This is a genomic window from Bradyrhizobium sp. WSM2254 (genome assembly GCF_000472645.1).
Lineage (GTDB): Bacteria > Pseudomonadota > Alphaproteobacteria > Rhizobiales > Xanthobacteraceae > Bradyrhizobium > Bradyrhizobium niftali.
Genome location: NZ_AXAB01000013.1, coordinates 222,662 through 265,426, shown reverse-complemented (window position 1 = coordinate 265,426; position 42,765 = coordinate 222,662). Strand labels below are relative to the sequence as shown.

47 protein-coding genes and 2 pseudogenes (1 of these 49 running past the window's edge) are annotated in these 42,765 nt (G+C 64.8%); 30 read left to right on the top strand and 19 right to left on the bottom strand.

Annotation, left to right across the window (positions count from 1 at the left end):
• The 3 genes and pseudogenes from A3M7_RS51220 to A3M7_RS0110850 form a co-directional block, all read left to right on the top strand.
• A pseudogene (locus A3M7_RS51220) lies at positions 1–93 on the top strand (integrase core domain-containing protein); the annotation flags it as partial.
• A pseudogene (locus A3M7_RS43955) lies at positions 75–263 on the top strand (IS3 family transposase); the annotation flags it as partial. The pseudogenes A3M7_RS51220 and A3M7_RS43955, both read left to right, overlap by 19 nt.
• A 75-nt stretch (positions 264–338) precedes the next feature.
• Complete coding sequence (locus tag A3M7_RS0110850) at positions 339–869, top strand: GNAT family N-acetyltransferase (RefSeq protein WP_027543951.1); 531 nt, start codon at positions 339–341, stop codon at positions 867–869.
• A gap of 121 nt (positions 870–990) precedes the next feature.
• Here the strand turns inward: A3M7_RS0110850 and A3M7_RS0110845 are convergent, their stop codons facing one another.
• The 3 genes from A3M7_RS0110845 to acnA form a co-directional block, all read right to left on the bottom strand.
• Entirely contained in the window at positions 991–1,362 is a 372-nt protein-coding gene (locus A3M7_RS0110845) for a DUF2794 domain-containing protein (RefSeq protein ID WP_025575995.1), read from the bottom strand.
• A gap of 736 nt (positions 1,363–2,098) precedes the next feature.
• Entirely contained in the window at positions 2,099–2,875 is a 777-nt protein-coding gene (locus tag A3M7_RS0110840) for a thioredoxin family protein (protein WP_027543950.1), read from the bottom strand.
• Positions 2,876–3,096: 221 nt separating this feature from the next.
• On the bottom strand, positions 3,097–5,817 hold the full coding sequence (acnA, locus tag A3M7_RS0110835; RefSeq protein ID WP_027543949.1) for an aconitate hydratase AcnA: 2,721 nt from the start codon (positions 5,815–5,817) through the stop codon (positions 3,097–3,099).
• A gap of 242 nt (positions 5,818–6,059) precedes the next feature.
• Here acnA and ccmA point away from each other — a divergent pair, with 242 nt between their 5' ends.
• The 5 genes from ccmA to A3M7_RS0110810 all read left to right on the top strand — a co-directional run bounded on the left by ccmA (position 6,060) and on the right by A3M7_RS0110810 (position 9,053).
• The gene (ccmA, locus tag A3M7_RS0110830; RefSeq protein WP_027543948.1) at positions 6,060–6,662 is read left to right on the top strand and encodes a heme ABC exporter ATP-binding protein CcmA; all 603 of its coding nucleotides are present in this window, start codon (positions 6,060–6,062) and stop codon (positions 6,660–6,662) included.
• 76 nt (positions 6,663–6,738) lie between these two features.
• Positions 6,739–7,407 (top strand): heme exporter protein CcmB, encoded by a 669-nt coding sequence (gene ccmB, locus A3M7_RS0110825; RefSeq protein WP_011083299.1) that lies wholly within the window; start codon positions 6,739–6,741, stop codon positions 7,405–7,407.
• Positions 7,408–7,498: 91 nt separating this feature from the next.
• Entirely contained in the window at positions 7,499–8,290 is a 792-nt protein-coding gene (locus A3M7_RS0110820; RefSeq protein ID WP_027543947.1) for a heme ABC transporter permease, read from the top strand.
• Positions 8,287–8,472, top strand: a complete 186-nt coding sequence (ccmD, locus tag A3M7_RS0110815; RefSeq protein WP_027543946.1) for a heme exporter protein CcmD — start codon at positions 8,287–8,289, stop codon at positions 8,470–8,472. The genes A3M7_RS0110820 and ccmD overlap by 4 nt, the downstream gene beginning before the upstream one ends.
• Positions 8,469–9,053 (top strand): DsbE family thiol:disulfide interchange protein, encoded by a 585-nt coding sequence (locus A3M7_RS0110810; RefSeq protein ID WP_027543945.1) that lies wholly within the window; start codon positions 8,469–8,471, stop codon positions 9,051–9,053. The genes ccmD and A3M7_RS0110810 overlap by 4 nt, the downstream gene beginning before the upstream one ends.
• 94 nt (positions 9,054–9,147) lie before the next feature.
• Here the strand turns inward: A3M7_RS0110810 and A3M7_RS0110805 are convergent, their stop codons facing one another.
• Complete coding sequence (locus tag A3M7_RS0110805; RefSeq protein ID WP_027543944.1) at positions 9,148–9,750, bottom strand: septation protein A; 603 nt, start codon at positions 9,748–9,750, stop codon at positions 9,148–9,150.
• 122 nt (positions 9,751–9,872) lie between these two features.
• A complete protein-coding gene (gene ftsY, locus A3M7_RS0110800; protein ID WP_027543943.1) occupies positions 9,873–10,817 on the bottom strand; it encodes a signal recognition particle-docking protein FtsY in 945 nt (314 codons plus the stop codon).
• A gap of 61 nt (positions 10,818–10,878) precedes the next feature.
• Between ftsY and A3M7_RS0110795 the strand changes: the two genes are divergently transcribed.
• Positions 10,879–11,580, top strand: a complete 702-nt coding sequence (locus A3M7_RS0110795) for an RluA family pseudouridine synthase (protein ID WP_027543942.1) — start codon at positions 10,879–10,881, stop codon at positions 11,578–11,580.
• A gap of 226 nt (positions 11,581–11,806) precedes the next feature.
• Entirely contained in the window at positions 11,807–12,916 is a 1,110-nt protein-coding gene (locus A3M7_RS0110790) for a DUF2336 domain-containing protein (protein WP_027543941.1), read from the top strand.
• Positions 12,917–13,145: 229 nt separating this feature from the next.
• Here A3M7_RS0110790 and mtaB read toward each other — a convergent pair whose 3' ends face one another.
• Both mtaB and dapF read right to left on the bottom strand, forming a co-directional pair.
• Entirely contained in the window at positions 13,146–14,399 is a 1,254-nt protein-coding gene (gene mtaB / locus A3M7_RS0110785) for a tRNA (N(6)-L-threonylcarbamoyladenosine(37)-C(2))-methylthiotransferase MtaB (RefSeq protein ID WP_027543940.1), read from the bottom strand.
• The gene (gene dapF, locus A3M7_RS0110780; RefSeq protein ID WP_027543939.1) at positions 14,399–15,274 is read right to left on the bottom strand and encodes a diaminopimelate epimerase; all 876 of its coding nucleotides are present in this window, start codon (positions 15,272–15,274) and stop codon (positions 14,399–14,401) included. The genes mtaB and dapF overlap by 1 nt, the downstream gene beginning before the upstream one ends.
• 251 nt (positions 15,275–15,525) lie before the next feature.
• On the opposite strand from dapF, the gene A3M7_RS0110775 reads away from it, so the two are divergent.
• Positions 15,526–16,266, top strand: a complete 741-nt coding sequence (locus A3M7_RS0110775; RefSeq protein ID WP_027543938.1) for a GyrI-like domain-containing protein — start codon at positions 15,526–15,528, stop codon at positions 16,264–16,266.
• A 5-nt stretch (positions 16,267–16,271) separates the two neighbouring features.
• Positions 16,272–16,973, top strand: a complete 702-nt coding sequence (locus A3M7_RS0110770) for an SIMPL domain-containing protein (RefSeq protein ID WP_027543937.1) — start codon at positions 16,272–16,274, stop codon at positions 16,971–16,973.
• Positions 16,974–17,201: 228 nt separating this feature from the next.
• Here A3M7_RS0110770 and A3M7_RS0110765 read toward each other — a convergent pair whose 3' ends face one another.
• Positions 17,202–18,266 (bottom strand): MBL fold metallo-hydrolase, encoded by a 1,065-nt coding sequence (locus A3M7_RS0110765; RefSeq protein WP_027543936.1) that lies wholly within the window; start codon positions 18,264–18,266, stop codon positions 17,202–17,204.
• A 466-nt stretch (positions 18,267–18,732) separates the two neighbouring features.
• On the opposite strand from A3M7_RS0110765, the gene ffh reads away from it, so the two are divergent.
• From ffh to A3M7_RS0110725, 7 genes are all read left to right on the top strand, one after another.
• Positions 18,733–20,280: a signal recognition particle protein gene (gene ffh, locus A3M7_RS0110760; RefSeq protein ID WP_027543935.1), complete on the top strand. Its 1,548-nt coding sequence runs from the start codon at positions 18,733–18,735 to the stop codon at positions 20,278–20,280.
• Between the two features lie 85 nt (positions 20,281–20,365).
• A complete protein-coding gene (gene rpsP, locus A3M7_RS0110755; RefSeq protein ID WP_027543934.1) occupies positions 20,366–20,698 on the top strand; it encodes a 30S ribosomal protein S16 in 333 nt (110 codons plus the stop codon).
• A gap of 9 nt (positions 20,699–20,707) precedes the next feature.
• Entirely contained in the window at positions 20,708–21,262 is a 555-nt protein-coding gene (gene rimM, locus A3M7_RS0110750) for a ribosome maturation factor RimM (protein WP_027543933.1), read from the top strand.
• 108 nt (positions 21,263–21,370) lie between these two features.
• Positions 21,371–22,138: a tRNA (guanosine(37)-N1)-methyltransferase TrmD gene (gene trmD, locus A3M7_RS0110745; RefSeq protein ID WP_027543932.1), complete on the top strand. Its 768-nt coding sequence runs from the start codon at positions 21,371–21,373 to the stop codon at positions 22,136–22,138.
• Positions 22,139–22,248: 110 nt separating this feature from the next.
• On the top strand, positions 22,249–22,629 hold the full coding sequence (gene rplS / locus A3M7_RS0110740) for a 50S ribosomal protein L19 (RefSeq protein ID WP_027543931.1): 381 nt from the start codon (positions 22,249–22,251) through the stop codon (positions 22,627–22,629).
• A gap of 441 nt (positions 22,630–23,070) precedes the next feature.
• Positions 23,071–24,477 carry a 3-isopropylmalate dehydratase large subunit gene (leuC, locus tag A3M7_RS0110730; RefSeq protein WP_027543930.1) on the top strand — a complete coding sequence of 469 codons (1,407 nt, stop codon included), beginning with the start codon at positions 23,071–23,073 and terminating at the stop codon, positions 24,475–24,477.
• A gap of 94 nt (positions 24,478–24,571) precedes the next feature.
• Entirely contained in the window at positions 24,572–24,781 is a 210-nt protein-coding gene (locus tag A3M7_RS0110725) for a hypothetical protein (RefSeq protein ID WP_027543929.1), read from the top strand.
• 136 nt (positions 24,782–24,917) lie between these two features.
• Here A3M7_RS0110725 and A3M7_RS0110720 read toward each other — a convergent pair whose 3' ends face one another.
• On the bottom strand, positions 24,918–25,445 hold the full coding sequence (locus A3M7_RS0110720; protein WP_027543928.1) for a hypothetical protein: 528 nt from the start codon (positions 25,443–25,445) through the stop codon (positions 24,918–24,920).
• Positions 25,446–25,632: 187 nt separating this feature from the next.
• Between A3M7_RS0110720 and A3M7_RS0110715 the strand changes: the two genes are divergently transcribed.
• Both A3M7_RS0110715 and A3M7_RS49605 read left to right on the top strand, forming a co-directional pair.
• Positions 25,633–25,932 (top strand): DUF1330 domain-containing protein, encoded by a 300-nt coding sequence (locus tag A3M7_RS0110715; RefSeq protein WP_027543927.1) that lies wholly within the window; start codon positions 25,633–25,635, stop codon positions 25,930–25,932.
• 589 nt (positions 25,933–26,521) lie between these two features.
• Entirely contained in the window at positions 26,522–26,731 is a 210-nt protein-coding gene (locus A3M7_RS49605; RefSeq protein WP_198033729.1) for a hypothetical protein, read from the top strand.
• Positions 26,732–26,738: 7 nt separating this feature from the next.
• Here the strand turns inward: A3M7_RS49605 and A3M7_RS0110700 are convergent, their stop codons facing one another.
• Entirely contained in the window at positions 26,739–27,029 is a 291-nt protein-coding gene (locus A3M7_RS0110700) for a hypothetical protein (protein WP_027543924.1), read from the bottom strand.
• A 161-nt stretch (positions 27,030–27,190) separates the two neighbouring features.
• Here A3M7_RS0110700 and A3M7_RS0110695 point away from each other — a divergent pair, with 161 nt between their 5' ends.
• The 4 genes from A3M7_RS0110695 to A3M7_RS0110680 all read left to right on the top strand — a co-directional run bounded on the left by A3M7_RS0110695 (position 27,191) and on the right by A3M7_RS0110680 (position 29,897).
• Positions 27,191–27,601, top strand: a complete 411-nt coding sequence (locus A3M7_RS0110695) for a metallopeptidase family protein (protein ID WP_027543923.1) — start codon at positions 27,191–27,193, stop codon at positions 27,599–27,601.
• Positions 27,602–27,682: 81 nt separating this feature from the next.
• Positions 27,683–28,288, top strand: coding sequence for a 3-isopropylmalate dehydratase small subunit (gene leuD, locus A3M7_RS0110690; protein ID WP_027543922.1), 606 nt, complete (start codon positions 27,683–27,685; stop codon positions 28,286–28,288).
• A gap of 137 nt (positions 28,289–28,425) precedes the next feature.
• Positions 28,426–29,211 (top strand): hypothetical protein, encoded by a 786-nt coding sequence (locus tag A3M7_RS0110685; protein WP_027543921.1) that lies wholly within the window; start codon positions 28,426–28,428, stop codon positions 29,209–29,211.
• 266 nt (positions 29,212–29,477) lie between these two features.
• On the top strand, positions 29,478–29,897 hold the full coding sequence (locus tag A3M7_RS0110680; RefSeq protein WP_027543920.1) for a DUF6455 family protein: 420 nt from the start codon (positions 29,478–29,480) through the stop codon (positions 29,895–29,897).
• Between the two features lie 23 nt (positions 29,898–29,920).
• On the opposite strand, the gene A3M7_RS0110675 is transcribed toward A3M7_RS0110680, so the two are convergent.
• Both A3M7_RS0110675 and A3M7_RS0110670 read right to left on the bottom strand, forming a co-directional pair.
• Positions 29,921–30,580, bottom strand: coding sequence for an HAD family hydrolase (locus A3M7_RS0110675; RefSeq protein WP_027543919.1), 660 nt, complete (start codon positions 30,578–30,580; stop codon positions 29,921–29,923).
• Positions 30,581–30,583: 3 nt separating this feature from the next.
• Positions 30,584–31,465 (bottom strand): CoA ester lyase, encoded by an 882-nt coding sequence (locus tag A3M7_RS0110670; RefSeq protein WP_027543918.1) that lies wholly within the window; start codon positions 31,463–31,465, stop codon positions 30,584–30,586.
• 111 nt (positions 31,466–31,576) lie between these two features.
• Here A3M7_RS0110670 and A3M7_RS0110665 point away from each other — a divergent pair, with 111 nt between their 5' ends.
• Positions 31,577–32,221: a carbonic anhydrase gene (locus A3M7_RS0110665; protein WP_027543917.1), complete on the top strand. Its 645-nt coding sequence runs from the start codon at positions 31,577–31,579 to the stop codon at positions 32,219–32,221.
• A gap of 240 nt (positions 32,222–32,461) precedes the next feature.
• Here A3M7_RS0110665 and A3M7_RS0110660 read toward each other — a convergent pair whose 3' ends face one another.
• Complete coding sequence (locus tag A3M7_RS0110660) at positions 32,462–33,496, bottom strand: aspartate-semialdehyde dehydrogenase (protein ID WP_027543916.1); 1,035 nt, start codon at positions 33,494–33,496, stop codon at positions 32,462–32,464.
• Between the two features lie 116 nt (positions 33,497–33,612).
• On the opposite strand from A3M7_RS0110660, the gene A3M7_RS0110655 reads away from it, so the two are divergent.
• The gene (locus A3M7_RS0110655; protein ID WP_027543915.1) at positions 33,613–34,392 is read left to right on the top strand and encodes a hypothetical protein; all 780 of its coding nucleotides are present in this window, start codon (positions 33,613–33,615) and stop codon (positions 34,390–34,392) included.
• Positions 34,393–34,548: 156 nt separating this feature from the next.
• Positions 34,549–34,932, top strand: a complete 384-nt coding sequence (locus A3M7_RS0110645) for a hypothetical protein (protein WP_027543914.1) — start codon at positions 34,549–34,551, stop codon at positions 34,930–34,932.
• A gap of 74 nt (positions 34,933–35,006) precedes the next feature.
• Here A3M7_RS0110645 and A3M7_RS0110640 read toward each other — a convergent pair whose 3' ends face one another.
• Both A3M7_RS0110640 and leuB read right to left on the bottom strand, forming a co-directional pair.
• The gene (locus tag A3M7_RS0110640) at positions 35,007–35,645 is read right to left on the bottom strand and encodes a DapH/DapD/GlmU-related protein (protein ID WP_027543913.1); all 639 of its coding nucleotides are present in this window, start codon (positions 35,643–35,645) and stop codon (positions 35,007–35,009) included.
• Between the two features lie 296 nt (positions 35,646–35,941).
• Entirely contained in the window at positions 35,942–37,054 is a 1,113-nt protein-coding gene (gene leuB / locus A3M7_RS0110635; RefSeq protein WP_027543912.1) for a 3-isopropylmalate dehydrogenase, read from the bottom strand.
• A 248-nt stretch (positions 37,055–37,302) separates the two neighbouring features.
• On the opposite strand from leuB, the gene A3M7_RS0110630 reads away from it, so the two are divergent.
• Positions 37,303–38,490, top strand: coding sequence for a YbfB/YjiJ family MFS transporter (locus tag A3M7_RS0110630; RefSeq protein WP_027543911.1), 1,188 nt, complete (start codon positions 37,303–37,305; stop codon positions 38,488–38,490).
• 99 nt (positions 38,491–38,589) lie between these two features.
• Here the strand turns inward: A3M7_RS0110630 and A3M7_RS0110625 are convergent, their stop codons facing one another.
• The 4 genes from A3M7_RS0110625 to A3M7_RS0110610 all read right to left on the bottom strand — a co-directional run bounded on the left by A3M7_RS0110625 (position 38,590) and on the right by A3M7_RS0110610 (position 41,839).
• Complete coding sequence (locus A3M7_RS0110625) at positions 38,590–39,372, bottom strand: molybdopterin-binding protein (protein ID WP_027543910.1); 783 nt, start codon at positions 39,370–39,372, stop codon at positions 38,590–38,592.
• 12 nt (positions 39,373–39,384) lie between these two features.
• Positions 39,385–40,014, bottom strand: coding sequence for a cytochrome b/b6 domain-containing protein (locus A3M7_RS0110620; protein ID WP_027543909.1), 630 nt, complete (start codon positions 40,012–40,014; stop codon positions 39,385–39,387).
• Between the two features lie 192 nt (positions 40,015–40,206).
• The gene (locus A3M7_RS0110615; protein WP_027543908.1) at positions 40,207–40,761 is read right to left on the bottom strand and encodes a fasciclin domain-containing protein; all 555 of its coding nucleotides are present in this window, start codon (positions 40,759–40,761) and stop codon (positions 40,207–40,209) included.
• 316 nt (positions 40,762–41,077) lie between these two features.
• Entirely contained in the window at positions 41,078–41,839 is a 762-nt protein-coding gene (locus tag A3M7_RS0110610) for an SDR family oxidoreductase (RefSeq protein ID WP_027543907.1), read from the bottom strand.
• A gap of 86 nt (positions 41,840–41,925) precedes the next feature.
• Between A3M7_RS0110610 and A3M7_RS0110605 the strand changes: the two genes are divergently transcribed.
• On the top strand, positions 41,926–42,765 hold the 5' portion of the coding sequence (locus A3M7_RS0110605) for a malonyl-CoA synthase (RefSeq protein ID WP_027543906.1). 690 nt of this gene lie beyond the right edge of the window; 840 of the gene's 1,530 nt are visible here — the first part of the coding sequence; its start codon is at positions 41,926–41,928; its stop codon lies beyond the right edge, outside the window.

Below are 42,765 nucleotides of genomic sequence, written 5' to 3'. Positions count from 1 at the left end.
TGCTGCTCGAGCTCGGCATCAAACACCGCTACACCAGGCCATATCGGCCGCAGACCAATGGCAAAGTCGAACGCTTCTGGCGCACCCTCGATGAGGACGTCATCGAAGGCGCGACCTTCGACCATCTCGACCACTTCGCCAAAGAACTGTTCGAGTACCTCGTCTACTACAACAACCACAGACCCCATCAGGCCTTGGCAGGACAAACTCCCAAGGCCTTCGCCGCTACCAAGGCCACCCCGATCCAATCAGCGAATTATTGAACATCGACAGCAATGACGGGTGGGGCAACACCGGAGCCCCTTCCGGCCGTCGCAGGAACCCTCTAATCTTTCCCCATGTCCGCACCCGAAATCAGGCCCACCCTTGAGGCCGACCTCCCCGCCATCACCGCCATCTACCAGCAGGCCGTCCGCGAGGGCACGGCGACGTTCGAGCTGGAACCGCCCGATCTTGCCGAGATGACGCGGCGCTACCGCGCGCTGGTCGACGGCGGCTATCCCTATTTCGTCGCCATCCTCGACGGGCGCGTCGCCGGCTACGCCTATGCCGGCGCCTACCGGCCGCGGCCGGCCTATCGCTTCACGGTCGAGAACTCGATCTATCTCGATCCCTCCTTCCATCGCCGCGGCGTCGGCTCGTTGCTGCTGGAGCGGCTGATCACCGAGTGCGAGGCCCGCGGCTTCCGCCAGATGATCGCGGTGATCGGCGATTCCGCCAATGCCGGCTCGATCGGCGTGCACACCAAGGGCGGCTTCAGGATGATCGGCACGCATCCCAATGTCGGACTGAAATTCGGCCGCTGGCTGGACACGGTGATGATGCAGCGCGAGCTCGGCGAGGGCGCGAGCACGGTGCCGGGGAAGTAAGGCCACCCGTCATTCCGGGGCGGGCGTAGCGCGAACCCGGAATCCAGAAGTTTTAAGCGAGCGATACGGATCGGGATTCCGGGTTCGCGACTTCGTCGCGCCCCGGAATGACGGCGTTGGGCTAAACCACCGCCAGCTTGCGATCGATCACCAGCAGCACGCGCTCGAGCTCATGGCCGCGGCGCAGGATCAGGCCGGTCGCCGAGATCACGCTGTACATGCCCTGCTTGCGCGCGAGGCGCGGGTCCTTCTCGATGCGGTAGATCGGCACTTCCGAGGCGCGGCGATAGACCGAGAACACCGCACGGTCCTTCAGGAAGTCGATGGCATAGTCACGCCACTCGCCGTCGGCGACCATGCGGCCGTAGAGGTTGAGAATTCGGCGCAGTTCGAGCCGGTTGAAGGTCACCTGGTTCGGCTGCGCATTTGCAGCGACGGGACGCGCCGCCGCGCGCTGCTCACTCGGATCGGCATCCTCCGACGTCAGACTCATGGGGCGCCTCCTCATCGCACGACATGATCGCGCCCGCGAAAACCGTCCCCGGAACCGCGGATCATGACAATCGCATGATTGCGCCAACTGTTCCCCGCCGCAAGGGGCTCTCGAGGGCTCTTTGAAGGGCCCTGGGTGCAACCGGTCGAATCCGGCGCGAATCGGAACACACGCAACGGTGGAACTCTGTCGCGACGAACCGTCACGGGATCGTTAGCAGGAATCATAGTATCGCCGCTTTTCCGCCCAGCGCCTGCCGCCCTGCATTGCGAAAAGACCTATGTGCGTTGACCCGGTCCCTTCGGTTCCGGATTCCTCAGCCCCCAGCCCCCCGGGGTCGAGAGGATCGGGTCTGTACGCGCGACAAGGAGGGCCAACGCGAGTTGGTCCTTTTTTGTTTGTGTCGGGATGTGTCTGCCCCGCTGTCATTCCGGGGCGCGCGAAGTGCAAACGCGGAATCTATCAATCCGAATTTTCGAGTTGAGAAATGGATTCCGGGTTCGCGCCGAAGCGGCGCGCCCCGGAATGACGAGAGACAGATTTTTCCGAGACAATCCGAGGCACACTCTCTCCCCTCATCCTGAGGAGCGACGCTGTTCGCGCGGCGTCTCGAAGGATCGAGGCCCGAGCGGCATCAGCGAGGCCTGCATGGTTCGAGACGCGCGCAAGGGGCGCGCTCCTCACCATGAGGAGATGGAGCCAGACCGCACATCAGGAACAATGCGAAGCGTGCGCTTTAGTGCAGCGACGTGTACGCCGCGCCCAGCATCGGGCCCGGTTTCTCGCGGCTGCCGTCCTGGACATAGACCACCGCGCCGTCGACGCCGTCGCGCGTCAGGTTCTCGATCGGCACCGTCCAGCTTTCCGGACGACCGGTCCAGTCGCCGACCTTGAGCAGGTTGCGCACCACGTTGTGATAGGTGATCTGCTGTCCGCGATTTTCGCCTTTGGCGATCGCGATCGGCACTGACCTCGCGATCGAGCATATCCAGACCTCGCCGTGCGAGATCGCCGGCTCCTTGCTCGCGGCCACCGACACGTTGATCTGCTTGCCCGAGAGCGACATCGTCACCGGCACGCTCATCACGCCCGCGCCTTTGTCGGTCTTGCCGATCGCGCTCTCGATGCCGGCACGGTCGCTGCCGATGACATGCGTCGAGCCATTCACCACGACCTGCGGCGTGTAGACCTCGCGGTCGCCGCGCATGCGCGAATAAGCGCGCTGCCGCGCCGAGAAGCGCGAATCCGCCAGCGTGTCCTTCCAACCGAGATAATCCCAATAATCGATCGGCATGCTCAGCGCGATGATCGACGGGTCTTTGGAGAGATCGCCGATGATCTGGTCGGCGGGCGGGCAGGAGGAGCAGCCCTGCGAGGTGAAGAGCTCAACCACGGCGCGGGGATCAGCCTCGGCGGGTCGGATAACGGCGACGATCGCGCAGATACCGAGTGCTCCCGACCAGAGGGCACCGGACCAACGTGAAATCGGATGAGAAGCCGTCATTGCTGTCATGTCGAACGCCGCACACCATTGCTCGTGGGAAGGGAAATCTTATCGCCTGATGGTCACCGTAGTCTTACGGGGCGCGGCACACTCAACCGTCTCGGCCGGAATTTCCGCCGGGCGGGCCCATCCGAAGCATGCCGCAAACGCACGAAGGCGGCCTTGTGATAGGCCGCCTTCGTTTAACCTTCTACTCACTTCGCAGTGAGCCACCGTTCACAAATCCGCGCTTACGCCGCGAGCTTGCGCAGCACGTAGTGCAGGATGCCGCCGTTCCGGTAGTAGTCGAGCTCGTCCAGCGTATCGATGCGGCAGAGCAGCGAAACGCGCTGCAACGAACCGTCGCCGGAGACGATCTCCGCGGTCAGCTTCTGACGCGGCTTCAGATCGCCGACGAGACCACGCAGCGTGACCTTCTCGTCGCCCTTCAGACCGAGCGACGACCAGGAGGTGCCTTCCTCGAAGGTCAGCGGCAGCACGCCCATGCCGACGAGATTGGAGCGATGGATGCGCTCGAAGCTCTGGCAGATCACCGCGCGCACGCCGAGCAGACGCGTGCCCTTCGCAGCCCAGTCGCGCGAGGAGCCGTTGCCGTATTCGGCGCCGGCGAACACCACCAGCGGCACTTGCTCCTGCTGGTACTTCATCGCAGCGTCGTAGATCGACATCTGCTCGCCGTCGGGCCAGTGCTTGGTGAGGCCGCCTTCCGGGATGTTGCCGTCGGCGCCCTTGAGCATGAAGTTCTTGATGCGGATGTTGGCGAAGGTGCCGCGCATCATCACTTCATGGTTGCCGCGCCGCGTGCCGTACTGGTTGAAGTCGGCGGGACGCACCTGGTGCTCGCTGAGATACTTGCCCGCGGGCGAGGTGAGCTTGATCGAACCGGCCGGCGAGATGTGGTCGGTGGTGATCTTGTCGCCGAACATGGCGAGGATGCGCGCCTCGACGATGTCGGTGACCGGCTCCGGCTCCTTCTTCATGCCTTCGAAGTAGGGCGGGTTCTGCACGTAGGTCGAGCTCATGTTCCAGCGATAGGTCTCGCTCTCGACGGTCTTGATCTTGCGCCAGTTGGTGTCGCCCTTGAACACGTCGGCATACTTCTTCTTGAAGATCGCCGCGGTCACGAACTTCTTCATGAAGGCGTTGATCTCCTTCGTCGTCGGCCAGATGTCCTTGAGGTACACCGGCTTGCCGTCCTTGCCTTCGCCGAGCGGCTCGACGGCGAGGTTCTTGGTGACGCTGCCGGCGAGCGCGTGGGCGACGACCAGCGGCGGCGAAGCCAGATAGTTCGCCTGCACGTCCGGCGAGACGCGGCCTTCGAAGTTGCGGTTGCCGGAGAGCACGGCGGCGGCGACGATGCCGTTGTCGTTGATCGACTTCGATATCTCCTCCGGCAGCGGACCGGAATTGCCGATGCAGGTGGTGCAACCGAAGCCGACCAGGTTGAAGCCGACCTTGTCGAGATCGGCCTGGAGGCCGGAATCGGCGAGATAGGCCGCGACCACCTGGCTGCCCGGGGCAAGCGAGGTCTTCACCCACGGCTTGGCCTTGAGGCCCTTGGCGGCGGCGTTGCGCGCCAGCAGGCCAGCGCCGATCAGAACGCTCGGGTTCGAGGTGTTGGTGCAGGAAGTGATGGCCGCGATCACGACGTCGCCATGGCCGATCTCGTACTTCTTGCCTTCGACGGCAAAGCGCTTCGCCGGCCCTTCGGTCTTCTTGTACTCATTGGTGAGCGCGAGCGAGAAGCCTTCGGCGACCGCGGGCAGCGCGATGCGGCCTTCGGGACGCTTCGGACCGGCCATCGACGGCACGACGTCGGCGAGGTCGAGCGTCAGCGTTTCCGTGAACACCGGATCGGCCGACTTGGCGGTGCGGAACAGCCCCTGCGCCTTGGCATAGGCCTGCACCAGCGCAACGCGCGGTGCGGCGCGGCCGGAGGTCTTGAGGTAGTCGATCGCGGCAGCGTCGACCGGGAAGAAGCCGCAGGTCGCGCCGTATTCCGGCGCCATGTTCGCGATGGTCGCCTTGTCGGCGACGGAGAGATGATCGAGGCCGGGGCCGAAGAACTCGACGAACTTGCCGACGACGCCGAGCTTGCGCAGCATCTGCGTCACGGTCAGCACGAGGTCGGTCGCGGTGACGCCTTCCTTCATCGCGCCTTTCAGCTTGAAGCCGACGACGTTGGGCAGCAGCATCGACAGCGGCTGGCCGAGCATGCAGGCTTCCGCCTCGATGCCGCCGACGCCCCAGCCGAGCACGGCGAGACCGTTGACCATGGTGGTGTGGGAATCGGTGCCGACCAGCGAGTCGGGATAGGCGACCTCGAAGGTGCCGGTCTTCCTGCCGACCGTCATCTTCTCCTTCTTGGTCCAGACCGTCTGCGAGAGATATTCGAGATTGACCTGGTGGCAGATGCCGGTGCCGGGCGGCACGACGGAGAAGTTCGAGAACGCCGCCTGGCCCCACTTCAGGAACTCGTAGCGCTCCTGGTTCTGCTTGTATTCCTCGGTGACGTTCTTGGCGAAGGCCTTGTTGTCGCCGAAGAAGTTCACGATCACGGAATGGTCGATGACGAGATCGACCGGCACCAGCGGGTTGATCTTCTCGGCATCGCCGCCGAGCTTCTGCATCGCGTTGCGCATCGCGGCGAGATCGACCACCGCGGGCACGCCGGTGAAGTCCTGCATCAGCACGCGGGCCGGGCGGAACGCGATCTCGTGCTCCAGCGACTTCTTGCGGAGCCATTTGGACACCGCGACGATGTCCGCCTTCTTGACCGAGCGGCCGTCCTCATTGCGCAGGAGGTTCTCGAGCAGGACCTTCATCGAATAGGGGAGTTTCGAAATTCCCTTCAGACCATTCTTCTCGGCCGTGGGCAGGCTGTAATAGACATAGGTCTTGGCGCCGACCTTGAGGGTCTTTTTGCATTTGAAGCTGTCGAGCGAGGTCATGTAGGAAATCCCAATTGTTAGTTATACCCGGCAAGGGGTATTTTAACACCGTCAGCGAATCCGGCTGGGTCGCTTGCAGGGGCAGGTTGAGTTGCTGCATCAAGTAGTTCCGGGCTTATAGAAGCTTTCTAACCGCGCCGCCACAGCCACAATCGTACCGCAGCAATTCGCGAGCCAAAAATTCCCATGCGCTACCCCAAGTTTTCCTGAGGCCTGGTTTGGACGGATTGATACGAGGCAAGATGCAGCTTTCCGGACGTGGGGTGATCTGTGTCCGGGGTGGCCGCGAGGTGTTTGCCGGGCTCGATTTCGAGGCCGCCTCCGGCGAGGCCGTGGCGGTCGTCGGCCGCAACGGCTCCGGCAAGACGTCCCTGCTGCGGCTGATTGCGGGCCTGCTCATCCCGGCCGGCGGGACAATCGCGCTCGATGGCGGCGATGCCGAGCTGACATTGCCCGAGCAATGCCACTATCTGGGTCATCGCGACGCCCTGAAGCCGGCGCTGAGCGTGGCGGAAAATCTGTCATTCTGGGCTGATTTTCTGGGCGGCGAGCGTCTTGACGCCCACGAGAGCCTCGCCACCGTCGGTCTCGACCACGCCACCCACCTGCCCGCCGCCTTCCTGTCGGCCGGCCAGCGCCGCCGGCTCTCGCTGGCCCGGCTGCTGACGGTGCGCCGCCCGGTCTGGCTGCTGGACGAGCCGACCACGGCGCTGGACGTGGCCGGCCAGGACATGTTCGGCGGCCTGATGCGCGACCATCTCGCCCGCGGCGGCCTGATCATCGCCGCGACCCACATGGCGCTGGGGATCGAATCACGCGAGTTGCGGATCGGGGCGATGGCATGATTCCGATGGACCCTCAGCTTTCTAAGCGGCTGGACTCCGCCCGCTCCGTTCCCTCCCCCCTTGCGGGAGGCCCCCCATGACCGCCCTGTCCGCCCTCATCCGCCGGGATATCAGGATCGCGCTCCGCGTCGGCGGCGGGGCGCTGATCGGCGTGCTGTTCTTCCTGACCGTGGTGGTGCTGATGCCGTTCGCGGTGGGGCCGGACCTGGCGCTGCTGTCTCGGCTGGGGCCGGCCATTCTCTGGCTCGGCGCCCTACTGGCGAGCCTTCTGACGCTGGACCGGCTGTTCATGGCCGACCATGAGGACGGCTCGCTCGACCTGATCACCATGAGTCGGACGCCGCTGGAACTCGCCTGCGCGGCGAAAGCGCTGGCGCATTGGCTGGCGGCGGGCCTGCCGCTGATTGTCGCAACCCCCGTGCTGGGCCTCCTGCTCAACCTCGACATGGTCGCGACCGGCGCGGTGGCGCTGACGCTGCTGGCGGGCACGCCGGCGCTGACCTTTACCGGCATGATCGGCGCCGCGCTGGCGGTGACGCTGCATCGCGGCGGGCTTTTGATGGCGGTTCTGGTGCTGCCGCTGTCGATTCCCGTGCTGATCTTCGGGGTCGCAGCCTCCCAGGCCGTGATCGTCGGTCCGATGTCGTTTGGCGCGCCGTTCTCGATCCTGTGCGCGCTGTCGCTGGTCAGCCTCGTGATCGGCCCCTTCGCGGCGGCGGCGAGCCTGCGGCATGGTCTCGACTGAGATGAGCTCGACTGACCTTGACCCCGATCAACTTTCGCTGCCCACTTTTATGCTGATTGCGTGAGTGCTGACCTGTGATTATCAGGATACCATGACGCTGATCGACTTCGCCAACCCGACACGGTTCCTCGCGCTGACGACGCGGGTGTTGCCGTGGCTTGCGGCCGCGACCGTCATCCTGCTCGCGATCGGCCTCTATCAATCGGCTCTCGCGCCCGACGACTACCAGCAGGGCGCGACCGTGAAGATCATGTTCATCCACGTGCCCAATGCCTGGCTGTCGATGTTCGTGTGGGGCGTGATGAGCATCGCCTCGCTCGGCACGCTGGTGTGGCGGCATCCGCTCGCCGACGTCGCCGCGAAGGCGGCAGCTCCCATCGGCGCGGCCTTCACCTTCCTCGCGCTGCTGACGGGATCGCTGTGGGGCCGGCCGATGTGGGGCACCTATTGGGAATGGGACGCGCGACTGACCTCGGTGCTGATTCTCTTCCTGATGTATCTCGGCCTGATGGCTCTGTGGCGCGCGGTCGAGGATCCCTCGCGCGCGGCGCGCGCTGCCGCCGTGCTGACGCTGGTCGGCGCGATCAACCTGCCCATCATCAAATTCTCCGTCGACTGGTGGAACACGCTGCACCAGCCCGCTTCCGTGATGCGCATGGGGGGCTCCTCGCTCGACAAATCGTTCCTGATTCCTCTGCTGGTGATGGCAATCGCGTTCACGCTGCTGTTCGTCACGCTGCACCTGGCTGCGATGCGCAACGAGATCCTGCGCCGCCGTGTCCGTTCGCTGCAAATGATGCAGGCGAGCCGCATCGCGTTTTCGAGCGAAATGGGCGCCGGTTCGCGTCACGACAACGCGTCGAAAGAAATTGGGGCCGCATGACGATGTCGCTCGGTCCCTATGCCTCCTTCATCGCGACATCCTACGCCGCAGCCGCGCTCGTGGTCGCGATCCTGATCGGCTGGATCGTGCTCGACTATCGCAGCCAGACCCGGCGCCTGCGCGAGCTCGACCGCAGCGGCATCACCCGCCGCTCGGGCCGCGGCGCGATGGATCGGCCATGAGCGATCACACGACCTCCGCGAGCCCGCAGCGCCGGACCTTCCTGATGGTGCTGCCGCTGATCGCCTTCATCGGCCTGGCCGTGCTGTTCTGGTTCCGGCTCGGCAGCGGCGATCCCTCGCGGATTCCCTCCGCGCTGATCGGACGGCCGGCGCCGCAGACCGCACTGCCGCCGCTCGAGGGATTGCAGGCTGACAACGTCCAGGTGCCGGGTCTCGATCCCGCCGCGTTCAAGGGCAAGGTCAGCCTCGTCAACGTCTGGGCCTCCTGGTGCGTGCCGTGCCACGACGAGGCGCCGCTTCTGACCGAGCTCGCCAAGGACAAGCGCTTCCAGCTCGTCGGCATCAATTACAAGGACGCATCCGACAATGCGCGGCGATTCCTCGGCCGCTACGGCAACCCGTTCGGCCGCGTCGGCGTGGATGCCAACGGCCGCGCCTCGATCGAATGGGGTGTCTATGGCGTGCCGGAGACCTTCGTCGTCGGGCGTGAGGGCACCATCGTCTACAAGCTGGTCGGCCCGATCACGCCGGACAATCTGCGCAGCGTGCTGCTGCCGCAGATGGAGAAGGCGTTGAAGTAGTTATCGTCATTCCGGGGCGATGCGCCAGCATCGAACCCGGAATCTCGAGATTCCGGGTTCACGCTTCGCGTGCCCCGGAATGACTCCAATCAACTCACCCCTTCCTCACATCCCCCGCTTCCGCCTCGCTCGTCTCCAGCGAGACCGGCTCGAGGTGGTAGCGCTTGGTCAGCGGCATCTGGGCGATGGCGAAGACCATGGTCAGCGGCGTCACGCCGAACACCTTGAAGTTCACCCAGAAATCCGTGCTCTGGGTGCGCCAGACGATCTCGTTCAGGATGGCCATGCCGGCGAAGAACAGCGCCCAGCGCAGCGTGAGGATGCGCCAGCCCTGCGGGGTCAAATTGAACATCTGGTCGAACATGACGGCGATGAAGGAGCGGCCGAACAACAGCCCACCGCCGAGGATGGCGGCGAACAGGCCGTAGATGATGGTCGGCTTGACCTTGATGAAGGTCTCGTCGTGCAGCACCAGCGTTAGCGTGCCGAACACCAGCACGATCACGCCTGTCACGATCGCCATGATCGGGATATGGCGCGTCACCACATAGGAGGCGATCATCGCCGCGACGATCGCGACCATGAAGGCGCCGGTCGCGGCGAACAGATTGAACTTCGCATTCACGAAGAAGAAGACGAGCAGCGGACCGAGTTCGGTCGCAAGCTTGAACAGCGGATGCGGCTGGGTCTTGTCCATTCTCTCTTCCGTCTCTCCCATCCTTCGAGACGACCGCTCCGCGGTCTCCTCAGGATGAGGACCTCATGTGTGGCACGACCTCATCCTGAGGAGCCGCGCAAGCGGCGTCTCGAAGGATGACGCTATTCGATTCCGGCGATCGCGCGGGCGAAGTCGCGCGCGGTGAAGGGCGCGAGATCGTCGACGCCTTCGCCGACGCCGATGAAATGCACCGGCAGTTTGAATTTCTCCGCGAGCGCCACCAGGATGCCGCCACGCGCAGTGCCGTCGAGCTTGGTCATCACGAGGCCGGTAACGCCGGCGGTGCGATGGAAGGCCTCGACCTGCGACAGCGCGTTCTGGCCGACGGTGGCGTCGAGCACAAGCAGCACCGCATGCGGCGCCGTGTCATCCACCTTGCGGATGACGCGCACGACCTTTTCGAGCTCGTTCATCAGCTCGGCCTTGTTCTGAAGCCGCCCGGCGGTGTCGATCAGGAGCACGTCGATGGCCTGCTCCTTCGCCGCCGTCAGCGCGTTGAAGGCGAGGCTCGCCGAATCCGAGCCTTGCGCCCCCGCAATGACCGGCGTCCTGGTGCGCTCACCCCAGATCTTGAGCTGCTCGATCGCGGCTGCGCGAAACGTGTCGCCGGCGGCCAGCATCACCTTGCGGCCTTCGGACGCGAATTTTTGCGAGAGCTTGCCGATGGTGGTGGTCTTGCCGGAGCCGTTGACGCCGACGACGAGAATGACGAACGGCTTCTTGGCCGCATCGATCGCGAGCGGCTTGGCCACCGGCGCCAGCACCTTCTCGACCTCGGTCGCAACGACGTCCTTGACCTCGTCCGCCGAGATCGCCTTGTCATAACGCCCCGTGCCGACGGCATCCGCAATCCGCACCGCGACCGAGGTGCCGAGATCGGCGCGCAAGAGCACGTCCTCGATGTCGTCGAGCATGGCGCGGTCGAGCTTGCGCTTGGTGACGAGGTCGGCGACCGCGGTCCCGAGCGAGGACGAGGTGCGCTTCAGCCCGTTGGACAGGCGGCGCCACCAGCTCAGCTTGGGGGGTTCGGAGGTGGTATCGTTCATGGTGGCGGTGTGTTAGCCGTTCCGGCCCGTAAACGAAAGTCTCGAACGAAAGCCTTTGCAATTGCTCGATGTTCCCGAATTGACCGCCGATGAAATTCTGGCGCGCGTGCTCCATCGCGACGGGCTGATGCTGGTCATCGACAAGCCGGCCGGCCTGCCGGTGCATCGCGGCCCCAAAGGCGGCGCCAATCTGGAAGCATCCTTCGACGCCCTCCGTTTCGGCCTGCCGCGGCCGCCGGTGCTGGCCCACAGGCTAGACAAGGACACCTCCGGCTGCCTCGTGCTCGGCCGCCATCGGAAAGCCACAGCCTCGCTCGGCCTGCTGTTCAAGCACGGCAAGATCGGCAAGACCTACTGGACCGTGGTCGAGGGCGGGCCTGCCGAGGACGAAGGCACCATCGACATGCCGCTCGGCCGGCTCAATGCCGAGCGCGGCTGGTGGCAGAAGCCCGATCCGGAAGGCCAGAAAGCGATCACCAACTGGAAGGTGATGGGCCGGGGAAACGGCTTGACCTGGCTCGCGATGGAACCGGTGACCGGGCGGACCCATCAATTGCGGGTGCATTCGGCCGCGACCGGCTGGCCGATCTTTGGCGATAACATTTACGGCAACGGCCCCCGCTTCGGCGAGCCGCGCCTGCACCTGCATTCCCGCGAGATCGTGGTGCCGATTTCCCGGAACAAGGAGCCGATCCGCGTGGTCGCGCCGGCCCCGCCGCATATGCACGAGCGGCTCAGGGATTGCGGGTGGAATGGCGAATAACCCGCACAGCCGGTAGACCCTCATGGTGAGGAGGCGCGTCAGCGCCGTCTCGAACCATGAAAGGCCCCGCTGCAGACGGGCCTCCATCCTTCGAGACGCCCGCTTTGCGGGCTCCTCAGGTTGAGGAAGCGGCCCCATGGTTTACGAAACGTTCAGGGCTCGCCTCTAATGATAGCGGTTGCTTAGAACAAGCTTCCGTCAATCCGCTCAGGACGAGCCGCGCGTCATGTCCAAGGCCGAGCTATCGATCATCGACGAGGTCGAATCCGCACTTCGGATTGGCTCGGCGGAAAAGGGCCTGGAGACGGCCCGCCGCGTCACCGACCTGTTCCTGTCCTCCGCCGGCAGTTTCGACGACGAGCAGATCGCGCTGTTCGACGAGGTGCTCGAGCGCCTGATCGGCACTATCGAGCTGCGCGCCATCGCCGACATGGGCGCGCGCGTGGCGCTGGCCGAGATCAGCGCGCAGCTGGCGCCAATCGCACAGGCGCCGCCCTCCGTCATTCGCCGGCTCGCCAACAATGACGAGATCCGCATCGCCGGTCCCGTGCTCCAGGAATCCGCGCGCCTCGACGATGGCGAGCTGGTCAAGATCGCATCATCCAAGGGCGAGCCGCATCTGCTCGCGGTCGCCGGGCGCTGGTGGCTGAAGGAGATCGTCACCGACGCGCTGCTGGCGCGCCGCTATCCCAGCGTCAGCCGGCGGCTTGCCGCCAATCCGGGCGCACGCGTCTCCGGAAACGGATTTGCCGTCATCGTCGGACAGGCGGAGAGCGATCCGGAGCTCGCCGTCAGCGTCGGCGTCCGCGTCGACCTGCCATCGGAGCTGCGCCGCCAGTTGCTGCGCTCGGCGACCGATGTGGTTCGCACGCGCCTCTTGTCACGCGCGCCGCCGCATCTGTTCGAGGAAATCCAGAGCGCGATCGCGGTCGTCACGGTCGGCGTCGAGCGCGAGATGTCTGGTGTCCGCGATTTCGAAGGTGCCAAGCGCGCCATCGCCAATCTCAAGGCCACCGGCCAGCTCAACGAAGCGACGCTGTTCGGCTTTGCCAGGCAGCGGCGCTATGAAGAAACCGTCGCGGCGCTGGCGGCGTTGTCGCAATCCACCGTCGAAGTGATTCGCCCGCTGATGCAGAGCCTGCGCGATGACGGCCTGCTGGTGCCGTGCAAGGCGGCGCAGCTCAGCTGGGAAACCACCGCCGCCGTGCTCGAAAGCCGTTTTGCCACCGGCGCGATGAAGCCGGCGGATCTCGCAAGAGCACAGGGCCATTTCGCCCGCATGACGCCGGAAAATGCGCGGCGGACACTGCGGTTCTGGCAGGTGCGGGCGTCGTAGCGGAGCGCGTTTGGGGCACCCCGCATCCACACTCCCAGTGTCGTCCCGGCCTAGTGCGCAATTGCGCACGGGGGGCCGGGACCCATAACCACAGGGAGAAATTTGGCGAGGGCTGTTAGTTACCCTGCTTCGTTGGGACAAGCACCGCGCATAATCGATAGATCACGCGGTATGGGTCCCGGCCTTCGCCGGGACGACGTTGGGGATGCAGTTGTGTGATGACCGCAGATTATGTGGTGAGCCGCTCGCCATCACTGCCACTGATCCGCAGCGGCACGACACTCCCCACGCGCGCGCCCGCAATCGCGACCGGCAGATAGTGCTCCGTGCGGCCCTGCCCCTCGCTCTCGATCAGCACATCGCGCGTTGCGCCAATTTCGGCTTGCAGCCGCTGACGCAATGCTGCCTCGCCGGCCGCACGCAGCCGCCGCGCACGTTCCTTGATCTCAGGCCCCGCAACCTGCGGCATCCGCGCGGCGGGCGTGCCGGGGCGCGGGGAATAGGGGAAGACGTGCAGGAACGTCAGGCCGCATTCCCTGACCAGATCGAGCGAGCGCGAAAACATCGCCTCGGTCTCGGTCGGAAAGCCCGCGATGATGTCGGCGCCGAAGGCGATGTCCGGACGCAGGCGGCGCACCTGGTCGCAGAAGGCGATCGCATCGCCCCGCAAATGCCGCCGCTTCATGCGCTTCAAGATCATGTCGTCGCCAGACTGTAGCGACAGATGCAGATGCGGCATCAGGCGTGAATCGACGGCGATGGCATCGAGCAGATCGTCATCCGCCTCGATCGAATCGATCGAGGAGATGCGCAGGCGCTTCAACTCAGGCACATGGCGCAGGATCTGCTTGGTCAGCATGCCAAGCTTCGGCGCGCCCGGCAGGTCGGCGCCATAGCTGGTGAGATCGACACCGGTCAGCACGATCTCGGCGTGACCACGTTCCACCAGCGCCCGCACCTGCTCGACCACCGCGCCCATCGGCACCGAGCGCGAATTGCCGCGGCCGTAGGGGATGATGCAGAACGTGCAGCGGTGGTCGCAGCCGTTCTGCACCTGCACGAACACGCGCGGCAGGCCGCTCGCGAAGCCGTCGAGGAGATGCGGCGCCATCTCCTTCACGGCCATGATGTCGCTGACGGCGATCTTCTCGCCGGCACCGATGTCGAAGGCAGCGCGCGTATCGCGCCAGGCATCGCTGCGCATCTTGTCGTCATTGCCGACGACGCGGTCGACCTCCGCCATATCGGCGAACATCCGGCTTTGCGTCTGCGCGGCGCAGCCGGTGACGACGATACGCGCCTCCGGCCGCTCGCGCTTCAGCTTGCGGATCGACTGCCGCGCCTGCGCCACCGCCTCGTTGGTGACGGCGCAGCTGTTGATGACGATGGTGTCGGAAAGACCCGCGCCTTCGGCTTTGCTGCGGATCACCTCGGCCTCGAAGGCGTTGAGGCGGCAGCCGAAGGTGACGATCTCGACGGACATCAGCCGACCGGCGCGAACAGCGCCGGATCGAAATTGCCCTCATATTCGAAGGTCGCGGTGCCCGTCATCAGCACGTGATCGTCGCGCTCGCGCCATTCGATGCCGAGCTTGCCGCCGGGCAGCGTGATCTCGACATTGCGCTCGGCGCGCTTCAGCCGCGCCGCGGCGACGGCCGTCGCACAGGCCGCCGAGCCGCAGGCCCTGGTGAGGCCTGCCCCACGCTCCCAGGTACGGATCGTGATGTGGTCGCGATCGACGATATGGGCGAGCGTGATGTTGGCGCGCTCGGGGAAGATCGGATGGTTTTCCAGCAGCGGACCAAAACGCTCGAGGTCATAGCCGTTGACGTCGTCGACCCAGAACACCGCGTGCGGATTGCCCATGCTCACCACCGAGGGCGAATGCAGGATCGGATTGTCGATCGGCCCGATCTGCAATTCGATGTAGCGGGTGTCGCGAAACTCCTCCGCCAGCGGAATGTCCTGCCAGCCGAACTTGGGCACGCCCATGTCGACGGTGTAGAGATCCGGCGCCGGACCCTGCCAGGCATTGAGCAGGCCGGCCGCGGTCTCGAACGTCGCCGTGGCCTGCCCGGTCTTCTCGAAGATGCGCCGCACCACGCAGCGCATGCCGTTGCCGCAGGCGCCGGCTTCGGAGCCGTCATTGTTGTAGATGCGGATGAAGGCCTCGGTGCCGTCGAGCCGCGGCTTCTGAAGCACCATGAGCTGGTCGTAGGGCACGCCGCCGTGCGCGGATGCCACCGCGCGGGCGTCGTCCGGCGTCACCGCCGAGGCGGAATCGCGCATGTCGACAACGACGATCTCGTTGCCGATGCCGTTCATCTTGGCAAATGCGTGGTTGGCCAGCGCGCTCATGAAATTTCCTGAATTTCGCCTGCCTTATATGGCGATCCTTGGCCGCTTGGCCAGTGATTTGCCGCCGGGCGCCGGGACGTCCGCCATGACGCATCTGTCATGGGACGAATTCGGCGCTCGCGTGTTAGAACGGCGCGGCTTGCGCGAACCGGGATGCGCGGCGGGATTGAGGCCTTGGTGGGTAAGGTCTTGATGAATTTAGGGCCTTGCTGAACCAAGGGCTTGATGAGTTAAGGCCTGGGGAGAAAAAAATGATTGGCTTTCGTCGTCTCGCTCTGGCCGCGCTGATCCCGGCAGCGGCCTTGTCATTTGGCCTGTGCGGCGCTCTGGCACAGACGCCGAGCCCGGCGCCGGCCGCCTCGGCAAGTCCTTCCCCGATCAGTCCCTCGCCGTCGGCGTCGCCCGCCCCGGCCGCGAGCGCCTCGCCCGCCCCGGCCGCATCGCCGTCGCCGGCGGCCAGCGCCTCACCCTCGCCGGGCCCGGCGGCACCGCCGCCCGCCGCAGCCGCCACCCCCGCCCCGGTCCAGACCGCCGATCCCTTTGGCCTCGAGACCACGCTCGAGTCCAGGAAGGTCGTGATGGTCAAGGGCACTGCCAATTGGGACTCGGCCTTCGACACGCTGGTCGACGCCTTCAAGGCGCTGAACACGCTCCTGGACAAGCAGGGCATCAAACACGCCGGCAATTCGATGATCGTCTACACCTCGACCGACGACACCGGCTTCACCTTCCTCGCCGAAATTCCGGTCGAGCAGGATCCCAAGAACCTGCCCAAGGACATGAGCGTCGGCAAATCGCCGGAGGGCAAGGCGCTGAAATTCGTCCATCGCGGCTCCTACGACAACATGGACAACACCTATGAGGCGATCACCAATCACCTCGACGACAAGAGACTGGAAGCCAAGGACACCTTTATCGAGGAGTACCTCACCGATCCCCTGAAGACGGCGGAGGACAAGCTCGTGATCAATGTTTTCGTGCCACTGAAGTGAGACCGATGAAGAAGCCTGCCCTACTCGCCGCCGTTTTCGCTGCCACGCTGCTGGCAACGCCCGTGTTCGCCGACGACTTTCCCTCCGCGATCTCGGTGAGCGGCGAAGCCACTGTTTCCGTGGCGCCCGATCTTGCGCAGATCGACGCGGGTGTCGCCAATGATGCCAAGACGGCGAAGGAAGCCTCCGACGCCAACAACGCCGCGATGGGCAAGGTGCTGCTGGCACTGAAGGGCGCCGGGATCGCTGAGAAGGATTACCAGACCTCGCGGCTGTCGCTGCAGCCGCAATACGGCCAGAACAAATCCACCGGCGCCTCGCCCGTGGTCGGCTTCCGCGCCTCCAATCGCGTCACCGTCAAGATTCGCGACGTGACGAAAGTGGCCGGCATCATCGACACGCTGGTCGGCGCCGGCGCCAACGACATCGGCAACATCTCGTTCGAGGTGACGCAGGCGTCAAAACTGCTCGACGAGGCCCGCGAGCAGGCGGTGGCGGATGCCCGCCGCAAGGCCGAGATCTACGCCAAGGCAACCGGCGTCACGCTGGGCGCGCCGCTCAGCGTCTCCGAAGGCGGTGCGCCGATGCCGTTGTTCAAGGCGCGAATGGCAACAGCCCCGATGGCCGCACCCGCCGCGGTCGCACCCGGCGAGGAGACGCTGTCGGTGACGGTGAATGTGAGCTGGGCGATCAAGCAGGGGCAGTAGCAAGCTTCGTAAGAGGCACACTGCTCGCCACACTAACGGTGTCGTCCCGGCGAAGGCCGGGACCCATAGCCCCAGGGAGTAGTTTGGCGAAGACTCGGGGTTACGAGCTTCGCGCCACAACTACTCCCTGTGGTTATGGGTCCCGGATCTGCGCGCGCTTGAGGCGCGCTTGTCCGGGACGACGAGCTGTATGTGCGGATGACAGTGGAGATAAATCGCGCGGGCGCGTCAGATCTCCACCACCTGCCCCGGCTTCATCGCGACGAACCGCTCCTGCGGAATCTTCGCAGTATCCAGCGCTTCCACCAGCGCCTTGGCCGGCGCGTCGATCGCTTCATCCGTGAGCTGGAACGTGCCGTGGTGATGCCCGAGCGCGTCCTGCGCGCCGCAATCGAGCAGCGCCTTCACTGCGTCTTCCGGATTCATGTGCTGGTCGCGCATGAACCAGCGCGGCTCGTAGGCGCCGATCGGGAGGATCGCCAGGCGCAGCGGCCCGTGCTTGTCGGCGACGCGGCGGAAATGTCTGCCATCACCATAGCCGGAATCGCAGACGACGTAGATTTTCCCGGCCGGCGTCTCCAATACAAAACTTGCCCACAGCGCCTTGTTTCGATCGAACACCCCGCGCGCCGTCCAGTGCCGGGTCGGAACCAGGTGCACGGCGATGCCGCCGCCGAGCTCGACGCGGTCATGCCAGTCGAACGCCTCGGCCTTGATCGACGCGTCGGTGCTGCGCATCGTCACGTCGTTGCCGAGCGGCGTGACCACCCGCGGAGCAAAATTCTTGGCGAGCCGCGACAGCGTCGCGATGTCCAAGTGATCGTAATGGCCGTGCGAGACCAGCACGACGTCGACCTTCGGCAGCTTCTCGAAGGCGATGCCGGGATCGTTGTGCCGCTTCGGCCCGGCCCAGGCGACTGGCGAGACCCGCGAGGACCAGACGGGATCGACTAGGATGTTGAGGCCGCCGGCCTGGATCAGCCAGCTGGCGTGCCCGACGAAGGAGAGCCGCACCTTTCCGCCGTCGACGCGCTCCGGCGGGGTGTCGGCATGGGGGCTCGGCGCCCACTCCGGCCAGGTCGCCCGCTGCCGCTTGCCGCTGAACTGCCAGCGCAGCACCTCGCGAAGCGATTTCGGCGGCGCGCCGTCGGGATCGAAGAAGTGCAGGCCGTTGAAATGGTCGGAGGCGGGACCGTCATAGGTCTTCATGCGGGACATCCAGAGGGAGGGGACGCCGACCAGCGCACCGGCTCCGGCAAGCAGTCCGAAAATGCGGCGGCGGGTGACCGGCACGGGCGGACTTCTAGGGATGGTGCGGACGGTGAGGCATCACCGCCTATATGGGCGGGGGGCAGAGGAAAAGGAACCCACCGCCGGAAAGGACGTGTTTTCAAAGCCTTGCCTTCCCAAACAGGCCCCGCCCCCCTAACTTTCCTTGACTTTTGGGCGGGAGCGGCGTTTAACCCCGCCACTTTCTCGGAAAGGCTTTCTTTTCGACCCGCCGACTGGCCCTGGAGGCCAGAGGTCAACGCCCGACAGCGCTGTGCGCCCTCGGGCGCAAAGGTGTTTGGAACTACGTCTTGGGGCAATGCGCCAAGGCACATTGAGGGTCATCCCCCGCGAAGGCGGGGGATCCAGTATTCCAGAGGCGGCTCGGCTAGAACCGAGAGGCCGCGGCGTACTGGATGCCCCGGTCAAGCCGAGGCATGACAGTGGTGAATGCGGCAACCCTGCGCGAGCAGGACAAGGGACAACGGCATTGTTCGACAATCTGTCGGAACGGCTTGGTGGCATTCTCGATCGTCTGACGGGGCGCGGTGCGCTGACCGAAAAGGACGTCGACGCCGCGATGCGCGAGGTGCGCCGCGCGCTGCTGGAGGCCGACGTCGCGCTAGAGGTGGTACGCAGCTTCACCGAGCGCGTCCGCGAGCAGGCGATCGGCGCCACCGTCGTCAAGTCGGTCACCCCCGGCCAGATGGTGGTCAAGATCGTCCATGACGAGCTGATCAACACGCTCGGCGCCGAAAGCCAGACCATCGACGTCAATTCCGTGCCGCCTGTGCCGATCATGATGGTCGGCCTGCAAGGCTCCGGTAAAACCACCACCACCGCGAAGCTCGCCCGCCGCCTAGTCCAGCGCGACAAGCGCAAGGTGCTGATGGCTTCACTCGACGTCTATCGCCCGGCGGCGATGGAGCAGCTGGCCGTGCTTGGCCGCGACCTCGACATTCCGACCTTGCCGATCGTGGCGGGCCAGCAGCCGCCGCAGATTGCGAAGCGCGCACTCGAAGCCGGCAAGCTCGGCGGCTACGACATCGTACTGCTCGACACCGCCGGCCGTACCACGCTCGACGAAGAGATGATGGCGGAAGCGGCTGCGATCAAAGCCGCCGCCAATCCGCATGAAGTGCTGCTGGTCGCCGACAGCCTCACCGGCCAGGACGCGGTCAACCTTGCCCGCGCGTTCGATCAGCGCGTCGGCCTCACCGGCATCGTGCTGACCCGTGTGGACGGCGACGGCCGCGGCGGCGCGGCGCTGTCGATGCGCGCCGTCACCGGCAAGCCGATCAAGCTGATCGGCACCGGCGAAAAGACCGACGCGCTGGAAGATTTCCATCCCGATCGTATCGCCGGCCGCATCCTCGGCATGGGCGACGTGGTGTCGCTGGTCGAACGTGCCGCCGCCAACATCGACGCCGAAAAGGCCGCGCGCACCGCCGAGCGCATGCGCAAGGGTCAGTTCGACCTCAACGACATGCGCGAGCAGCTGTTGCAGATGGCGAACATGGGCGGCATCAGCGGGCTGATGGGCATGATGCCCGGCATCGCCAAGATGAAGAACCAGATCGCGGCCGCCGGCATCGACGACAAGATCCTGAAGCGCCAGGTCGCGGTGATCGATTCCATGACGCGCGACGAGCGCCGTCATCCCGACCTGCTCAAGGCCAGCCGCAAGAAGCGCATCGCCGCGGGAAGCGGCCAGAGCGTCGAGCAGGTCAACAAGCTGCTCAAGATGCACCGGAACATGGCCGACGTGATGAAGGCCATGGGCTCGGGCAAGCGCGGCCCGCTCGCCGGCATCGCCCAGGCCATGGGCTTTGGCGGCGGCATGAAGATGCCCTCGCCCGAAGAGATGAAGGCAATGCAGGAGAAGATGCAGAGCGGCGGCGGGCAGGGTCTGCCCAGCCTGCCGAAGGATCTGCCGCCCGGTCTTCGCTCTGGCCTACCGAATTTGCCGGGGCTTACGGGCCTCAGCGGCAAGCCGACCCTTCCGGGGCTCGGCGGTTTTCCCGGCAAGAAGAAATGAGGAATTCGTCGCGGGGGACCGCACCGGTCCCGCGCAACGCGGAATACCAATCAACCGAACAAACTGTACTTTGAAGGAGAACTGAATGTCCGTCGTTATCCGCCTCGCCCGCGCAGGCACCAAGAAGCGTCCCGTCTATCACGTCGTCGTCGCCGACTCGCGCTTTCCGCGCGATGGCCGCTTCATCGAACGTCTCGGCTATTTCAACCCGCTGCTGCCGAAGGACAACGAGGCGCGCCTCAAGCTCGACATGGAGAAGGTGAAGGCCTGGGTCGCCAAGGGCGCGCAGCCGTCCGATCGCGTTGCACGCTTCCTCGACGCCGCCGGCGTCCAGAAGCGCGAAGCCCGCAACAACCCGCAGAAGGCCGTGCCGCGCAAGGAGCGCAAGGCGCAGGCCGAAGCCGCCGCGAAGGGTTAAGGCCAGACCATGTCGGCGCTGGTCTGCGTCGCGCGGATCGGCGCCGCGCATGGTGTGCGCGGTGCGGTCAAATTATGGACCTTCACCGAAGATCCTTTTGCCGTGAAGCGCTACGGTCCGCTGCTGTCCAAGGACGGCAAGCGCCAGTTCGAGGTCGCAACGGCGCGCGAGGCCAGGGATCATCTGGTCGCGACGTTCAAGGGCGTCATGACCCGCGATGAGGCCGAGCGCCTCAACGGCATCGAGCTCTACGTCGCGCGCGAAAAGCTGCCCGCGACGGATGAGGACGAATATTACCACACCGATCTGATCGGACTCGCCGCCGTCACCACGGACGGCGATGCGCTCGGCCGCGTGCTCGCGATCCATAATTTCGGCGCCGGCGACATCATCGAGATAGCGCCACTGAAAGGCACGTCGATGCTGCTGCCGTTCTCGAATGCGGTGGTGCCCGAGGTCGACATCGCCGGCGGCCGCGTCGTGATCGCGCTGCCGGAGGAAATCGCGGGTGAGGATCGCGACGCTCCCTCCGCGAGTCGTCCCGGCGAAGGCCGGGACCCATAACCACAAACCGTGGTTTTTGGCTAAGCTGGTAGCTCCAGCCATCGCAAAACTGAGCGCGGTGGCTATGGGTCCCGGCCTTCGCCGGGACGACGGATTTCTTAGGGCGCAATGACCAACCCCTCACCCTGGCGCGCGACGGTGCTGACGCTGTTTCCGGAGATGTTTCCGGGACCGCTCGGCGTGAGTCTGGCCGGCCGCGCGCTGGCCTCCGGGCTCTGGCAGTTGGAAGCGCGGGACATCCGGGCCTCCGCCACCGACCGGCATCGCAGCGTCGACGACACCCCCGCCGGCGGCGGCCCGGGCATGGTGCTGCGGGCGGATGTTCTGGCGGCCGCCATCGACGCGGCGGAGATCGGCCAGGATTCTTCAAAAGAGCGGCCCCGCCTTCTGATGAGCCCGCGGGGTCGGCCATTGACCCAGGCCCGCGTCGTGGAGCTTGCCCAGGGCCCCGGCCCGCTGATCGTCTGTGGGCGGTTCGAGGGGATCGACCAGCGGGTGATCGACGGGCGGGGCCTGGAGGAGGTCTCGATCGGCGATTACGTGCTGTCCGGGGGCGAAATCGCGGCCCTGGCGCTGATTGACGCCTGCGTCCGGCTGCTACCGGGCGTGATGGGCAAGGAGGCCTCGGGAACCGAGGAAAGCTTCTCCGACGGCCTGCTCGAATACCCCCAATATACCCGTCCGCAGCTCTTCGAGGGGGTCCCGATCCCCGAGATCCTGACCTCCGGGGACCACGCCAAGGTCGCCAGTTGGCGGCGGGCGCAATCGGAGGCCCTGACGGCGGCGCAGCGACCCGATTTATGGGCTAAAATCCCACCCAAAACCCCGAATCGGCCCGGACGCCAAAAAACGCCAAAAAACAAGACAGACGGGTGACAAACGCTCCGGCTTGCCTTATAGGAGCGGCCACATCCGCAATGGCTGGATAAACGAATTTCGCGCAGCCCCCGTTTCGCAAGGCTGGGCGCGCCGATGGAGATTTACCCATGAACCTGATCCAACAGCTCGAAAAAGAGCAATTCGACAAGCTGTCCGCCACCAAGGACATTCCGGAATTCGGTCCCGGCGACACCGTGATCGTCAACGTGAAAGTCGTCGAAGGCGACCGTACGCGCGTGCAGGCCTATGAGGGCGTTTGCATCGGCCGTTCCGGCGCTGGCCTGAACGAGAGCTTCACCGTGCGCAAGATTTCGTACGGCGAGGGCGTCGAGCGCGTGTTCCCGGTGATGTCGCCGATGATCGACTCGATCAAGGTGGTGCGCCGCGGCAAGGTGCGTCGCGCCAAGCTGTATTACCTCCGCAACCTTCGCGGCAAGTCGGCTCGCATCGTCGAGAAGACTGAGCACGCCAAGGCCGTCAACGAGTAGGCTTTCGCTTACAGTCGAGTTTCGAGGAGCGCGGGGCCGAAACGCCCCGCGCTTTTTTGTTTTGCCCCACCGTCATTGCGAGCGCAGCGAAGCAATCCAGACTGTCTCCGCGGATGCATTTCTGGATTGCTTCGCGGAGCCTGTCATCGGGCCGCGCTTCGCGCGGACCCGTTGGCTCGCAATGACGAATTTGAAGCACTCGCGCTTTTACCGCTGCATGCTATATAGCTTCTAGAATGTTTCCAGATCTGACCAGCCTCGCCCCCGTCAAGCGCATCGTCATCGACGATCGCTCGCGGCTGCCTGGCCGGTTCTTCGGACGCTTCGCGACCTCGGCAACGTCAGAGCTTACGCGCGCAGCCTAAAAGCTGCGCTGACGATTTTGTTGCCCCGCGCGCCACCCGCGCTCTTCGCTGACACACATTTCCGGAGCTCAAGCTCATGTCCAAGCCGACCACACTGTACGACAAGATCTGGAACGACCACCTGGTGCACGAAGCCGACGACGGCACCTGCCTGCTCTACATCGATCGCCATCTGGTGCACGAGGTGACCTCGCCGCAGGCGTTCGAAGGCCTGCGCGCGACCGGGCGCAAGGTTCATGCGCCGGAAAAGACGCTCGCGGTCGTCGACCACAACGTGCCGACCACCGACCGCTCCAAGCCGAATCCGGATCCGGAGAGCATCGAGCAGATCAAGGCGCTGGCCGAGAACGCCAAGGAATTCGGCATCGAATATTACAACGAGTTCGACAAGCGCCAGGGCATCGTCCACGTCATCGGCCCCGAGCAGGGCTTTACCCTGCCCGGCACCACCATCGTCTGCGGTGACAGCCACACCTCGACGCATGGCGCGTTCGGCGCGCTCGCACACGGCATCGGCACCTCCGAGGTCGAGCACGTGCTGGCGACGCAGACGCTGATCCAGAAGAAGGCCAAGAACATGCGCGTCACCGTCGATGGCAAATTGCCTGACGGCGTGACCGGCAAGGACATCATCCTAGCCATCATCGGCGAGATCGGCACCGCGGGCGGCACCGGCTACGTGCTGGAATACGCCGGCGACGCGATCCGCGCGCTCAGCATGGAAGGCCGCATGACGGTCTGCAACATGTCGATCGAAGGCGGCGCCCGCGCCGGCCTCGTCGCGCCCGACCAGAAGGCCTACGACTTCCTGCGTGACCGCCCCAAGGCGCCGAAGGGCACGGCCTGGGACGCGGCGATGCGCTACTGGGAGAAACTGCGCTCCGACGAAGGCGCGCATTTCGACCACGAGCTGCGCCTCGACGCTGCAAAGCTGCCGCCGATCGTGACCTGGGGCACGAGCCCGGAAGACGTCATCTCGGTGACCGGCATCGTGCCCGATCCCGACAAGATCGCGGACGAGGCCAAGCGTCTCTCCAAGCACCGCGCCTTGAAGTACATGGGCCTGACCGCGGGGACGAAGATCACCGACATCAAGCTCGATCGCGTCTTCATCGGCTCCTGCACCAACGGCCGCATCGAAGACTTGCGCGCCGCCGCCAAGATCGCGGAAGGCAAGCAGGTCTCCGCCAGCGTCAACGCCATGGTGGTGCCGGGCTCGGGCATCGTGAAGGAGCAGGCCGAGGCTGAGGGACTGGACAAGATCTTCATCAAGGCCGGCTTCGAGTGGCGCGAGCCGGGCTGCTCGATGTGCCTTGCCATGAACCCGGACAAGCTCAAGCCGGAAGAGCGCTGCGCCTCGACCTCGAACCGCAATTTCGAGGGCCGCCAGGGCTTCAAGGGCCGCACGCATCTGGTGTCGCCGGCGATGGCGGCCGCCGCGGCGATCGCCGGTCACTTCGTCGACGTCAGGGAGTGGCGCTAAGCTGCTCCCCGCAATTTGAGCTAACGCGGCAAGCGGCTGTTAAGCGGCAGCGCCGACATTGTGTCCTCGCGACGGCTTCGCGAGGACACGCCTCATGGCCAACAAGCCTGAATATGTCGATCTGATCAGCGAGGCGACGCGCCAGCACCGGCGGCGCGCGACACCGCTGCGCATCGTCGCCAAGCCCGAGGTCGAGGAGACCTCAAAGCTCAGCCGCTGGCCGCCGGCGATGTTCAGGCAGTGGAAGATCGAGAACCTGATGCGGTGGAAAGCTTCGTCGTGGAAGCTGAAGGATTGGCTGTGAATCAGACAGCGCCACTATCCGCAGTCATTCCGGGGCGCCCATAGGGCGAACCCGGAATCTCGAGATTCCCAGGTGCGCAAGTGCGCACCATAGTTCGATGCTTCGCATCGCCCCGGAATGACGGCGCTAACTCACATCACCAATAGCGATACGGATAGTGCCAACGATGCCAGCGGCAGATGCGGCGCGGGCCGTAATAGGTCCAGATGATCCGGCAGCGGCGCGGATAGTGATAGTAGGGATAGTAGCCGCCGTAATAATAGCGCCGGTGGAAGTGGCGATAGCCGTAATGCGGGCGATAGATTCCGTAGCGATGAAATCCGCCTCCGCCGTAGTGGCGAACTCCTCCGTAGCGAATGCCGCCGCCGTGGAAGGCCGGCGCGGCGCGGAAGCCGCCGCCATGGAAGCCGCCGAAATGTCCGCCGCCACCACGGAAGCCGCCGCCGCCGTGAAAATGTCCGCCACCGCCATGTCCCCCGCCGCCGTGGCGAACCTGCGTGACGAGATCGTCGCTTGCGGCCTTCGTCGCCGGCAACGCCGTCGGATTGATTGGAGTCATCGCCTCGGCGCGGCGCGCAGTCCCGACCGACAGCATCAGCGTGGCAACGGCCGCAAGCCCGAGCAAGCGGATCGGGCTTGTCCCAACACCCAAAATCCTCAGCATGGAATTCTCCCTCAACCCGGACAGCGGCATTGCGGCGCAGCGTCTCGCGCCACCGCTGTTCATTCGGCTGTTCACTTGCGGTTGCTCCCAAGATTAAATTAGGGACAGCGACGTGAATGCCTCATGAATGAATGAGGTTTCCGGCAACGCGCTCCGGCGCAGTGCCGCGATGGGAGGAATTCTTGCGATGACTGTCTACGCGATCGCGCAATTGAAGATGACGGACCGCGCGGCGTATGACCGCTACCAGGTGCGATTCTTCGATGTGTTCAAGAAATTCAACGGACGACTGCTAGCGGCCGACGAACATCCGCGCGTGCTCGAAGGCGCGTGGCCGCATGACAAACTTGTCATGATGTCGTTTCCCGACGAAGCCGCGTTCCTCGCCTTCTGCAACTCGCCCGACTATGTCGAGATCTCGCAAGACCGAAAGGCAGGCGCACAAGCGACAGTGCTGCTGGTCAAAGGATTTGCGCCCGCCGGCTAGAGCAGCAACTCACCAGAACGGTCCATAGCCGAATACGAAAGGCGCGGGCACACCGTAGGGATAGGGACGGTAGTAGACGGGCCGCGCGTAGTAGCGCGGATCATGGGGCGCAGAGTACCGCACAATGTCTTGGTGTCGCGCGTGTCGTCGCGCATCAAAAACCGCGATCCCCGCCGAGGCATCTGGCTTCGCCGTCCTCTGCATCGCGGAAGCGCGAGGCATACCGGCGGCGAGCCCAACGAGAACGGCCAATGCAATCCATCGCGTCATGACGACCTCCGCCCCGAGCATGCGGGCTTCACAAGTTCGTCTGCAAGTTAAAACAGGTCAGGAATCCGGGCCTGTTCCTGACTATCGACCGTCCCGTCACCAACGGCGGTGACGACGGTGCCAATGGTGTTACGACACAAGGATTAGGGCCGAGCTCTGGAGCCTTGAGCCTGAATAGGCTATGGATGAACGTGCCCGGACGCGAATGCAGAGAGCACGCAGCAAGTTCCTAAAGTCTCGGCGCAACATTTCAGGCGCCACCAAAACCGGCCGTCAGCGACGAACGTATCTTCTGGTCGAGCGAATGCAGGAGATGGTCATGCCGAATTCCAGCGGATTGCGGATATCTCGCCTCGCGATCGCAGCAAGCCTTGTGCTCGGCGCGAGTTCGGCGATTGCCGCACAGGGACCGGGCGTCGAGGCCGGCGCGGCGAGCCCGCTGACTCAGCTGGTGATGACGATCCTGGTCTATGGCGCGTCCGCAGCTGTCGTCGGCGCCGGCCTGATCGGCGCGCTCCGCGGGAATTGAGGGGGCGTCAGCCCCGGCGCCAGTAGCAGCTCATATGCGGCACGATCACCGTGCCGCTGGGCCGGTATTCCTGCACATAGGTGGCGTTGCACTCGCGGACCGCATCGGGACCGGGATTGTAGCGCGGATAGACGCCGTCCGGGCTGTAATAGGGCGTGACGCGCAGGCGCGTCTGGGGCCGCCTGCGCGGCGGCGGGGCGTCGGGCGAGACCGCCTGGGCCAGCCGGATGTCGGGGCCGGCCGTCTGGGCCTGGGCCGGGGTTGGGGCGCCGACAAAAAAAGTCGAAAACAACCCCATGCACAGTAGAACCGGTACTGCTGTTCCCGCCCGCATCACACCACCACCGACCTGAGCCATCCCCTTGATGCGTCGTACGCTCCTCGTTTTCACGCGCGACGTCAACGCTCGATCTTATAAAGCGGGATGCAACGCCGCAAAACCCACGCTAAGAGAAGTCCATGTGGACGGAATTGAAGGCCCCCTCGCTGGCCGAGATGGAAGCGGTGGCCCACGAATTGTTCGAGCGCCTGCCGGCGGAGTTTCGCGGGCTGTGCGAGGGCGTGATCATCCGCGTCGACGACTTCCCGACCGATGAGGTCCTGGACGAGATGGACTGCGAGAGCGAGTTCGACCTGCTCGGCCTGTTCCAGGGCGTCGGCCTGCCCCAGCAGAGCTTTGGCGACGTGGCGCGGCTGCCCAACATGGTCTGGCTCTACCGCCGGCCGATCCTGGATTACTGGGCCGAGCACGACGAGACCCTCGGCCATATCGTCCGCCACGTCCTGATCCACGAGATCGGCCACCATTTCGGCCTTTCGGACGACGATATGGCGGCGATTGAGGCCCAGGAAACGGGTCAAGCAGACTAGATCTGCCGAATTCGGCCTAGGATTCGGCCCCCGATCGCGATAAATACCTGTTCCCCCTAGACCACCCGGGAAAGCGCAACCATGGACAAGTTCACTACGCTGGAAGGCGTCGCGGCGCCGCTGAAGATCATCAATGTCGACACCGACATGATCATTCCGAAGCAGTACCTCAAGACCATCAAGCGCACCGGCCTTGGCAAGGGGCTCTTCTCCGAGCAGCGCTACAAGGACGACGGCAGCGAGAATCCGGATTTCGTCCTCAACCAGCCGGCCTATCGCAATACGAAGGTGCTGGTCGCTGGCGACAATTTCGGCTGCGGCTCGAGCCGCGAGCACGCGCCCTGGGCGCTGCTCGACTTCGGCATCCGCTGCGTGATCTCGACCTCGTTCGGCGACATCTTCTACAACAACTGCTTCAAGAACGGCATTCTGCCGATCCGCGTTGCCCAAGAAGACCTCGACAAGCTGTTCGACGACGCCGAGCGCGGCGCCAACGCGACGCTGACGATCGACCTGCCGAACCAGGAGATCCGCGGCCCCGACGGTGGCAAGGTCAAGTTCGAGATCGACCCGTTCCGCAAGCACTGCCTGATCAACGGCCTCGACGACATCGGCTTGACGATGGAGAAGAAGGCCTCGATCGACACCTATGAGGACAAGCTCAAGCGCGAACGCGCCTGGGCCTGAGCTCAGATTTTCGTTCGAGCCCCGGTGCTGACAGCGCCGGGGCTTTTTCTTTGTCCTGATTATCCCCTGTTGTTTGAGCATGATCTTTTCGGAAAACCGCTGCACACTTTTCCGGATCATGCTCTAAGCTTCCGGCCATGCTGCCCGACATCGTCACCTTCTGGCACGGCCCGATGGACGCCCTGCGCCAGACCTGCCTGCGCTCGCAGTTAGCTGCCGGCCACAAGGTCACGGTCTACAGCTTTGACACCATTCCCGGCCTGCCTGCGGGCGTCGGCAATGCGGATGCCGAAGCGATCCTGCCGCACGCGTTCTCCGAACGATTGCGGCCGCCGCAGCCCGACGGAAGCTGGCGCGACTGGACCACGCTTCAGTTCAGCGACTTCTTCCGCATGAAGCTGATGGCGAAGGGCCTCGGCCTCTGGCTCGATGCCGACGTGCTGCTCTTGAAGCCCGTCGAGATCGATCCGGCAAAGCCCTACTTCGCCTGGGAGCGGCCGCGCCAGCTCGGCAATTCCGTGATCTACCTGCCGCCCGGGCACGGCATCGTTGCCGCCTTCGAAGAGCTGATGGAGCAGGAGGAGCTGACGCCGAACTGGCTGTCAGTGCGCCATCGCATCACCTTCATGATGCGCCGCCTGCGCGGCGGCTCGAACCGCCTCTCGGACATCCGTGTCGCGATCTTCGGACCTGCGGCGCTGACTGCACTGGCGCGCCGCACCGGCGAGCTGAGCCGCGCACTGCCGAAGCAGTCGTTCTACGCCGTGCACGCCGAGCCGAAGCTGTTCTTCGATCCCTCGAGCTATCTCGGCCTCGTCACCGACCCCGAGATCATCGGCCTGCACATCTCGCCCAAGGGCCGCGGTGGCGAGAAGCCGATCCCGGGCAGCCTTTATGCCTGGGCGACGGAAAGGTTTGCGTAGCCGCCAATTCTCCGCTGTCGTCCCGGCGAAAGCCGGGACCCATAACCACAGGGAGTGGTTTGGCGAAGACTCTCAGTTCGGTACTGCGACCGTCCACGCATGAATAATCACGCGGTATGGGTCCCGGCTTTCGCCGGGACGACGGCGGTGGTCATTCACGCTGCAGCGCGTCCGGGACACGCGAGCTGAATTTGATCCAGCGCAACGCGCTCCTGCACCATTGTGCCTAATCTCGCTCCAATTCCACGACCCAAACGGAGCCTCGCATGAGCACCGCAAGCAGGCCTTATCCCATCGTTCAGGATCTCATCGAATCCTTTGCGAGCTGGCTGAAGCATCGCCGCGAGATGAACGAGATGCGGCAGCTCGATCGCGCCGATTTCGACCGAATCGCGAGCGATCTCAGGATCGCGCCGGACGATCTCGAAGAGCTGGTCCGTCATGGCAAGCACGCCGCAGATGAACTGCCGAAGATGCTGGAGCAGCTCGGCATCAACGCCGAAGGGCTCGGCCGCGCACAGCCCTTGCTGCTCCGCGACATGGAGCGGGTCTGCTCGCTCTGCGATCACAAGGGGCAGTGCGACCGCGATCTCGCCGACGGCACCGCCGCGGAGAACTATCATGGCTATTGCGGCAATGCCGCGACGCTGGAATCGCTCGATCGCGCCGACCTCGCGCCGCGTTGACGCGGCGCGGATTGCAACGAAGACTATCCGTTCAACATCGATAGAGCCGTGCGCGCGAGATCGGCTGGCCGCTCCACCAATTGGTCCGCGCCGGCCGCCTCCAGCTCATCCCGGCTGCCATATCCCCAGAGCACGCCAAGCCCGCGCATCGTGACCGCATGAGCGCCGACGATGTCGTGGCGGCGATCGCCGATCATGAGGCTGTGCGAGGCGGCGATGCCGTATTCAGACAGGATATGGGCGAGTAACTCAGGCTTATGATCGAGCGTGCCGCCCGGCACCGAGCCGTGGATGCCGTCGAAATACACCGCCAAATTCAGGTTCTCCAGGATCCGTCGCGCGAAGACTTCGCGCTTCGATGTCGCAAGGTAGATCCTCAGTCCGGCTTGCCTCCATTCCTGGAGCGCTCCGCCGATTCCAGGATAGGGCTCGCTTCCGAGCAAGCCGCTTTCACCGTAGTGCTGACGGTAGGCGACGACGGCTTCATCGATCCGGTCGTCGCCATATGCCTGTAGCAGCGTCCGCAAGCTGTCTTCGAGTGGTGGACCGATCGCTATGTCAGGTGCCTTGCCTGGATCGTGCCCGAGCACACGCAATGCGGCTGTGCAGCTTGCGACAATGCCCGGCCGCGAATCGATCAGCGTTCCGTCGAGATCCAGAAGGACGGATCGGGTCGGGGACACACCTCAGCCCTTGCTCATCGCGGCGATCGCGTCCGCGATCTCGATCGTTCGGCGCGCCATGTCGGCGTGCAGGCGTTCCACCATCGCGCCATCCAGACGGATCGCGCCGCGCGAGACGTTCTCGGGCAATTCGAACGCCGCGATGATTTTTCGCGCGCGCGCGACTTCCTCTTCCGGCGGCGTGAAGATCGCGTTGCAGGCTTCGATCTGCGAGGGATGGATCAGCGTCTTGCCGTCGAAGCCGAGGTCGCGGCCCTGCGCGCATTCGGTGGCAAACCCGTCGGAATTGTTGATGTCGCTGTAGGGGCCATCGAGGATTTCGAGGCCGGCGGCGCGTGTCGCCAGGATGCAGTGGGTGATCATCGGGATCATCGCGGCGCGGCCGGGCATCATCTTGATGCGCGTCTCGCGCGAGATGTCGTTGGGGCCGAACACGAAGCCCGAGAGACGCGTCTTCGGATCGCGGCCGGCGGTCGCCAGCTCCTCGGCATGCAGCACCGCGCGCGCGGTCTCGATCATGGCCCAGACCTTCACGGTCGGTGCGGCGCCGAGCTCGGCGAGGTGATGGCCGATGGTCTGGAGATCTTCGACGCTTGAAACTTTTGGAACCAGAATGCCGTCAGGCGATGCCTTGGCCGCCATCGCGATGTCATCCGCCCACCAGGGCGTGTCGAGACCGTTGGTCCGGATCAGGACCTCGCGCTTGCCGAACCCCTTGGCCGCGATCGCGGCGGCGATTCCGTCGCGCGCCACCGCCTTGGCGTCAGGGGCCACGGAATCCTCGAGATCGAGGATCAGTCCGTCGGCGGCCAGATTCTGCGCCTTTTCCAGCGCGCGGGGGTTGGAGCCGGGCATGAACAGATGGCTGCGGCGCGGGCGGGTCATGCGAATGGTCCTTCCGGTTTCCTCGTAGCTCTTCTGACCTGAGCCGATAGCACCTGGCATGCCTATTCGAAAGGCTTGTTCGCCCCTGCGGTCTATGATTAGGCATAGGCCATGATCACATTCCCAGAGCATTTGCTGGAAGGCTACAGGGCCTTCGCCACCCAGCGGCTGCCGACCGAGCAGACCCGCTATCGCGAGCTGTCGGTGAAGGGGCAGTCGCCGGAAGTGATGGTGATCGGCTGCTGCGACAGCCGCGTCTCGCCTGAGGTGATCTTCGACGTCGGCCCGGGCGAATTGTTCGTCGTCCGCAACATCGCAAATCTGGTGCCGGTGTATCAGCCCGACGGCAACGCGCATGGCGTCTCGGCGGCGCTGGAATATGCGGTGAAGGTGCTGAAGGTGAAGCACATCGTGGTGCTCGGGCATGCGCAATGCGGCGGCATCCGCGCCTTCGTCGACAAGATCGAGCCGCTCACCCCCGGCGACTTCATCGGCAAATGGATGCAGATGTTCATCAAGCCGGGCGAGGTGGTCGAGCAGCGCGACCGCGAGACCATGGCGCAGTTCGTCGAGCGCATCGAGAAGGCCGCGGTGTTCCGCAGCCTGGAAAACCTGATGACCTTCCCGTTCGTGCAGAAGGCGGTCGATGCCGGCCAGATGCAGACCCACGGCGCCTATTTCGGCGTCGCGGAGGGATCGCTGTTCGTGCTGGACAAGGTCGCGAAGGAATTCCGGAACGCTCGCGGCGAGGCTTGAGCGGTTTCGTATACTGCCGCATCAAACGAGATCGTCGTCCCGGACAAGCGGAGCTCTTGGCAACGCGCAGCGTTGTCCAGAGCGGAGCGCAGATCCGGGACCCATAACCCCAAGCTTACATTGTCGCGCGACCTGACAAACCACGAGTCTTCGCCAAACCACTTCCTGCGGCTATGGGTCCCGGATCTGCGCGCGCTTTTGGCGCGCTTGTCCGGGACGACGAGAGGCGTGGGCGAAGGCTTACGCCGCCTTCTTCTTCGCGCTGATCAGCTTGCGGTTGATCAGCACTTCCGCGATCTGGATCGCGTTGAGGGCTGCGCCCTTGCGAAGGTTGTCCGACACGCACCACAGCACGAGGCCGTTCTCCACCGTGGCGTCCTCGCGGATGCGGCTGATATAGGTGGCGTCCTCGCCGGCCGCTTCATAGGGCGTGGCGTAGCCGCCGGGCTCATGCTTGTCGATGACGAGACAGCCGGGCGCCGTGCGCAGGATGTTGCGCGCTTCATCGGCGCTGATCGGATTCTCGAACTCGATGTTGACGGCCTCGGAGTGGCCGACGAAGACAGGCACGCGTACGCAGGTCGCGGAGAGCTTGATCTTGGGATCAAGAATCTTCTTGGTCTCCATCATCATCTTCCACTCTTCCTTGGTGTAGCCGTCCTCCATGAAGACGTCGATCTGGGGGATGATGTTGAAGGCGATGCGCGCGGGAAACTTCTTATTGACGATCTCGCTGTTGGTGTAGACGGCCTTGGTCTGCGAGAACAATTCGTCCATCGCGTCCTTGCCGGCGCCCGACACGGATTGATAGGTCGAGACCACGACGCGCTTGATGGTCGCCTTGTCGTGCAGCGGCTTCAGCGCGACCACGAGCTGCGCGGTCGAGCAGTTCGGGTTGGCGATGATGTTCTTCGTCTTGAAGCCCGCGGTCGCATCCGCGTTCACCTCGGGCACGATCAGCGGCACGTCCGGGTCCATGCGCCAGGCCGAGGAATTGTCGATCACGACCGTGCCGGCGGCGCCGATCTTCGGCGACCATTCCTTCGACACCGAGCCGCCCGCCGACATCAGGCAGATGTCGACGTCGGAGAAGTCGTAATGCTCGAGCGCTTTGACCTTCAGGGTGCGGTCGCCATAGGAGACCTCGACGCCGACGCTGCGGCGTGACGCGAGGGCCACGACCTCGTCCGCGGGGAATTTGCGCTCATCGAGGATGTTGAGCATTTCCCGTCCGACATTGCCGGTCGCGCCGACGACTGCGACTTTGTAACCCATCGTTCACTCTCCGATGAAAAAGCCCGTTCCCGAAGCTGACGCTTAAACAGGAAGAGCAGCGCTTCTATGCGAGAACCGGCCTCAAGACAACGTTGGACCATGCCCGAAGGCCATGGATGCACCCGCCTGAGGCCAGCACGGCCGCAACTCCTACCCAGATCCATCTGACGCTTGCCAATTTCGCCGACGAGGTCGTCGGCACGCTGGCGCGCCTGTTCGCCTATGTGGGGACGCTGGTGCTGTTTGCCATCCTCGGCCTTGCGGCATTAGCTCAGCTCCCGAGCCTGCGCGACGATGAGCCCGCGGAGAAATCAGGCTGGAGCATCGCCGACCGCTCGCACCCGGCCTTCGCCCTCAGCCGGCTCGATTCATCAGAGAAAACAGCCTCTTATACCATCCTCCGGCATCCCGAAGGTGGCCGCCGGGACGTGATGCGCTGGACGGGCGAGGCGGACAAGCCGGTGGCCGAGCTCGAGATTTACCGGGAGGGCGGCGAATTCGACGTGGCTCGCCCGGCGACCGCAGACCTCGCCGTTCAGATGGGCTTCGACGCGGCCGCCCGGCTCGAGCAGGCCGGGCTGATCGACACGAAATTCGGCCCGGTCGCCCTGTTCCGGCCGACCGGCATGGCGCAGGCATGCCTTGGCTATCTCAAGCGCAGCGAGGAGCCGGCGCTCCAGATCTCCGGCTTCTCCTGCCATGGCGATACGCTGCCCACCCGGCGCGCGGCCATCGCCTGCACGCTGAACCGGCTGACGCTGCTCACCTCGGGCAACGAGCCGAAGCTGGCGGAATTCTTCGCCCGTGCCGAGCTCAAGCGCAGGGGTTGCGACCCCCAGGGCGCGCCGGACTGGCTGCTGGGCGCCGCGAACGCGCAATTGCGCGGAGCGCTTTGACCGGCATCAAGCTCAAGTGGCTGGTATTCATGCAACTTTTGCCGGCGCGCACGATTATTCCGCTCTGGTGTGACCCAATAGACCTAGTTGCGGCCACCCCGACCGGGCTAGTATGGGTCGAAATCGACTGGCGGCTTGCCGCCTGAAGGGGACGTGATGAGCTCGAAATTTTCTGCCGCGAACAAATTGGCGACATTGCTTGCGGCGGGCGCCGCGATTGCCATGGTCTTCGCGGCGCCGGCCTCGGCCGACACCAAGATCAAGCGCTATGACGATCGCGGCCGGCCGTATTATGGCCCGAGCGGCCCCAACACGGTCTATCAGCAGGGACGCACCCGCATCTATGTGAGCAAGCGCTCCTGGCTCGACGGCGGCACCGAGGTCAATCCGGGCGATCGCAAGTTCACCGACTATGCCTTCCCGCCGGCGGTGGGCTATCCGTCCTTCGCCCGCGAGAACCTCAACCGCCCGATCGATCGCCAGCCGCTGTCCCCGCCGGCCGACGTCGGCGGCTATCCGCAGAATTTCCCGCTGTACTGAGGCGGGCGCAGACACCGAATCAAAATGGCCGGGCTCGCGCCCGGCCATTTTTGTTTTTGGGAGATGGGTCCGCCTTACGCGTTGGCTGCCGGGTCGTAGCGCCTGCAAAATTCCTCGATCGCCTCGGAGCGGAAATCGGCGAGGCGCTCGAAGATGAACTCATCCGGCCAATCCCACCAGGCGATGCGACGCAGGCTCTCGGCGACGGCATCGTCGAAGCGTTTGCGGATAGGGCGCGCGGGAACGCCGCCGACGATGGTGTAGGGCTCGACATCGCGGCTGACGACTGCGCCTGCCGCGATCACCGCACCGTCGCCGACGCGCACGCCCGGCAGCAGGATCGCGGCATGGCCGATCCAGACGTCATTGCCGACGATCACCCGGTCGCCGCGGCGATCCGCGAAGAAGTCGCGGTCGCGCGTCGCGCTCGCCTCGTAATATTCCGGGCAATAGGTGAAGCGATGCTGGGACGGGCGGCCCATCGGATGGTTCGGCGCACCGATCCGCACCGAATTGGCGATCGCCGTGAACTTGCCGATTGCGGCATCGGCGACGTCGCAATTCTCGCCGAGATAGGAGTAGTCGCCGAGCGAGGCATATTCGATGCGCGTGTTGGCGAGGATCTCGCAGCGCCGCCCGATCTGCGCCTCGCGCCGGCGCACCGTTTCATGGATGATGGTTTCCGCGATCTTGGGGCGGGGTGAGGCATCCATGAGGTGGCTCCGATGAAGTCGTAGCCCGGGTGAGCGCAGCGATACCCGGGAACACTGCAGGCAAGGTCCCGGATGTCGCTTCGCTCATCCGGGCTACGATCAATCGCTTGGCTGTAGGGTGGGCAAAGGCGCGCTTGCGCCGTGCCCACCATCTTTCGACAATCGCGATAGAAGTGGTAGCCCGTCATTCCGGGGCGGCTCGAAGAGCCGAACCCGGAATCTCGAGATTCCCCGGTGCGCAATTGCGCACCTGTGGTCTGGTCCTTCGGACCATCCCGGAATGACAACGCTTGCCGTCAGGCGTGCAGCTTCTGCAATTCCTTCAGGATCGCTTCGCCCATCTGCGTGGTGGAGGCGGCGGTGGTGCCTTCCGACTTGATGTCGGCGGTGCGCAGGCCGCTCGCCGGCACGGCGGCGATCGCGGCATCGACCTTGTCGGCGAGCGCACCCATGTCGAAGGAGTAGCGCAGCGCCATGCCGAAGGACGAGATCATCGCGATCGGATTGGCGAGGCCCTTGCCGGCGATGTCGGGCGCCGAGCCGTGCACCGGCTCGTACAGCGCCTTGCGCTTCTTGCTCTTCACGTCGACCTCGCCGAGCGAGGCCGAGGGCAGCATGCCGAGCGAGCCGGTCAGCATCGCCGCGATGTCGGACAGCATGTCGCCGAACAGATTGTCCGTGACGATGACATCGAACTGCTTCGGCCACTTCACCAGCATCATCCCGCCGGAATCGGCGAGCTGATGCTCGAGCGTGACGTCAGGGTATTCGCGCTTGTGGACCTGGGTCACGACCTCGTTCCAGAGCACGCCCGACTTCATGACGTTGCGCTTCTCCATCGACGTCACCTTGTTCTTGCGCTTCTTGGCAAGGTCGAAGGCGACACGGGCGATGCGCTCGATCTCATAGGTGTCGTAGACCTGGGTATCGATGGCGCGCTTCTGGCCGTTGCCGAGATCGGTGATGGTCTTGGGCTCGCCGAAATAGACGCCGCCGGTGAGCTCGCGCACGATGACGATGTCGAGACCCTCGACCGCCTCGCGCTTCAGGCTGGAGGCATCGGCCAGCGCCGGGTAGCACACGGCGGGGCGGAGGTTGGCGAAAAGGCCGAGATCCTTGCGCAGGCGGAGCAGGCCGGCTTCGGGGCGCACCTCGTAGGGAACGGCGTCCCACTTGGGACCACCGACCGCGCCGAAGATGATGGCGTCGGCGGCAAGCGCCTTGGCCATGTCGCCCTCGGAGATCGACACCTTGTGCGCGTCATAGGCGGAGCCGCCGACGAGGCCGGTATCGGTCTCGAATTTGGCGATCCCGGCCGAATTGAGCCAGTCGATCAGCCGCTTCACCTCGCCCATTACCTCGGGGCCGATACCGTCGCCGGGAAGCAGCAGCAGTTTGTGGGTCGCCATGGTCAGATCCTTCTCAATCCTCTCTCGTCATTCCGGGGCGCGAGCAAAGCGAGCGAGCCCGGAATCCATCAGGCCACGCAACAAGTGGTGGAATGGATTCCGGGCTCGCGCCAAAAGGCGCGCCCCGGAATGACGGCCGGCCGGAGTGCTAGAGCGGCGTTGCGCGCTTGGCAAGACACCATTGCCGCGCCGCGGCTGTGCAAGACCGGCAGGGCCTGCCACAGTGCGGGTCGCCGGAGTACCCCCTTGTGCACGCCCCTGACCGCCCCCTGCCCGACGCGCACCCCGCGCGGCTGATCCTGACCCTGTCGCTGGCGGCGACGGTCGGGCTCGGCATCGGCCGCTTTGCCTATGCGCTGGTGCTGCCCGACATGCGGGAGGACCTCGGCTGGTCCTACTCGGCGGCCGGTTTCATGAACACCATCAACGCCGTCGGCTACCTCGTGGGCGCGCTGGTGGCGTCCCGGCTGATCCAGCGAATCGGCTGGTCGGCCGCGATCCGCGGCGGAACCCTCGCCTGCCTCGCCGCGCTCGCCACCTGCGCGCTGACAGGCAATTTCGTGGCGCTGAGCCTTGCGCGCCTAGTGCTGGGCCTGGGTGCCGCGGCCGGCTTCGTCGCCGGCGGCGCCCTGGCCGCTTCGATTGCGCAGTCGCGCCCGGAGCGGGCGAATTTCCTGCTCAGCCTGTACTATGCCGGCCCCGGGATCGGCATTCTCGCCTCGGGGCTGATCGCCCCGTTCACGCTCCAGCATTTCGGGCCGGGCTCGTGGTGGCTGGTGTGGTGGGCGCTGACGCTGCTCTCGGCCGCGATGACCGTGCCTCTGTTCCTGATCCGTATCGAGAGCCGAGCGCGTTTCACGGAAGGCGGTCATGCCTCCTTCGCCATTCTCCCCGTGCTGATCTATCTCGCCGGCTACTTCCTGTTCGGCGCCGGCTACATCGCCTACATGACCTTCATGATCGCCTATGTGCGCGACGGCGGCGGTGGTGCCGCGGCGCAAGCCGCGTTCTGGAGCCTGATCGGCCTCAGTGCCTTCGTCACGCCGTGGGTCTGGCGCGGCGTCCTCGCGCTCGATCGCGGCGGGCTTGCCACCGCCATCATCCTCGGCACCAACGCGCTCGGCGCGGGCCTGCCGATGCTGGGACATTCGACCGCGTGGCTTGCGACCTCGGCCGTCGTGTTCGGCGTCGCCTTCTTCGCCGTCGTCGGCTCGACCACGGCCTTCGTCCGCTTCAATTATCCGCCCGAGGTGTGGCCGACCGCGATCGCGGCGATGACGATCTCGTTCGGCGTCGGCCAGACGCTGGGACCGATCGTGGTCGGCGCCATCACGGATGCGCTGGGGAGTCTCAGTTATGCGCTGAACGTCTCGGCGGCATTGCTGGCGCTTGGCGCGGTGGCGGCGCTGTGCCAGCGGAAGGTGGGGCCTTCATAGCCGCCATTCCGGGGCGCGCGTAGCGCGAACCCGGAATCCGGAGATTGTGGCACGAGATTCCGGGTTCTCGCTTCGCGAGCCCCGGAATGACTGCCTCAATCAGCTCCCGCTGAACGAATTATACCCCTGGTCTTCCCAATAGCCGCCCTTGTAGTCGTTGGTGACTTCCATCGAGACGACGTATTTCGGGTTCTTGAAGCCGAGCTTGGTCGGCACGCGGATCTTCATGGGGAAGCCGTAGGCGCGCGGCAGGATCTCGCCCGCGTATTTGAACGTCATCTGGGTCTGCGGATGCAGCGCGCTGCGCATGTCCAGAGGCGAGTTGTAGCCGTCCTTGTCGGCGCACTGGAACCAGACATATTTGGCGCGCGTGTCGGCGCCGATCAGCTTGAGGAAATCGCGCAGCGGCGTGCCGGTCCAGCTGCCGATCGCGCTCCAGCCCTCGACGCAGATGTGACGGGTGATCTGTGTGACCTGCGGCAACTTGTAGAGCTCGTCCAGCGTCCAGGACTTCTTGTTGTCGACCAGGCCGCGCACTTCGAGCTTCCAGTCCGCGGCCGAAACCTCCGGCGCGTCGTCGAGATCGTAGTAGGCGTTGAACGGAAACGGCTTCGTGATGGCGCTCTCGGGGAAGGTCGGCGCCAGCGCGTCGGGATTGAAGATGAAATCCTGCACGGCGTCGTTGAACTTCGAGACACTCTTCAGCATCTCCTCGGCGGAGGACGAGTCGATCACGTCGCAGCCGGTGAGCAGCGTCAGCGCGCCGAGGCTGGCGCCGCCCGCGATGAAGCGGCGGCGGGTGACATCCGGCATCGTCTTGATCGAGTCCTTGATCAGCAGCCGCTTGTCGACACCGGGGATCAGGAATGAACGCTTGGCCATGGCTGCTCTCCCTCAGCGACCGATGATCATCGCGCGCAGGCTCTTCGGCACCAGCAGCGCGAGGGCGACGTGGATGACAAGGAAGGCGCAGATCGCCGCCATGCAGAAGAAATGGACGTAGCGCGCGGTCGGATAGTCGCCGAACAGCGTCACCAGCCAATGCAGCTGCACCGGCTTCCACATCCCGAGGCCCGACAGCACGATGAGCACGCCGACCACGATGATGCCGGCATAGAGCACGCGCTGCACGTAATTGTAGACGGTGAGATCGTCATGGCCGAGCTTGAAGGTGAGCGCGGCCCTGACGTCGTGGAGCACGCCGGACGGCGTGATCGGCAGCAGCTTTTTGCGGAAGCGGCCGGTGGCGAAGCCCGTGATGAGATAGGCGAGGCCGTTGATCATCAGGAGCCACATCGCCGCAAAATGCCAGAGCAGGCCGCCGCCGAGCCAGCCACCAAGCGTGTACTCGCGCGGAAAACTGAAACCGAACAGCGGCGAGGCGTTGTAGATCTGCCAGCCCGACAGGATCATCAGGATCATGGCAAGGGCGTTGATCCAATGCGTGACGCGAACCCAGGCCGGCTGGATCACTTTGGCCGGGCTGGACCGGACCTGCTCGTCGGTGACTGTGAGGCTTGCCATGATGGTTTCGTCCTTGGATCGTCCCTTGGATCGTCTGTCGGGAATTATACGCCGGGCATTCCGTTTTCGTTACGCCCCGCCGAGCATCGAATCGATGCCGACGGGCTATCCTGGTCACAATAAAGCGAGCCGGGTGGCCCCGGCTCGCCGTTTCGTCGCACCCTGCCGGGGATGAAACAGGACGCTGCGGTGTTACGACGCCGGCATCAGCACGGTGTCGACCACATGGATCACGCCGTTCGACTGGTTGACGTTGGAAATCGTCACCATCGAGGTGCCGCCCTTGGCGTCGATGATCCAGACCTTGCCGTCCATCTTCTTCACCGTCAGCTCCTCGCCTTCCGCCGTCTTCAGCTTCTTGCCGTCGGTGAGGTCGGAGGCCTCGAGCTTGCCGGGCACGACATGGTAGGTGAGGATCTTGGTCAGGGTCGCCTTGTTCTCAGGCTTGACCAGGGTGTCGACGGTGCCGGCCGGCAGCTTGCCGAAGGCGGCGTTGGTCGGTGCGAACACCGTGAACGGGCCCTTGCTTTCCAGCGTCGGCACGAGACCGGCCGCCTTCACCGCCGCCACCAGCGTGGTGTGGTCCTTGGAGTTGACCGCGTTCTGGACGATGTTCTTGGACGGGAACATCGCAGCGCCGCCGACCATGACGGTCTTCTCCTCGGCGCGAACGGGCGCGACGACGGTCGCGGTGATGGCGAGGGCGCTGAAGGCGGCGGCAGCGAGATAGGCAATACGCTTCGACATGGAGAGTCTCCCGATTGAATTATGACCGGCAATGGCCGGTGCTTGAGTTGGGGCAACAACGGCGGCTGCGGCAGTTTGGCGTGAAGCAGCAGCGCCGTCGTTGGACCGAACTACGGGAGGGTTTGCGAAGCGGTTTCGGGGAAAAATTCTTTGTGATGCGTGAAACTATGCGGGGGCGTGTCCGTGGGGTGCGCGGGCGCGACCACGAAGAGGACTTGTAGCCCGGATGGAGCGAAGCGTAATCCGGGGTTGTCGCGTGTGGATCGACTTGTCCCGGATTGCGCTTCGCTCCATCCGGGCTACGGACTACGCTACCTCAATCTCTGTTGTTCGGCGTCTGGACGAACCCGCGATTGTGCGTCGGGCTGATCAGGAGCTCGTTGATGCAGACGCGCGCCGGCATCGACGCGATGAAGGCAATGGTGCGGCCGAGATCTTCGGACTGCAGCATCCTGGCCTGCTCCTCCTCGCTCGGCACCACCGGGCGCAGCTTCAGGATCGGGGTCGCCACCTCGCCCGGCATCAGGCAGCAGGCGCGCAGGCCGTTGACGCATTCGTCCATGTTGAAGGAATGGGTCAGTGCCAGCACCGCGTGCTTGGTCGTGGTGTAGGCCGGGCCCGGCATCTTCGAGACGTGGCGGCCGGCCCAGGACGAGACGTTGATGATCGAGCCGTCCTTTTGCTTGCGCATCGTCGGCAGCACCGCGCGCATGCAATAGAGCACGCCGTTGAGGTTGACCTGGACCAGCTTGTCCCAGCCCTCCAGTTCCATGTCCTTCCAGCTCCGCTTGGGGACATTGATGCCGGCATTGTTGACCAGGAGATCGATGCGGCCATGCTTGGCGACGATCTGGTCGGCCGCCTTCTGGGCCTCGTCCGCGTTGGACACGTCCAGCGCGATGGTCTCGGCCGCCCCGCCCGCCCCGGTGATCTTGGCAACCACGGTATCCAGGGCTGACTGGCGCCGGCCCGACACCACCACCGTCCAGCCGTCGGCCGCTAACGCCTCGGCGCCGGCCTCCCCGATCCCGCTGCCCCCGCCCGTGACCCAGGCCACGCGTTTCCCGTTTTTTGTCATGCCAACTGTCTCCGTTGCTTCATCGGGGCGGTTTTTGCTAATCCAGCCCTCGGTTTTGACCGACCTTGCGGTCCAGGAAATCTTGCATGAACCAAGCTGCCAACGCCAATCTGTTTTCCCGCCTGTTCGACGGCCTGGACGATCCCAAACGCCTCGCGATCGAGACGCATGACGGCGCCCGTATCAGCTATGGCGATCTGATTGCGCGGGCCGGGCAGATGGCGAACGTGCTGGTCGCGCGCGGCGTGAAGCCCGGCGACCGCGTCGCGGTGCAGGTCGAGAAATCGGTCGCGAACATCGTGCTTTATCTCGCCACGGTGCGGGCCGGCGCGGTCTACCTGCCGCTCAACACCGCTTATACGCTGAACGAGCTCGATTACTTCGTCGGCGATGCCGAGCCCTCGCTGGTGGTCTGCGATCCCTCCAAGGCGGAAGGGCTCGCCCCGATCGCCGCCAAGGTGAAGGCTGGGGTCGAGACGCTCGGCCCCGACGGCAAGGGGTCGCTGACGGAGGCCGCCGACAAGGCGAGCAGCGAGTTCGCGACCGTTGCGCGGGCGAGCGACGATCTCGCCGCGATCCTCTACACGTCGGGCACCACCGGCCGCTCCAAGGGCGCGATGCTCACCCACGACAATCTCGCGTCGAACTCGCTGAGCCTCGTCGGCTACTGGCGCTTCACCGACAAGGACGTGCTGATCCACGCGCTGCCGATCTACCATACGCACGGCCTGTTCGTGGCGACCAACGTGACGCTGTTTTCGCGGGCGTCGATGATCTTCCTGCCGAAGCTCGACCCTGACCTGATCATCAAGCTGATGGCGCGCGCCACCGTGCTGATGGGCGTGCCGACCTTCTACACGCGCCTCCTGCAAAATGCCGCGCTGTCGCGCGAGACCACCAGGCACATGCGGCTGTTCATTTCGGGC

Bases quoted from the DNA above. Each gene is read 5' to 3' on its own strand.
- A3M7_RS0110725 (WP_027543929.1), top strand. From the start codon at position 24,572: ATGGCCAACAAGCCTGAATATGTCGATCTGATCAGCGAGGCGACGCGC.
- A3M7_RS0110645 (WP_027543914.1), top strand. From the start codon at position 34,549: ATGAGCTCGAAATTTTCTGCCGCGAACAAATTGGCGACATTGCTTGCG.
- A3M7_RS0110655 (WP_027543915.1), top strand. From the start codon at position 33,613: ATGCACCCGCCTGAGGCCAGCACGGCCGCAACTCCTACCCAGATCCAT.
- A3M7_RS0110625 (WP_027543910.1), bottom strand. From the start codon at position 39,372: ATGGCCAAGCGTTCATTCCTGATCCCCGGTGTCGACAAGCGGCTGCTG.
- A3M7_RS0110790 (WP_027543941.1), top strand. From the start codon at position 11,807: ATGTCCAAGGCCGAGCTATCGATCATCGACGAGGTCGAATCCGCACTT.
- A3M7_RS0110715 (WP_027543927.1), top strand. From the start codon at position 25,633: ATGACTGTCTACGCGATCGCGCAATTGAAGATGACGGACCGCGCGGCG.
- ccmD (WP_027543946.1), top strand. From the start codon at position 8,287: ATGACGATGTCGCTCGGTCCCTATGCCTCCTTCATCGCGACATCCTAC.
- ccmA (WP_027543948.1), top strand. From the start codon at position 6,060: ATGCAGCTTTCCGGACGTGGGGTGATCTGTGTCCGGGGTGGCCGCGAG.
- A3M7_RS49605 (WP_198033729.1), top strand. From the start codon at position 26,522: ATGCCGAATTCCAGCGGATTGCGGATATCTCGCCTCGCGATCGCAGCA.
- A3M7_RS0110720 (WP_027543928.1), bottom strand. From the start codon at position 25,445: ATGCTGAGGATTTTGGGTGTTGGGACAAGCCCGATCCGCTTGCTCGGG.
- acnA (WP_027543949.1), bottom strand. From the start codon at position 5,817: ATGACCTCGCTCGACAGCTTCAAATGCAAAAAGACCCTCAAGGTCGGC.
- leuD (WP_027543922.1), top strand. From the start codon at position 27,683: ATGGACAAGTTCACTACGCTGGAAGGCGTCGCGGCGCCGCTGAAGATC.
- A3M7_RS0110840 (WP_027543950.1), bottom strand. From the start codon at position 2,875: ATGACAGCAATGACGGCTTCTCATCCGATTTCACGTTGGTCCGGTGCC.
- A3M7_RS0110665 (WP_027543917.1), top strand. From the start codon at position 31,577: ATGATCACATTCCCAGAGCATTTGCTGGAAGGCTACAGGGCCTTCGCC.
- leuC (WP_027543930.1), top strand. From the start codon at position 23,071: ATGTCCAAGCCGACCACACTGTACGACAAGATCTGGAACGACCACCTG.
- dapF (WP_027543939.1), bottom strand. From the start codon at position 15,274: ATGAGCGCGCTGGCCAACCACGCATTTGCCAAGATGAACGGCATCGGC.
- A3M7_RS0110680 (WP_027543920.1), top strand. From the start codon at position 29,478: ATGAGCACCGCAAGCAGGCCTTATCCCATCGTTCAGGATCTCATCGAA.
- mtaB (WP_027543940.1), bottom strand. From the start codon at position 14,399: ATGTCCGTCGAGATCGTCACCTTCGGCTGCCGCCTCAACGCCTTCGAG.
- A3M7_RS0110850 (WP_027543951.1), top strand. From the start codon at position 339: ATGTCCGCACCCGAAATCAGGCCCACCCTTGAGGCCGACCTCCCCGCC.
- A3M7_RS0110610 (WP_027543907.1), bottom strand. From the start codon at position 41,839: ATGACAAAAAACGGGAAACGCGTGGCCTGGGTCACGGGCGGGGGCAGC.
- A3M7_RS0110640 (WP_027543913.1), bottom strand. From the start codon at position 35,645: ATGGATGCCTCACCCCGCCCCAAGATCGCGGAAACCATCATCCATGAA.
- A3M7_RS0110820 (WP_027543947.1), top strand. From the start codon at position 7,499: ATGACGCTGATCGACTTCGCCAACCCGACACGGTTCCTCGCGCTGACG.
- A3M7_RS0110685 (WP_027543921.1), top strand. From the start codon at position 28,426: ATGCTGCCCGACATCGTCACCTTCTGGCACGGCCCGATGGACGCCCTG.
- A3M7_RS0110775 (WP_027543938.1), top strand. From the start codon at position 15,526: ATGATTGGCTTTCGTCGTCTCGCTCTGGCCGCGCTGATCCCGGCAGCG.
- A3M7_RS0110845 (WP_025575995.1), bottom strand. From the start codon at position 1,362: ATGAGTCTGACGTCGGAGGATGCCGATCCGAGTGAGCAGCGCGCGGCG.
- A3M7_RS0110615 (WP_027543908.1), bottom strand. From the start codon at position 40,761: ATGTCGAAGCGTATTGCCTATCTCGCTGCCGCCGCCTTCAGCGCCCTC.
- ftsY (WP_027543943.1), bottom strand. From the start codon at position 10,817: ATGAACGATACCACCTCCGAACCCCCCAAGCTGAGCTGGTGGCGCCGC.
- trmD (WP_027543932.1), top strand. From the start codon at position 21,371: ATGACCAACCCCTCACCCTGGCGCGCGACGGTGCTGACGCTGTTTCCG.
- A3M7_RS0110810 (WP_027543945.1), top strand. From the start codon at position 8,469: ATGAGCGATCACACGACCTCCGCGAGCCCGCAGCGCCGGACCTTCCTG.
- rimM (WP_027543933.1), top strand. From the start codon at position 20,708: ATGTCGGCGCTGGTCTGCGTCGCGCGGATCGGCGCCGCGCATGGTGTG.
- A3M7_RS0110700 (WP_027543924.1), bottom strand. From the start codon at position 27,029: ATGGGGTTGTTTTCGACTTTTTTTGTCGGCGCCCCAACCCCGGCCCAG.
- rplS (WP_027543931.1), top strand. From the start codon at position 22,249: ATGAACCTGATCCAACAGCTCGAAAAAGAGCAATTCGACAAGCTGTCC.
- A3M7_RS0110805 (WP_027543944.1), bottom strand. From the start codon at position 9,750: ATGGACAAGACCCAGCCGCATCCGCTGTTCAAGCTTGCGACCGAACTC.
- A3M7_RS0110670 (WP_027543918.1), bottom strand. From the start codon at position 31,465: ATGACCCGCCCGCGCCGCAGCCATCTGTTCATGCCCGGCTCCAACCCC.
- A3M7_RS0110695 (WP_027543923.1), top strand. From the start codon at position 27,191: ATGTGGACGGAATTGAAGGCCCCCTCGCTGGCCGAGATGGAAGCGGTG.
- leuB (WP_027543912.1), bottom strand. From the start codon at position 37,054: ATGGCGACCCACAAACTGCTGCTGCTTCCCGGCGACGGTATCGGCCCC.
- A3M7_RS0110660 (WP_027543916.1), bottom strand. From the start codon at position 33,496: ATGGGTTACAAAGTCGCAGTCGTCGGCGCGACCGGCAATGTCGGACGG.
- rpsP (WP_027543934.1), top strand. From the start codon at position 20,366: ATGTCCGTCGTTATCCGCCTCGCCCGCGCAGGCACCAAGAAGCGTCCC.
- ccmB (WP_011083299.1), top strand. From the start codon at position 6,739: ATGACCGCCCTGTCCGCCCTCATCCGCCGGGATATCAGGATCGCGCTC.
- A3M7_RS0110620 (WP_027543909.1), bottom strand. From the start codon at position 40,014: ATGGCAAGCCTCACAGTCACCGACGAGCAGGTCCGGTCCAGCCCGGCC.
- A3M7_RS0110770 (WP_027543937.1), top strand. From the start codon at position 16,272: ATGAAGAAGCCTGCCCTACTCGCCGCCGTTTTCGCTGCCACGCTGCTG.